This window comes from Paeniglutamicibacter sp. ORCA_105 (assembly GCF_045798545.1).
Classification (GTDB): domain Bacteria; phylum Actinomycetota; class Actinomycetes; order Actinomycetales; family Micrococcaceae; genus Paeniglutamicibacter; species Paeniglutamicibacter sulfureus.
Window position 1 is genome coordinate 1 of sequence record NZ_JBIXLM010000025.1, and the last position, 56,236, is coordinate 56,236.

Sequence of the window (56,236 nt, forward strand, 5' to 3'; positions counted from 1 at the left end):
CGCTGTGGCTGTTGGATCCCTTGTGGCTGGGCATAGAACACCTCGGCAATCTATTGTCTTCCGTGGATATTTTCCTGCTCGCCAAAAGTCAAACACGACCCCTCGGACGGAGCAACGATTTTGACATCCGTTGGAACCCACACGCTGCACAGATTCGTTCAGTTGGTTTTGTCCGTTCAACAGTTACTCCGCCGCATGGGACCGAAGCCCAGACACGGGGTCCGATGGCCGGACTCCTTGCCCGTGTCGGTCATCCAGGGCGATGGGCCATCGCGCCCACCGTCTCGTCGAGCGGGGCCTAAGGACCGGCGGGATCTTGATTTGCCCGCGATGCGCATGCAGGGGGGCAGGCTGAGACTTCCATGCTCAGGTCCCCGTGAGATTGCCGGCGTCACGACAGGGAAAAAATACGAAACGTGACCACCATAACGACTACTCACGGCATGCGGGAGATCACTTTAGGCCCTAAGATTAGTGTTTACGGTTAAGCAAAGAGCCGTTGGCATGCCTTTCGGGATCTAACCCCTAGCGAATGCCCCCAGACGTACCGGAATCCCGGTCTTTTCCATGGGGCATGGACGCGTTCGATCCCAGGCACAACGGAAACGGCAAATTGAACGTGGCCTGTAACACGACCGCACATCCCGACGCAGCTGAATCGTCCATCAGCGACTATCTCCAAGGCTTGATTCTGGAGAGCAATGACATTGAAGAGTTCCTCAATGGCCTCGCTAGCCATGCCGCACGTATTCTCTCCAACGACGATGACCAAGTGTTGTGTGGAATCACCCTGCTGCGAGACCGGAAGGCCGCAACCGTTGCCAGCAGCAGTGATCACGCTCGGCAAATGGACGAAATCCAATACAGTTTCGGCGACGGCCCATGTATGACCGCAGCCCGAGACCATGTGACGATCGAGATCCCGGACCTCGATGCCGAACTAAGGTGGCCTGAATACGCAGCGGCCGTGCGCCGGTATGGCATCCGCTCGGTATTGGCCGTGCCCTTCGATCTCGAGGACGACGCAAAAGCGGCGTTGAACCTGTACTCGGTGACCCCTGAAAGGTTCGATGCGGAGGCCGTGGAGGCCGCCAAGAGCTACACGGGGCAAGTCAACAAGGTCTTGCGACTCGGATTGCGCCTCGCACGCCTCGTTGAGACTGCCGCCCATCTACGGTCGGCGCTGGAATCACGAACCATCATTGACCTTGCCGTTGGTATCATCATGGCCCAAAACCGGTGCAGCCAGGAAACCGCGGTGGAAATTCTCAAGTCGGCGTCAAATGGGCGCAATCTCAAGCTGCGTGACATTGCGGACACCCTGGTGCGGTCCATCAGCAGGGAAGCGACTCACACGCATTTCGACTGAGGCATGTCGCTTGCGTGGTATTTGAGTGGGCCTGTTTGGTCGGCAACAAGGCCTGCCGACCAAACAGGCCCAACACTGCACCATATGGATCCTTGGTTCTGGCGGTGTGACGCTGTCGCCGACCGGCCAGATCAAATAACTCTCGGTGGAGTGCGTCCTCCCGTGCTTCTGTGCCTTGTGGGACGGCAGCCTTTCGGCTTTCGGCGGGTGTTTTGGCAACATCACTCGGGCGGGCCAGCCAGTTCCGGCACGTGTGGTTCTCTCTACAGCGCCAGCCCGGCCAACGCCTCAGACGTTGGCCGGGCCAAAAGCACCGTGAGAGATGGCCTAGACCATGGCAGGCTGCGAAGTCCGTTCAGACTGTTCCCGGATCAGATTGCCCGAATTGACCATCAGGCCCATCATGTCAAAAACTACCGTGGCCGCGGCGAGCGAGGTGATGTCGGCATGATCGTAGGCCGGGGCGACCTCGACGACGTCGGCGCCGACGAGGTTGATGCCGCTTAATCCACGCAGCAGGCGCAAAAGCTCGCGGGAGTGCAGACCGCCCATTTCCGGCGTGCCGGTACCCGGGGCGAACGCAGGATCCAGCACGTCAATGTCAACCGACAGGTAGACCGGGGTGTCGCCCAAGCGCTCGCGCACCTTCGCGATAGCCGCAGGGACGCCGATATCGTCGATGTCCGTGGAGCGGATGATCTGGAAACCGAATTCGTGGTCGCGCAGGAAATCCTCCCGGTCGTACACCGGGCCCCGGATGCCCACATGCATCGACTTGTCCTCGATCAATAGGCCCTCCTCGAAGGCCCTGCGGAACATCGTGCCGTGGGTGATCGGCTCATCGAAGTAGGTGTCCCAGGTATCGAGGTGCGCATCGAAGTGCAGCAGAGCGACCGGTCCATGGACCTTGTTCACCGCCCGCAGCATCGGCAGGGCGATGGTGTGGTCCCCGCCGACGGCGATGACGCGCTTGTCCTTGGCCAACAGCGGCAGGGCCTGTACCTCGATCTGCTCCACGGCCTTGCCGATGTCGTACGGCGTGCAGGCCACGTCTCCCGCATCCACGACCTGGACTGCTTCGACCGGGGTGACGTCGAGTTCGACGTGGTAGCCGGGGCGCAGCAGGCGGGAGGCCTCGCGTACCGCGGCCGGCCCGAACCGGGCGCCCGGGCGGAAGGAGGTTCCGCCATCGAAGGGTACGCCGAGCACTGCGATGTCGTAGTCGGGGACCGCATCGATCTGTGGAAGGCGGGCGAAGGTTCCAAGCCCGGCGAACCGGGGGACCTTGGTGGCCTCGACGGGGCCGATGGGCTGGTGCTTGCTCATACGAGGGTTCCTTTAACTGTCGTTTCTACGGTCTTGTCGTTGGGCTTGGTGTGTTTCTTTTTGCCGTCCCCTGAGATGTCGGCGAGGGAACGGTTGGCCGTTTCGGGGGCCAGGATGAAGGTGGCGATCAGCCCCACCAGGGAGATCCCGGCACCAATCAACAGGGCGCCGGAAGCACCGAAGCTGATGATTGCAACCGGCATGAGGTAGGTGCTTGCCGCCGAGCCCACCCGGCTGATCGCGGTGCCGAAGCCGACGGCGGTGGCCCGGATCTCGGTGGGGAAAAGCTCGTTGGGGTATACAACCTCAAGGAAGCTGGAAGCACCCGAGGCCAGGGCAAAGATTGCCAGGGCCGTGAACAGGGTCTTTGGGCCGACACCGGGGATGAACGCTGGGGCCGCCAATGCCAGGACAATGATGCCGAAGGTCCACAGCAGCAGCTTGCGCCGTCCGATGCGCTCGACCAGCCACAGGCCCGGGATGCCGCCGACGACAAAGAGCAGGGAAATCAGCAGCGACCCGCCGTAGAGGTTGGCATCCCCGTCCAGGCCGAATGAGGCGAGCAGCTCCGGGGCGAAGGTGTAGACCGCGAAGAGGGGGATGACTTGGGCGGTCCAGAAAATTGAGACAAAGAGGGTGCGGCGCCAGAACTTCTTGTTGAAGATGTCGGCGAACGTGGCTGCGCGCTTGCCGGTGTCTTCGTCCTCGCCGAGCGAATTGACGTCGTAGTCGTTGCCGTAGACCTTCTTGATGACGGTGCGTGCCTCGTCGACTCGGCCGCGAGAGAGCAGCCAGCGCGGGGACTCCGGGGTGCCCAACCGGAACAGCAGGGTGATGATGGCGAAGATGGCCGGGCTGGCGAGCATCCAGCGCCAGGCGTCCGGCCCCACGCCGCGCATGGCGAACCCGACGGCGAATGCGGCGGCCGCGCCGACGGCCCAGACCACGAACGTGGCACCCAGGAGCCGGCCGCGATGCTTGCGTGGGAGGAACTCAGCCAGGAGCGAGGTTGCTATCGGGTAGTCGGCTCCGATGGCGACGCCCAGGAGGAAGCGCCATAGCACCAGCTGCCAGATATCTGTGGAGAAGGCACTGAGGATGGAGAAGACCGCCAGGGCAATAAGGTCCAGGATGTACATGGTGTGGCGGCCGACCTTGTCGGTTACCCAGCCAAAGACGCCCCCGCCAAAGAAGATGCCGACCAGGCTGGCGGCGCCGACCATGCCGATTTCCTTGGGGCCCAGGTCAAGCGCCGGGGTCATGGTGATCAGGGCGATTCCAATGATTGACAGGGCGTAGCCGTCAATGAAGGGACCGCCGGAGGAAAACACGGTCAGCTTTTTATGGAACCGTGTCAGTGGCGCATCGTCAATGAGGCGAACGGAGGTGCTCATTGCGGGCTCTTTTCTCTCTGGTGCCCGAAAATACGGGCTGGCTAGTGGTGTGGTTCCATCATTCGTGATCCGAGTCACGACGACAATCGACATGTGTCAACTATCGCTCGCACCGACTAGACATTTGTATGAGGGGTCGCGTTTGATGGGAGGATCCCGCCGGAACCACGGCGGTGCCTTGGACGTCGAAAAAAGGGAATGCGCAATGGCCATGAGCGTGAAGGAGCTGCTGGACGAACCGCAATTGGGTCTGCAGTTGGTGGCCGGGGCGCAAGGGCTGGGGCATTCGATCACCTGGGCGCACACATCGGACCTGCCCAGCCTCTGGGAATGGGTGTCACCGGGGGTGCTCTTAATGACCAATGGCCTTTCGATCCCGTCGAATCCCGCGGGGCAGGTCCACCTCGCCCAAGCGCTGGCGGACGCAGGGGCTGTGGCGCTGGCGGTGGGAGAGAAGATGCATTCGCCGGACTTCTCCGACGAGTTCCTCAAGGCCTGCGATTCCTTGCCCCTTCCATTGGTCTCCGTTCCCTACCCTCTGCCATTTATGGCGATCTCCCGGTCCATTGCCGAGGCGAGCCTGCTCGAGGAATCACGCCGGATCAAGCAAACCGCTCGCATCTACGATTTGTTGCGCAAGGCCACGACGCCCGGCGAAACCTGGTCCCAGCTACTCGAGGGGATTGGGAGGGAAATCGACGCCCGGCTATATGTGGTGGATGATCGCTGCCTGCATACCTGGCAACCGGGGGATGCCGCCCTGCCCGATGATGTGCTGGAGCATGTGCGGCGAATCAGCACCGAATCCACGGCAGAGACCCGCCACTTTCTGTGGAGTTCCGACGGCGGGGACTCCATGATGCTCATGGATATTCCCACCCATCCGCATGCCTTGCTGGTCGTGTTGCCCGCGGGGAATGCGCAACCGGACGGAGTCGTCCTGTTGCATTCGGCCACCGTGCTCGGATTGGGGCTTTCGCGCTCGGCATTGTCCATGGAAAGCCGCTTCCAGTCGGGAGGGGAATTCTTGTTGCAGTCATTTGAAGGACGCATAGGGGTGGCTGAAGCCGCGCGCCGCCTCGAGGAGTTCGGACTGCAGGCCGGCGACTTACGACTGGTCGCGGTACCGGCCCGATCCGAAACGGGCCTGCCGCAGGTCCACCGCGCTTTGTGGCGCCATGGAGTTAACAGCATTTGTCTAGCGGGTGAGGGGAAGCTGCATTTGCTCGTCTCCGAAGATTGCCCCGAAGATCTGCTGCAGCACGTCTTTGAAGCCAAGCTGCCCATTGGCCTGAGCACTCCGGTCGGAGTCGATGAAATTCAACGTGGCCTACGCGAATCCTTGTGGGCGTTGGGACAGGCTGTGGCCCAGGGTATTCGGCTGGTCGGGTATGCGGACGAGGGAAACTGGTTCGGGATGCGCGGGCACCGTGACGGCGCGGCACTGGTGCAGAGACTGCTCGGACCGGTGATTGAGCACGACCGGGTGAACCAAACCGAATTCATGGACACTCTCCGCAGCTATCTGGAAAACCAGCGCTCGGCACAAAAGGTTGCAGCGTTGCTTTTTGTCCATCGGCAAACCATCATCTATCGCATCCGCAGGATTCGCGAACTCACCGGGCTGGATCTGGCTGAATCCTCCGCGGTAGCCCAATTGTGGCTGGCCTTTCAGGCATATGAGGCGATAGGCCCTGCCGAGCGACCGTGACGGGACGGGCCCGACTTGCCGTTGTCCAGCTGGATTCGACCTGCCGCCAGGCGGGGCGTGTGAAGCGAGCCTCTCGAACCGAACGGTGCGCGTTGCGCTGGCCCTAAGAATCTTGTGCACCGATGCCGCCTGGTCCCGCGCCACGAAGTACCAGGTGCCCTCCGCCGCGCGGTGCTTTGGCGAGAGGGTTGACGAAGCGCTGAACCCAGCACGGACTCCTGCTGTGACTCCGGCATCCCAAGAGCAAAGGCGGTGATGCACCTGCAACCCGCGGTGCCTTTGGCAAATCCGACACTGTGATGTGTGGTGATCTACGGAACAACTCCGATGGTTGTAGCTTCAAGTAAATCGTGTCATACTTGAAGCAAGAACATCCCACGATCACGCCTCAGGAGCTGCCAAGATGAACAACATCACCCAAGATCAACTGTCCGCCGATCTGGCCATGGGCACCGTCATGCTCAAGGTCGGGGACATGAAGAAGATGAGCGCGTACTACCAGAAGGCCCTGGGCCTCGAAGTTCTTTCGGAGGGACCGGCGGGGACAGGCCTGGGCCGTCGTGGTCTCGAGCTCGTTCACCTTTCAGATGGCACGGGCTTGAACCTTCCCAGCCGCGGTGAAGCGGGCCTCTTCCACACGGCGCTGCTCTTTGACACGCAGTCGGACCTGGCTGCCACTGTGCTCTCTGCCGCCCAGTTCGACGGCTCTCTGTTCACCGGCAGCTCCGACCACCTGGTCTCCGAGGCCTTCTACTTCAACGATCCCGAGGGCAACGGCATCGAGCTCTACTGGGACCGCCCGCGTGACACCTGGACCTGGAACGGCGACACCGTCGCCATGGATACCATCTACCTGGATCCCAATGACTACCTCAACAAATACCTTAACGAGGCGGCCGTGAGCGGATTGACCGCCGCGAATGCCGGCATCGGCCATGTGCACCTGCAGGTGGGCGACGTCGCCACTGCGGAGAAGTTCTATGTCGACACCCTGGGCTTTGCCAAGACCACGAGCTTCCACGGACAGGCACTCTTCGTCTCCGCTGGCGGCTACCACCACCACATGGCCATGAACGTGTGGAATTCCCGCGGCGCCGGTCCCCGCAAGGACACCCTGGGCCTGGGTGAAGTCGTCATCACCGTCCCGAACCAGGACGAGGTCGGCGCCCTTGCCGAGCGCCTCAAGGTTGCCGGGATCTCCAGCCACCACACCGGCGCCGAGCTGCGCTTCGAAGACCCGTGGCGGAACCAGCTGCGCGTCGCGGTTGGCTAATGCCATTCGCAAACCGCGACGGCGGGCCGGGGGCTTCACGATTTCGCGTGAATCCCCGTCCCGCTTTCTGCAGTGGCGATCTTCCGTGACTGGCGGTCATGGTTTTGCCAGTAAATGCCGATGAAACCACCGGGTTCCATGACTAGGGTTGAACGATGCATTTACGCTTGAGCGAACTACGCCCTCACTTGGTTGCGAACCGGATCTTTTTCATGGGTCCCGGCGCCAAGTCGATAGAAGCCACCGGAGCCAGCTACGGGGATGACACCCAGATTAAGTTCGGCGACGACCTGCGCCTTGAGCCCTATGCCACCTATTGGGCAGGCAGCGGCCGGCACCTGGTGAGCCTGGGCTCCTTTTCATACACCCATTCCCGCCTGCCGCTTTCGGCCAAGGTGGGGCGCTACACCTCCATTGCCAAGGGCGTGAAGGTCATGGGCGCACGGCATCCGCACGAATGGGCCTCCACCAGCCCGGTCTTTTACAACCGCCGGCTCATGATGGAGACCTTTGAGCGGGATAGGGGAGAGCAGCCCACCTACCGGAAGTTCGATTACACCCCGAATCCGGTCACCATCGGCAACGACGTATGGATCGGCGAGGACGTCACCCTGGGCCACGGCGTGACGATTGGCGACGGGGCGGTGGTGGCCTCCAACTCGATCGTCACCCGCGACGTTCCTCCATATACCGTGGTCGGCGGGGTACCCGCCAAGACCATCAGGCCGCGCTTCGATGAGGAAACCACCAACGATCTACTGCGCAGCAGTTGGTGGAACTACTCGCCCACCGCATTGAACCAATTGGACATCCGGAATCCGGCGGAGTTCGCCCGCGGTGCCATCGGCCTCATCGAGGCGGGGGCCATCGAACCCTACCGGCCGGAAGTGGTCACGGGCCGCGAGCTGGCCGCGGCCGTTGCTGGAGCCGGCAGCTACACGGCCTGAGGCAACCAGGAGCGCGTAGCCCCTACTTCAAGCCGCCAGGTTGGTGGTGAGCTGCGCTTCGAGCAGCCCGGCAGCAATCGGCGTCGTCCGCACCGTGCTGTTGGATGCCTCCCAGAACAAGTGCCCGACGCCGGGCGGGTTTCCCGTGCCGGTGCGCACCGCGGTGGTGCCGCTGTTGTGCGCCTTGACCTTGCCGCCCACCGACAGGGTGTCCACCGCTCCGTCCGGATCCAGCGTGGCCACGGCGTCGGCGGTGGTGACGATGCCCCGGGCACGTTCGTGGTCTAGATATTGCCCCAGGGTTTCACGTCCAGGGCGATCGACGACAGCCGCATCAACACGCCCTTGACCTGAAACGCGCCTGTGCCGCCCGAGGTTGGACAGGTTGCCGGCGATGGCGGGTTTCGGCAGCCTGCCCCGCGGCCGGGGCAGGGGTCAGCCGAACACCGGTGAATGCGCGGGAACCAACACCCTGACCGCGGCCGGGGCGATCCCGATCGTTGCAGGCAGGGCTCCGACCCTTTCCCCGTCGGCATAGATGTTCAGCGGCCGGTTGGCGCTGATGGTGATCTCCCGGCCGAGGGTGAAGGAAATATTCCCTTGGCTCAGGTGGGTGCCGCGGTAGGAACGGAGGAAGGTCAGCGCCACGCCCAGGATCGAGGCCTTCCCCAGGGACACCACGTCCAGCAGGCCGTCGTCGGCCCTGGCTCGTGGGCAGATGTGCAGTCCGCCGCCGTACTGGCCGACGTTTCCCACCGCGATGAACCAACCCGGAACGCAGCTCTCCACGCCGTCCACCTTCAGCGTGAAGGTGACGTTGCGCCATTCCAGGAACGCCTTGAGCCCGCCGTAGAGGTACACGAAGGGGCCGAGGTTGAGCCGGGCGCTGTTCCCGTACTCATTGGCCAGTCCGTCAAAGCCGACATTCGCGACCCCGAAGTAGGCGCGCCCGTTCACCAGGCCCAGGTCCAGCTCGCGGACCACCAGCCGCGCCAGGTTCCGCACGGCCTTGACCGGGTCCAGGTCCAACCCGATGCGGCGGATGGTGTCATTGCCCCGGCCCCCGGCCAGGGGAAGCAAGATGGCACCGGAGGCCCTGGCTCCGGCCGCGGCGGCGCCCAGGAACCCGTCCCCGCCCAACGCCGCCACCAGCGAGCCGGCGGGCGCTTCGCGCGCGCGGCGGGTGGCCTCCTGAAGGTTTTCGGTGACGTGCACGACCGGGGCGAACCCCGCTGCATGCAGGGCGCCGGCGGTTTCCTCCCAGAGTTTCAGGCCGCGGCCGCGTCCCGAGGTTGGATTGACCAGCAGCAGGGCCGGGCCTCCCGATGGCGCCTTCACGTGCCGGTTCCTTCCGGGTGCGGGGTGTCGGAGGCCATCGCCAGGATCTCCCCGGCGCGGGGGCGGGCCCTGGCCGCGTCCCCGGGCACCAGGGACAGCCGGGTCCTGCGCTCCAGCAGGTCTTCGATGGTGGTTGCCCCTTCGGCGCGAATGGCGAACAGCAGTTCCGCGCCGGTGATCGCGCATCCGTCAAAAAGCGGTTCGGCCAGCAGCGGGTGTTCGCCGCCGAGCCGGTGCACCGCAACCGCCTCCGTGCCGTGCTTGGCCACCAGGCGGGCCGGGGCGTCGAGGGTGGCCAGGGCCGTGCGGCTTGCGGCACCGACCAGCGGAAGCTTCTTGGTGCGGCTCGGGGTGGTGACGCCGAGCCGCACCGCTGCTGCGTCCACCGCGTCCTGCGCCATGCGGCGGTAGGTGGTCAGTTTCCCTCCCACCACGGTGATGGGTTCCCCCGGACCGTCCTTCACCAGGTGCCGGCGCGAGACGTCCGCGGTGCCCTCGGGCCCGCCGGCGTGCCGGGACCCGACCAGCGGCCGCAGCCCGGCGAAGGACCCGATGACGTCGCCGCGGCCCAGAGGCCGGTCGAGCACGCGGTTGACGACCTCGAGCAGGAAGTCGACGTCGTGCTCGGGAACGGCGGGGCGGTAGCCGTCGGCGTCGCGGTCTTCCTCGTCGGTGAGGCCGATGTACACCACGCCCCCGGGCTGGGGCAGCACGAACACGTACCGGCCGAAGTGGCCCGGGATCCCCACCGTGTGGGCGGCCTGCGGGTTGCCCAGGCGTTCGGCCCGCACCACCAGGTGGCTGCCGCGGCTCGGGGTCACCGCCAGGCCTGCATCGAAGCCGGCGGCCCAGACCCCGGCGGCATTGATGACGGTCCGCGCGCGCACCTCCACCGCTTCACCGGTGCGCGTGTCAACTGCCTCCACGGCGTCTGCCGTGATCCCGGTGGCACGGACATCGCGCAGCACCTGCGCGCCGAGACCGGCGGCGGTGCGCACCACGGAGATGACCAGGCGGGCATCGTCAATGAGCTGCCCGTCCCAGTAGAGAAGCCCGCCGCGCAGTCCCGCGGTGTCCAGCGACGGCACCAGGTCCGCGACGGCCCGTCCGGAAAGCCACCGGGGCCGCGGCAGCACGCCGCTTCCCAGGCCCGAGGCCCGGCGCAGCAGGTCATAGAGCGACACGCCGGCCCCGGCGGCGGCGGTTTCCCGGCACCGGGCGCCGGTGGTGTGGGGAATGATGAACCCCAGCGGGCGGATGAGGTGCGGGGCGATCGTCTCCATCAGCAGGCGCCGCTCCACCGCCGATTCCCAGGCGACCGGGAAATCGCCCATGGCCAGGTAGCGCAGGCCGCCGTGGACGAGCTTGGAGCTGTAGCCGCTGGTCCCGGAGCCGAAGTCCCGGGCCTCCAGCAGCGCCACCGACAGACCGCGGCTTGCCGCATCCAGGGCCACCCCGGCCCCGGTGATCCCGCCGCCGATGACCGCCACGTCCACGGTGTGCGTGCGCACGTGTTCGAGGGAACGCCGCCGGGTGGCGTCGTTGATCCAGGTGGGATCCCCTCGGCTCATCGGGTGGCCTCCGGTTGCGGGGCCAGATGCCGCAGAAGCATCCGTTCGAGCTCTCCCAGCGAATCCTCGAAGGCTCCGGTCTTGCGCAGCAGCCGCGCCGAGAGCGCCACGCCCTGCAGGACCAGCAGCAGCGTGGTGGCGGTGGCGGCGGTGGCCTCGATGCTGTGGTCCGCCTGGCCCGCGGCGATCAGCGCATCGAGCTGGTCAAGGATCAGCTGCTGGCTCGCGCCGAACCTGTCGGTGACGTAGGGGATGAGGAACTCGGGGTCCCGCTCGGCAATCGAGTCCAAAAGCTCCGAGGTGGCAAAGACGCGCACGCTTTGAATGGCGAAGTGCACCAGTTGCTCGCGCCCGGTGCCGGCGGGGGATGCGGAGCGGACGCCGGCCGCTGCGGTGCGGAACTCGCGGGTCAGCGTGGCGAGCACCGCGTTCTCCACCGAGCCCATCCGGCGATAGAACGTCATGCGGGAAATCCCCGCCCGTTCGGCAATGTCGTTGGCGGTGGTGCGGCGCACCCCGTGCAGGACCACTGATTCCCGCGTGGCCAGCAGGAGCTTTTCGTCGCCGGGTCCGGTGGTACGTTGTGACTTCATGTGTCACACTGTATCGCATGGTGACGCAGAACACAGAGAAGATTCCCCACTCCGTTTGGTACGGCTGGGGAGACCCTGAACGGGCGAAGCCTCTGGCGGCGGCCGGGCTCGAATACCTACGCACCACCCTGGGACTGGACAGCGTCGACGCCGTGCATCCGCCCGTAGGCTTCGACGAGGTCAGGGTCGGACCGGTGGCCCTGGGGGACGAGGTGTTGGGGGAATTGCGCGGGATCTGCGGTGCCTCCCATGTCTCCACCGAACGGGCCGAACGCATCCTCCACTCCGGGGGCAAGAGCACTCCTGACCTGCTGCGCATCCGCTCCGGGGACGCAATGCAGGCACCTGATGCGGTTCTCTTCCCCGGCAGCTCCGACCAGGTGCGCGAGGTCCTGGAATTGTGCGTGCGCCGGCGCCTGGCCGTGGTCGCCTTTGGTGGGGGAACCTCGGTGGTCGGGGGAGTCGAGCCGCAGCGCGGCCCGTTCTCCGGGGTGCTCGCCCTTGACCTGCAGCGCATGGACAGGCTGCTAAACCTCGACACGCTTTCGCGCACCGCCACCTTCGAAGCGGGCATCCGCGGTCCCGCCATCGAGGCGGCGCTGGAGCCGCTGGGCTACACGCTCGGTCACTTCCCGCAAAGCCACCAGCAAGCCACCCTCGGCGGCTATGTGGCAACGCGTTCCGCCGGGCAGGCCTCCACCGGATACGGTCGCTCCGACGACCTGGTCAAGTCCGTCCACCTAGAAACGCCAGCCGGTCCGATGGACGTCGGCTCGCCCGCCCCGGGCAGCGCCGCCGGGCCCAGGCTGCTGGACGTTGTCGTGGGATCGGAGGGCACGCTGGGGGTCATCACCTCCGCCACGGTGCGAATCCACCCGTTGCCCGCATCCAGGAGCCACGGTGCCTGGTCCTTCGAATCCTTCGCCGCCGGGGCCGAGGCACTGCGCCGTCTGAGCCACGAGGGCGTCCGCGGGGACATGCCCCACGTTTGCAGGCTCAGCGACACCGACCAGACCGCGGCGACCTTCAGGCTCGGCGGCCCCAAGACCGCTGCCATGGCCGGATACCTCGGGCTGCGCGGACAGGAAACTCCCGCGCTGGCCCTGTTCGTCTGGGAAGGATCACAGCGCGAAACCGCCGCCCGCAAGCGACGCAGCGCACGGATCCTGCGCGCCGCCGGGGGCATCCACCTCGGCCCGCTCCCGGCGCGGGCCTGGGAGCGCGGGCGCTTCTCCGGGCCGTACCTGCGCGACGAGCTGTTGACCCGCGGGGTGTATGTCGAGACCCTGGAAACCGCCGCCAGCTGGACCAAGCTCGATTCCACGTACACCGCGGTCCGCGGCGCCATCCTCAACGCCCTGGAGACCCGCGGCGGCACGGGGTACGTGCAGGCCCACATTTCCCACGTTTACCCGGACGGCGCCTCCCTCTACTTCACCTTTCTCGGCGGGCTCGAGCCGGACGGGCTGGCACAAAACGCCCGCATCAAAAAGGCCGCCTCCGAGGCCATCGTCGCGGCCGGCGCCACCATCACCCATCACCACGCCGTGGGCACCGACCACGCTCCCTACCTGGAGGCGGAAATCGGGGCGCTGGGGATCGAGGTCCTCCGGGGCATCAAGGCGACCCTGGATCCGACCGGCATCATGAATCCCGGAAAACTCATCCCCGCACCCGCACCCGCACCCGGAAACGCAACGCCCGCCAACGCAACGCCAACAAAGGAGCAGCCATGAACCCCGCCATCGGAACGCTGGCCGGATCGACCGTCTTGATCACCGGGGCCGCCATGGGCATGGGCAGGATGTATGCCCGCCTCGCGGTCAACGACCGCGCCAGCCACGTGATTCTCTGGGACATCAATGCCGGGCAGCTCGAGGAGGCGGCCGCGGAACTGCGCGGGGCGGGCAGTGAGATCCACACGCAGGTGGTGGACGTGGGCCGGCTCGAATCCATCGAGGAAGCCGCGGAGGAAGTGCGCAACGGCGTCGGGGCCCCGGACATCCTCATCAACAACGCAGGCATCGTGCGCGGCAAGTACTTCTGGGAACACGACCAGCGCGCCGACATCGCCGCGACCATGAACATCAACACCCTCGCGCTGATGCACATCACCCGTGAATTCCTGCCCGAAATGATCGCCCGCGGTCGCACTTCGCGGATCGTGAACGTCGCCTCCGCCGCCGGGCTGCTGGCCAACCCCAGGATGAGCGTCTACTCCTCCTCCAAGTGGGCGGTCATCGGCTGGTCCGACTCGCTACGCCTGGAACTGGTGCAGGCCGGGCACCAGCACATCAAGGTGACCACCTTCTGCCCCTCCTATATCAAGACCGGCATGTTCGCCGGCGCCCGCGGGCCGCTGCTGACCCCGTTGCTTGAGCCCGAGCCGGTCACCGAGCGCGTGTGGCGGGCCATGAAGGACGGGCAGCCGATGCTCATGATGCCGTGGACCGTGAAACTGAGCGCCGCGCTGCGCGGGGTGCTGCCGATTGCCGCCTGGGACGTGGTGGCCGGGCGCGTGTTCGGCGTGTACAAGTCGATGGAGCACTTCACCGGGCGCAAATAGGGACACGGTGCTTCCGGCGTACGGATGCCGTCCCAAGGAGTGGAGCGGTGCTGGAAGGCACAACCCTAGCCATCGGGCACGGGGCGGCGGTAGCGTCGAACGTGAACGGAGTCCGTCCCTGCGGCCGCCTGCGCCTCGAGCGGCTTCCGTGCGGGCGCGAGTCGCCGCGTCCGGTCTTTCGAGAAGGGACATGCCGTGAAGGCTGCACGTTTTTACGCACAAAAAGACATCCGCATCGAGGAAATCCCCGAACCCGAATTGCGCCCCGGGGCAGTGGCCATCGACGTGGCTTGGTGCGGCATCTGCGGCACCGACCTGCACGAGTACCTCGAAGGGCCGATCTTCGTCCCGGCGCCCGGGCACCCGCACCCCCTCTCAGGGGAAGAGGCGCCGGTGACCCTGGGGCACGAGTTCTCCGGCACCATCACGGCCGTCGGTGAGGGCGTCATGGACCTGGCCGTGGGGCAGAACGTCGTGGTCGAGCCGTATTTCACCTGTGGCCAGTGCGCCTCCTGCCAGGCGGGCAACTACCACCTGTGCATCAAAATGGGCTTTATCGGCCTGGCAGGAGGGGGCGGGGGACTGGGCGAGAAGATCGTGGTCGACGCGCGTTGGGTGCACCGGATCGGGGACATCCCGCTGGACGAGGCGGCGCTAATCGAACCCCTCTCGGTGGGGCACCACGCGGTGATGCGCAGCGGCGTGTTGCCGGGGCAGTACGCGCTGGTCGGCGGAGCCGGCCCTATCGGCCTTCTCACCGCGGCGGTGCTCAAGGGCATGGGCGTCACCACCATCGTCAGCGAGCTCTCGGAGGCCCGCAAGAACAAGGCCCGCGAAAGCGGGGTGGCCGACCACGTGCTTGATCCCAGCGCCGAGGACGTCAGGGAACGGGTCATGGAAATCACCCACGGCATCGGGGCGGACGTCGCCTTTGAGTGCGCGGGAGTCAACGCGGTGCTCGACACCCTGCTCGATGCGCTCAAGCCAACCGGAGTCCTGGTGAACGTCTCCATCTGGGGACGGCCCGCCACCGTGGACATGCAGAAGATCGTGCTCAAGGAGATCGACCTGCGCGGCACCATCGCCTATGTGCGCGACCACGCCGAGGTCATCGAGCTGGTGGGCAGCGGAAAGATCGACCTCAAGCCGTTCATCACCGGGCGCATCGCCCTGGAGGACCTGATCGACAAGGGCTTCGACACCTTGATCAACCACAACGAGACGGCGGTGAAGATCATCGTCTCACCCAGCGGCAAGGGGCTCTAACTCGGCTGCGGGTTGTTGCCGTTCCCCGTCTCCGGCAACAGCTCGGAGACGGGGGCAAGCGGCACGACTCCCTCGGCAAACGCTGCCAGCTCCGGATCGAGCGCCACGAGCGCATCTGCCTGCAACAACGTGAGGGCCAGGTATTCCGCGTACCGGATGCTGTCCCCATTTTGTTCGCGGACGATCTTCCATGCGGTGCCCCGTGAAACGCGGTCCCCGAGGAGCCGGATCTTCAGCGCGGTGATGAGCTCGTGGAGCTCCAGGGCCTCGGGTTCGGTGATTTCGCCGTCGCGCACGTCCTGCAACAGGAGGTCCAGGGCGGCGGAACGAATCGAGTTCGGGGCCACCAGCTGATGGCCCGGGTTCGGCCGGTAGCCGTTGTTGGCAAGATGCAATAGCGCCGCCGGGTCGATCACGAAACGTTTCATGCGCCCATGGTAGACCGGAGCGGGCCCGGCTGGCGGCGCCACGAAGTGGGGTTGCGAATCCCGCCGCCTACGGCCGTGGCCGTTCCGGTGTCTCGAGGTCCGGAGCTTCCGGTGCCGGGGGCGCGTCATGTTCGCGCGGCGGCTCGGCCAAGGCCATTACGGCGGTGATGACTGCCGTTCCGATGGCCATGAGAGGGCGCGGGTTTTCCATGCCTCGCCGCAAGAGCGCTTGGTGGATCCTCCCATCGATGACGAAGCCGAGTTTCGTTCCGGCGGCGCTGAGGGTGCCCAGGCCCAGCGCGACCGCGGCACGGAACGTCTTTCCGGGCTTGGTCGCGTGGCCCGGGGCCGTACCGAACCAGCCAAGAAGCCCCGCGGTGGCGGCGGCGCCCGCATATAGGGAACCCCTGGCCGATGGCCGGAGCTTGGCGGGGTCGACCAGCGTCAGAAGGCCGCTGACCGCGCCGGTCACCAGTGCATTGCCCAGCGGGGAACGAAGGAATGAAGTGTTGGTTTCCGTGGGTTCAGCCATGAGACCAGCCTAGCGAAACCGTAACAGTGCACTGGTTTGAACTCGCCCGGCTTCCCAAACCCAAATGCACCCGTGTGGGGCGCCCGGACGGCGGTTGTCACAAACTGCCCGTATTGGCCCCGTATTGGCCCCGTGGTCTGCCCGGGGCTATGGTGAAATTTGCTTACTCGCATCTTCAAGTTACACATGGGGAGTCATATTGTCCGGGGGAACCAATTTGGCCGCGTTGGCTACAGGCCGCATGCCAAGGATCGTGGCGGGAGCCGCAACGGTTTGTTTTATCGCGACTGCCTGCACGCAGACACCGGCGCCACAGGCGGAGGCGGATCGCAACGGCGCCACTGTCGTCAGGGTGATTGACGGCGACACCATCGTGGCCGACCTGTCCGGCGCCGAAACCACCATCCGCCTGCTCAACGTCGATACACCCGAGACCAAGGACCCGAACGAGCCCGTCCAATGTCTCGGCTTGGAAGCGACCGAATACACCAAGTCGCTTTTGGCTCCCGGGGACCGGATAGAACTGGCGTATGACGTCCAGCGCCTCGACCCGTATGGCCGTACGCTGGCCGGTGTCTACAAGGACGGAAGCCTCGTCAATGCCGACATCGCTGCCGCCGGTCTCGGGGTCGCGGTGCTGTTCCAACCCAACGAGCGGTTCTACCCCGAGGTCCTTGCCGCAGAGCAACAGGCCCAGGGAGCCAGCGAGGGTCTTTACAGTACATCGATTGGCTGCACGGTTCCGGCCAGGGCAACCGCCGCAATTGCCGGGCTTGAGGCTGTGAAGGACACCGTGCCGGGCAACGCCGAGGCTGTTGGTTCGGCGCTGGCAGTGGTGGGAGCCGCGATCGTGGCCGGCAAGGCAAAGAGTGCCGCGCTCAGGGGGCTCGACAGCGCCGTCGACGTCGCGGACGCGGCGGTTTGGTCCGCGCGCAAGGCCACCTATGCGCCCAAGCTTTCGGCGGCAATGGACCGGGCCAAGGCGATTGAGAAGAAGCTGGCCAACAAGCAATCCGCGTTGGCGCGGGCAAAGAAGGAAGCGGACGCCAAGGAAAAAGCCATCGCCAAGGCAGCCGCAGAAGCAAAGGCCAAGGCGAAGGCCGAGGCAACGCGTAAGGCCAACGCCGCGGCCGCCCGGCAGGCAGCTGCAAAGCGGGAGGCGGAAGCGAGCAGGAAGGCAGCCGAACGCCGCCGCCAGTCGGTACCGAAGCAGACCTACCGGGCACCGGTCCAAAGGTCGAAGCCCAAGGTCAGCAGCAATCCGTATCCCGGCTACACCGGACCGCGTTGCTACGCGCCCGGTGGCAAGACCTGGAAGCCGTGCTGACCAGCCGCCAAGCCACGTGACTGCCCGCAGTCCACGCCGCCACCTACCGCAGGGTATGTCGTGCAGTGGACCGCGGTCAGACCTGTTTCAATGGGAAAGCCTTGCGGGATCCGGGTCCTGCGCTTGGGAAAAGGCCGCCGGGCATCAAGGCCGTAAACATTTGGCCGATGTTGTACGGTTTTTCGCCCTTGCGACTCCCAATAGTCGCTGCCGAGGCGTAGGTTGGGTCGTGGAAAACCCCGTTGCGTCCACGAAGGAAAACCCCATGAGCACATTTGCCGATCGGCCCCGCACCGCCCTAATGGTGATCGATGTCCAGAACGACGTGGTGGCGAATGCCTACCGGCGCGAGGAAACGCTGGGAAACATCAAGGCGTTGGTGTCCCTGGCACGCGAATCCGGGGCGCCGGTGGTGTGGGTGCAGCACTCCGACGAGGAAATGGAGAAGGGCAGCGACGCCTGGCAGATCGTGCCCGAACTTTCGCCGGCCGCCGGGGAACCGGTGATCCACAAGATCTATGGCGACTCCTTCGAGGCCACCGACCTTGAGGACGTGCTTTCCGCCGCCGGCGTCGGCCGGCTGGTGGTCTCCGGCGCCGAATCCGACGCATGCATACGCTCGACCGTCCACGGCGCCTTCACCCGCGGCTACGACGTGACCCTGGTGTCCGACGCGCACACCACCAGTGACATGACCCAGTGGGGCGCCCCGCCGCCGGAGGTCGCCATCTCCCACATCAACCTCTACTGGCAATTCCAGGGGGCGCCGGAGCGCACCGCGGCAGTCACCAGCACGCAGGAAGTGGATTTCCGCTCCTGACTCTCCCCGGCCGCTGGACCCGAACCGACCGGGCCCCGGGTGACGGGCAGGCCGGGATTCCGCCGGGTTGTTTCTACCGGGCGGGCTGTGCCGCCCACACCGTGCGGCTGCCGCGCATCGACAGATCCGTGCGCGCGAGCACCGAGCGCGGGTCCTTGTCATCCAGTAGCACTTCCAGGGCTTGGAGGTCCGCCGCCGACAGGTCGTCCTTGAGGGAATCGCGCATCCGGAACAGCCACCGATGCGCGGCGCGCGCCACCAGCTGCTGGTCCTGTTCGATCGCGTATCCGAAGGTCCGCTGGTCGACGACCTCCATCCCGGCCTCCCTAATCGGGCCGGCCCAGTCCGGGTGGGCGTTCCACTTGGCGCTGCCCGCCGCCGCGTGGCAGCGTTCCTCCAGGCCCGGGGCGCCGAAGCCCAGGTCCCGGGGCAGGTAGCGGGGGAACGCGTCCATCTCCACGACCACCAGCAGCCCGTCGGCCGACAGCGTGCCGGCGATCCGCTCGTACACGCTGGCCGGCTCGCTCATGTGGTGCATGGAGGATGCGGCCCACACCAGGTCGATGTCCGTCAGTTCCGGCCACGCCGCGTCCAGGTCCACCTGCAGGGTTGAGACCCGCTCCTCCAGCCCAAGCGATTTCACCTGGGTCGACAGGCGCCCGAGCATGAACTCCGACTGGTCCAGGGCAACGACCCCGGCCTCGGGGAACGTGCGCGCCAGCCCGAGCGTACCGGTGCCCGTGCCTGCGCCCAGGTCCAGGATGGTGCTCGGGGCTGGCTGGTATCCGGCGGTCCAGACGAAGATCTCCTGCAGGTGGTCCTTGATCAACCGGGCGTCCAGGTCGAGCATTTCCGCCATGCCCTGTTCGTCCGAATGCTGGTGCTCGTGGTGGTTGCCGTGGTTCCCGCCGTGATGGTGGTGGCCGTGTTCCGGGGAATGCTGTGTCGTCATGGTTCCAGCCTAACCATCGGATGCGCCATTGGCATACACTCTTGCGTATGACGCAAGAAGAACTTTCCATGGACACCGTGATCCGCCAACGCCTCAAGGGCCTTCGGCTGGCCAAGGGCTGGTCGCTGGATTCCCTGGCAGCCCGGTGCTTCCTGAGCCCCTCCACGCTCAGCCGCATCGAGACCGGCCACCGCAGGATCGCGCTTGACCAACTCGTTCCCCTGGCCAAGGCGCTGGGCACCACTCTTGACCAATTGGTCGAGCCGACCAGCGACGAGGACGTGGTGATCCGACCCGAGCCCGAGCACCAGCCCGGACTCACCACCTGGCTGCTCTCGCGCGAGCACTCGGCCAATGGGACCACCGTGGCGAAAATGCGCATCACCCGCGAGCGGGCCATGAAGGACATCGGTCTGAGCGTGCATCCAGGCCGCGAATGGTTCACCGTGCTAACCGGCACGGTCTCCCTGGTGCTGGGGGAGCGCACCATTCTGGTCTCCGAGGGGCAGGCCGCCGAATTCTCGACCATGGTCCCGCACCGCATCGGGGCACACGAGGGCCCGGTGGAGATCCTGACGATCTTCGACCACGGCGGGGAACGGGCCCACATGCACCACGACCACGCGGCGGATTAACGCATGCCGGGGACGGCGGCCGCGGTACCTCACGGCCTCGCGGGATACTCCCCACGGGCAGCTCAGCCGCTGCTACACCATCAGTTCCATCTCGCAAGACGCGGCTGGAGATTACGGTCAAGGCCCTGCTCGGGGGACCCGCCTCTACCTGGCTGCACGACGCGCTGGCCCCCGGCACAGTGACCCTCGCCCACGGTCCGCTGGGCGGCTTCGCCCCGCTGGTGTCCATTACCCGGGCGCTGCTGGATGCCGGCGCCCGGGTAAAGTCGGCGCACCATCGACTGCGCGGCGGACGAGTTCATCCTCGACGCCGTGCTGGCCGCGGGGGCTCCCGTGCCTTCCTCGTGCACGCCGGGGATGCGCGGCGCCTGCAAGTTCTCCCTGCTCGGGGGCACGGGGGAGATGAACCACGCGGGAGGGATCAGGCCCAGGGAGATCGCCGCGGGCAAGGTCCTGATCTGCTGCTCCACGCCGACCGGCGACCTGGTGATCGACGCCTAGCCGGCTCCGCAGGTTCCCGTGTTATTTGGCTTCGTCGCCGGTGATGCCGAAGAGCTCGGGGCTATCGGCCATGGTGCGACCGAGCTTCCACTGGTTCCTGAAGAGTCCCACGGGATTCCCATTCGACCGGTAGACGACCTCGACGGCGGCGGCCTTGGCGGTCTGTACCGGATCCGGGCCGTAGAGGTCCCTGGCCATTTCGTAGGGCAGTGCCTCTTCGATGACGGCCGGAGCGTTGAACTCGCGCTTCAACCGATCCAGGGCCACATCGAACTGCAGGACCCCGACTGCCGCGAAGATCGGCGACTGGCTCGTCCCGGAGCTGCGGTAGAGAACCTGGATGGTGCCTTCTTCTTCGAGGTGGGAGATTCCACGGGCGAAAGCCTTGGCTCGACCGGCATCCAGGCTGCGCACCATGCGGAAGTGTTCGGCGTTGAAGTGCGGCAGTCGCGGAAAGGAAACAGCCTCGCCGGCATGCACCGTATCGCCGATCCGCAAACCGCTGACATTGCTGAAGCCCACGACGTCACCGGGCCACGATTCATCCGCTGAATCGCGGTCCCTGCCGCTCATGTGGTGGGTGTACTTGGAGGAAACGGGCTTTGCCGTTGAATCGTTCCGTAGTGCCATGCCCCGCCGGAAGGTCCCGGAGCACACCCGGACAAAGGCAAGCTTGTCGTGGTGGTTGGGGTTCATGCCCGACTGCATCTTGAAGACGAACCCGGAGAAATCCGAATCCAATGCACGTAAGTTGCCGGACGAATCCGCCCGCGCACCCGGCGCGGGCGCGCGCTCCACCAGGAAATCCAAGAGCGGGGCGACCCCGAAGTTGGACGCCGCGGCAGCGAAGAGGACCGGCGTGGTCCGACCGGCCAAGAAATCGTCCCCGTCGAAGCCGCCATTGAGGGCGACGGCCATGTCGCAGTCTTCGCGGGCGGCCTCCCAGGCGTCCCCGGCGTCCAGGGCGGCCTCTTCGGGGCTCAGTTCGTCGGCCTGCGCGAGTTTTGCGCCGGCACCAACGCGACCCAGGCGCGTGTAGGTTCCACTTTCAGGGTTGTATAGGCCGCGGAAGTCGCCCGCGATGCCCACGGGCCAGTTCAAGGGCACCGGCAGCCGGCCGGTGGCATCCTGGACCTCATCCAGCAGTTGCAGCGTCTCCTGTCCGGGACGGTCCCATTTGTTGAAAACGGTGACCACGGGCAGACCAAGTTCCTTGCAGACGGCAAAGAGCTTCAGGGTCTGCGTTTCCATTCCCCGTGCGGAATCGACAAGCATGATGGCGCAGTCCACGGCCGTCAGCACCCGGTAGGTGTCCTCGGAGAAGTCGGCGTGCCCCGGGGTGTCGAGGAGGTTGAAAATGACATTGCCGTGCTCGAACCGCAGCGCGGTGGAACTGATGGAGATGCCGCGTTCGCGTTCCATGACACCCCAGTCGGACATGCTTGCCGCGCGTCCCTGCTTGCCGTGCGTCACACCCGCCTCCGTGATGACCCGCGCATGCAGGGCCAAGGCCTCGGTCAATGTCGACTTGCCGGCGTCGGGGTGCGCAATGATGGCAAAGGTCCGGCGTCTGCGGGCCTCGTGAAACACGTCATTGCCGTCGGTGTTGGGTGGGGAGTCGAAATCAGTGAAAGTGCTGGGAACCATCCCTAGAATCTACACTCGCGCGAGGGCTGCGCTAAGCCGAGCGGCTTCGCCGTGGACTGTCCGGGTCCGAACCTGTCCCGTGAACAGGCCTCCCGGCACCCTTCCGACCAGTGGCTCGCGCGGTGCCAGGGGTTCCGGGCTACTGCTTCATCTCGTAGTTGAAGGTGGCCCCGGTCTCTCCCACAATGCACCTGCCGGCGTGTCCGGGGTACGGCAGTTCGCATGACCCGTGGCCCCTGATCTCGACGGAGCCGGCGCTCGGACGGGCGTCCGCCAACTTCTTCACGAACGACTCGGCCTCCGCGCAACTCATGCCCGAGTCCGCCAGGTTGTAGGTATAGAGCGCGCCCACGCATGGGCGGTCGGCATCCGCGTCGGCCCGCGGCGTGCCGGAGGCCGCCTTCTCGGTCCGTTCCAGGGAGATCATCATCGCCTTGATCTGTCCGTACTCAGTGGTCTTGGCATGGGCCCGCAGCCGTTCCATGCCCTTCACGGAGGCCGGGACCCCATCGAGCTGCTCGTTTTTAGAGATGTTCCGACGGAAGTTGCCGTAATTGCCGTCGTAGGTAAACAAGGAATCCAGGTGGGAAAGATTGGTGGGCCCAGCGAGGTCGATACAGTTCAGGTTGATGGAGGCGGTATCCCCGGTCGTGCCCAGGGCGTCGAAGGAGTAGAAGCTGGAGGGCTCGATGTTGGGTGTTGCCCGGTCAAGCTGCGTGTACCTTTGGCCCTTGTTTACAAAGGTCAGACTGGTTTGACCCAGGCCGCTGGTCATGATCGCCGCCATGTCCTCGCCTCGGCCGTTCTGGATCCGCAGGCTGGTGGCCGAACCCGTGTCTTCCTGCCACGGCTCCAGCTTCTGTTCCGTCAAGGTCCAGTCGGCCGGGGCGGTCAACTCGAAGTGGCCCTTCGCGATGCTGTGCGTCTTCAGCTGTGGCGCCTCGTCCGCGCAAGCAGGGTTGATTGCTGCGGTACCGGATGTGCTGCCCCCCGCCAGAGCCAGCGCCGAGAGGGCTGCCATCGCAACGAAAGCCAATGTCGTGGGCTGCGGAATCCGGACGGACATGCTGTTCCAGTCTTCTTGACGTGAATGGCCAAACAATTATTGAGCCACCAAATTGAATAATATCGAGCATGCGGTGTGCGGAGGTGTGGGAAAGCTCTCCGGGATTACCTCCGAAAAAATATCCGACCATCCGACGTGCCGGCGGTGGGTGCTCGACGAGCGACACTGACGTCCGCCATCGGGGACTTGGTTCACCCGGCCATGATGAAAAGCTCCCTCGATCACGTGGTCAAGCGAACGGCCTAGTCAATGAGGCCACGCTTTATGGAATCGTGCAGGAGGTCTTCCGCGAGGCGAACCGAAGGATCGTTCGTTAGCGCTTGTATCCTACGTAGGAAGTGTCGACACGACTGCTCACTGCGTCCCTGGAAGACTGCCCAGCAGTGTATGCCGGAGTGCGGGATGGGACACGTCCGAAACGATTTGGGACCGAGGGGGCAGAGACAGGCCTTGCTTGCCAAATCGTGAAATATGCTCGCAATGCAAAGCTGAAAAGGAGAATCCAGGTGGCGGAAACTCCACTGGTCAAACACGCGATGGTTGAATCAATCAAGATTTACAGGCGAACCGCAGGAGCTGCCATATTGGGTGGGGCCATCTTGCTCACATCTGCCTGCAGTGCACTTCCAGGCGAAAGCTCTACTCCAACACCAGAGGTCACAGCTTCGCCGCCGGCAAGCCCGGCGGCCTCCCCTGCTGCAAGCAAGCCGTCCTCGATCCCAGCAACTCTTCAACGTGGAGGCGTGGAATTCACGGGGAGGATTCTCTCAAATTCAAAGGGGTCATATCCGGAAGTCACCCTTAACGAGAGCAGTCCACTGATGAAGTGGAGCGAGTCCAAGAACAATGCTGAAAAAGGAATCACGGCGGGGTGGACGAAGCAGGACGTAGAAGAGGCTCAACAGTTCGCTTCCAGGTTCATGCTAACCAAGATCATTGACGGTCCAGCAAATGGTGACCCTTCTTACGCTAACCGGTGGGTCAAGGAGAACAAGGATCTGCTGCACCCTCAATTTCGCGATGATATGGTCGCCTCCGCCACAGCTAATGGCGACGATTCTCTTCTCGTGAAAGAGTCGTGGCATTCAGAAGAAGGGGGCAATTATGGATACGTTTACGACGACAGCACACCAAGAATAAAAGCCCTTGATATCAGCATCGATAGCAGTTCGAATGTCAGCGATAGAGGAATGTACTTCAACTACAGCGGAAGCTATGTGATGAACACTGCCTCTGACAACGGTGCCTCGGAACAATATACGGATGTGCAGAATATCGGCATCTCTGTCATCAAAGAAGGTGGCGAATTTTATATCGCGGGCGTTTTCCACGCGACGAATACAGATGCAATTCCTAGTAGATAGGTCTTCAAATTTGTTTCCTCATTGTAGAGATTGGGCCATGAAAAACTGGACGGCCAAAAGGCCGCGCTGAAGCTGATGGATGAGCAGCGCGAGATATTGACGCGTTGGGCGCGGCGAGCGAAGTTCTCGCAGGAGCTTGCCATGTGTTCTAGGCTCGTGCCTGCTGAGCGGCCCGGAGATGCTGATCAACGTGGCGGCCGCGGCACGGCGCGGGGTCGAGACACACACTGTGGCCAGGCAGTGTCGTCGCTTTTTGGAGCGCCGGCTCGATGGGCGGGTTGAGGAGCCGCGCCCCGGGCGCCCGGCCCCCCATTGCCGTGGAGCGGATCGAGGGCGTGGTCCTGGCAATGCTGGAGAGCGCGACGAAGAATGCCAAGCACAACGCTGAGATCCGGCCCCTTCGTCGTCGCGAACGCCCAGCGGGCAGGGATCCGCATCGTCAAGGCATCCGGGTCCGATCGAAGATCGTTGCCAGGGGTCACCGACGTGCGATGCCCACAGGACACGCACATCCACCGGCCACCCCAGGTAATCCCTGTACTCCGTGTCGGTGCCGAACCCCGCCGGCAGCTCGTCCACCGAGCCCGGATAGCCACGCCCGACTGCCACAGTCCTGCCCTGCCTGCCTGTTGCAAGACAAGTCCACTCCGGTTAATATGGGGCACCCCAAGGCAAAGGAGAGCCCCGTGGGCAAGGTGGTCATGTACGGCTCGGTGTCGGTGGACGGCTTCGTCGCGGACGGGAACGACCAGCCCGGACCGCTGTTCGACTGGTTGTCCGGCGGCGATGTCCCGCTGGACGAGGGCGGCGTGTTGAAGGTGTCGCAGGCGTCCTACGACTACACCCGTGCGTACTGGGACCAGATTGGGGCGACAATCGTCGGCCGCCACGTCTTTGACATGACCGATGGCTGGGACGGGAAGCCTCCGGGCGGGGTAGCCCACGTGGTTGTCGTGACGCACCGCCCTAGACCTGCGGGCTGGGACCCCGAGGCCCCGTTTCACTTTGTCGACGGCGTCGAGGCGGCCGTGGCCAAGGCCCAGGAGCTCGCGGGTGAGCGCATCGTCGAGGTCTCCGTTGGCGATGTCGGAGGGCAGGTGCTTACCGCGGGCCTGGTCGACGAGGTGCGCATGGATCTCGTACCCGTCGTGTTCGGGTCAGGCAAGCGCTTCTTCGGGTCGGTCCACGCACAGCACCTGCTGGGGGATCCCGACGTGGTGATCCAGGGCAACCGGGTGCTGCACCTGCGCTACGTGGTGCGTCGTTGAGCGATCCGATACGCGCAGCAGCCCACCGCGAACGCCGGCACCAGATCGGGCCCCCGGCCGCGTTTTGACACCGCCGCACCGGGACAGAGGCGACGGCCAACACCCGGCCAGTGGTTGCACCCCCGCGGTGAAGAGCCCGATGGTGGGGAAAAGCCCCATGCCGTTAATCGGCGGGTTTCGCTACCTGCAGCGGCGTCGACGCCAGGGCCCCGTGGCGCCGCCAGAGGAAGAATCCGAGCACGACGATGGCACCTGAGAGGAGCAGGCCCGTTGCCGGCACCTGCACAAAGAGCGGGACGAACGAGACCAGTGCCCCCGCAAGGAGAAGCCCCGCGGCGAGCAGCGGATAGACGCCGGCACGGAGTGTCGCGATGGCGAAGAGAACCCAGCCGACGGCGGCGATCAGGAAGGAGAGTGCGAATCCCGTGAATCCCAGCTCTCCGGTTGCCAATTCAGGGGCCTGGGCCGCCAAGTCGGGGACCACGAAGAACTCGAACCAGATCGCCCCCACCGTCAGCGCGGTCCCGACGAAGGCGAGCAGGAATCCGGCAAAGCCAAGACGTCCCGCGGCCCGGGACTGACTGGCGTACAGCCCGGTCAACCCGAGCAGCAGCAACACGGTGCCGAGCAGGTAGAAGCCAAACACGATTCTTTGTGAAGCGCTGCCGGCCGCGTCGGCGCCCTCCAGGTCGACCACCAGGCTCATCACATCCCCGATGGCGGAAAGAATCCCCGCCGCGATCGCGGCCAAGCCGGCCAACCGGAGCAGCTTGTCAGATGACATGGAACGGTTACCTCTCGACGACATTGTCGGATTCCGAACCGTACGCTGGAAGCCCCCGGCTGCCACCGTCCGTTGCGCCGACCATACAGTTCCAGCCCATTGGCTGGCAAGATCTCGCGACGAACCATTAAAAGCCGCCGCAGGGGATTGATACGTTGGACCACTTGAGAACCTCTGCGAGCCGCCACGGGATCCGATGGGGGCAACGGGGCAGGGTTCACGGAATCGGCCGGGAGGCATGCCGCCGGGCAGGGTTCGAGGGCCCGCTGGTGTCGGTGGCGCGCAAAACGCCTAGGGGTCGTACATGGGACCGGGTGTTTCGTCGGTTTCCAGCGGCTTGAGTTCCTCATCCCCAAGGTAGAGGTTGGTGCCGGTGCGGTCCTTGAGGGTGATCGTGGCGACCAGCGAAACCGCGACCAGCAGGAACAGGTAGGTCGACACCGCGACCGTGGTGTTGAACGAGCCGACAAGGGCGGTGGCGATGGTGGGGGCAAAGGCGCCGCCGAGCACCGCGCCCAGGGCGTAGCTGATGGAGGAGCCGCTGAGCCGGATGCGGGCCGGGAACAGCTCGGCGTAGAGCGCCGGCAGCGGTCCGTAGGACAGGCCCATCACCGCGCCGAAGACGATCAGTGCCAGGGCGACCATGGCGATCTCTCCGGTGTCGATGAGCAGGAAGAGCGGGTATAGCCAGACGAGCATGGCGACCCAGCCGATGATGTACATCTTGCGCCGGCCGATGCGATCCGAGGCCACCCCGGAGACCCAGGTGGAGACCAGCCACGCGACCGAGCCGATGGTGATGATGTTCAGGATGGTGCCGGCGTCCAGTCCCAGGCGCTTGGTGGCGTAGCCGAGAATGAAGCCGCCGGTGAGCATATAGCCGGCGGCGTTGTTGCCCATGAAGACCAGCGTCGCCTGGACGACCTTGCCCGGGTGGTGGCGGAAGAGGGTGGCCAGTGGCGCGGTCTCGGTCTGCTTCGTGGCCTCCATCTGGTGGAAGACCGGGGACTCCTCGACCCGGGTGCGGATGTAGTGCCCGATCAGGATCAGCACGAAGCTCAACAGGAAGGGCACCCGCCAGCCCCAGGCCAGGAACTGCTCCTCGGTCAGAGCCGCGGCGAAGATGGCCGTGACCCCGGCGGCCAGCAGCATACCGGCCGGAACGCCCAGCTGCGGGAAGGCCCCGAACTTGCCGCGGCTCTCTGCCGGGGCATGCTCGACGGCCATCAGCGCCGCACCGCCCCACTCGCCGCCGGCGGAGAATCCCTGGACGATGCGCAGGAACACCAGCAGAATCGGCGCCCACACCCCGATGGTGGCGTAGGTGGGCAGCACGCCGATCAGGGTGGTGCCGGCACCCATCAGGATCAGGGTGATGATCAGCACGACCCGGCGCCCGTAGCGGTCCCCGATCCTGCCCATGACCACCGCGCCGAAGGGGCGGAAGAGGAAGCTGATTCCCACGGTGGCGAACGAGACGATCGAGGCCACCGTGCCCTCCAGCTGCGAGAAGAACAGCGGGGCCAGGACCAGGGCGGCGGCGTTGGCGTAGATGAAGTAGTCGTACCACTCGACCGTGGTGCCGATCATGGTGGCCCCTGCCACCCGGCGCTGTTCGGGGGTCATCCGTTGGGAGGCCGTCGGTGTGGTGCCCATGAGCATTCCTTTGTCCGGGGATGAGGGTCCCGGGCCTGGTGGGCCAAGGTGCCACTCGCCTGATGCTCACATTGTAGGACTTCCCCCACCCGGGGGCGAGGGTTGTGGATGACCGGGAATAGCGCCCGTGAAATGGGGTTCCCCGCACCTGCCATCGGCCCCCGGCGACCTCAGGCCGAGGCCCTCCGGTTGCGCCGGCGCCGGCGCAGGACCAGGTACATCCCCAGGGCCACGCAGAGCAGGTAGATCCCGGCGACGGCCGTCCACCCCAGCGCGAAGCCGCCGGGGGACCCGACCAGGGTTCCCATGACCAACGGGCCGACGGTGAATCCGCCGAACTGCCCGGCGGTGACCATCCCGGTGGCCATGCCCATCGAGGAGGACGGGACGCTGCGCACCACCGCGGCCATCAGAACCACCGAGACCCCGAGTGCCGAGGCCCCGTGCAGGGCCACCGCGAGCCAAAGCAGCAACGCCGAGCCGGTGGCCCCGGCGGCCAGGAACACCCCGGCACCGGCGAGCGCCAGTAGGGCAAGCAGCAGCAAGAGCGGCGGGGCGGCGGTGCCCCGGGACATCATCCGTCCCCAGCCCACGCGTGCAGCCACGCCGATGGCGCCGGCTGCTGCTGCCGCAACCCCGCCGAGAACCAGGGAGAAGTCGAGTTCGCGCACCGCATAAAGGGAGAGGTAGACGTTGGTGGCCTGCACGCCCATGCCGTTGATGAAGCCGAATGCGGCCAGCGCCCAAATGAGGAACCTGATGCTGGTCGGCGGCGGTGCAGGGGCCCCGGCGGGTGTCGGCCCCACGGGCACCGGGACCTTGGGCAGCAGCGGCACGGCATGGAGCACGCGCAGCGCGACGACGCCCAGCAGCACCGCTGCCACTGCGCCCACGCCGCTGGCCCCGTGCCAGCCGATCCACGCAGCCAGGGCGGGGAAGCCGAGGCTGGCCACGAGCTGGCTGACCTGCACTCCGGATTGCTTGATGCCGATCCAGCCGATGCGCCGGTCCTCGGGAACGCGTTCGGCCAGGATCCGGTTGGTGACCCCGTTGGGGAACGACTGGGCCAGGCCGGCAACTCCGGAGGCCACCAGCAGCAGCACATAGCCACCGGGGATGGCGGCGAGCAACAGGGCGAGCGTCGCCAGGGCAAAGACCAGCGCCAGCAGGCGCGAATCGGGCTGCCGGTCGGTGAAGCGACCGAAGGCTGCATTGCCGATGGCCCCGGCCCCGAAGCAGACAGTGGCGAGCAGGCCGAATTGCGCCTCGCTGATTGCCAGTTCGCTGATGACCAGTTCGCTGACGGCGCTCAGCCCATAGGTCAGCAGCGGGCCGATGCCGACAGCCACCAGCAGGATGGCCAGCAGGGAAAATCCGGGGTGCCCGGCAGGTGCCTTCATGCAGGCTCTCCGCTCACGTCAGGTTGGATTCCGGGGGGATCCCGGGCAGGGCTCCAGTGTTTCACATCGCTGACCCGGGACCGGAACCAGGTGACGGCCCCCTTGAATGCCTGGGGGCACAGTGCCACACCCGTTGTCATATGGCGCCGCCGACAGGGTCATCATCACCTGACCCAGCATAAAAAGGCGGTGGACACGGTCCAGGAAATCATGAACGTGCTGCTGCTGCTGCTGCTGCTGCGCGGGAACATCGGGTGCCGGGGGGGCGGCCATTTCCTATCCCAGTGCCCGCGGCTGCGCTGCCACCTATTTCCCGGAGGCCAACGTGCTCATTCCCCTGTCCGCGACGGCCTTGGGGTCCAACACCCCGGTGTCCTAGGCCACCATCGTCCGCCTTGAACCGGTGCCGGCGCCCGGCTTCGGGTAGCGCCGGCGCCCCGACCTAGGAATCCGCCGGGGCGCCGGAATCGGGCACCGGCTCCCCGGGTCCCTGGTCCAGGCGGAACGGGGGATAGGCGTCGGTCAGCAGTGAGGTGTAGGCCACTGTGCGTTGGATCCAGCGGTTCAGCCCCAGCAGCAGGTCGAAGAGCCCCTGCCGGTACGAACCGGTCAGCAGCAGGACCATCCCGGCGATGAGGACCAACACCCCGAGCGCCGAGATGCCGGTATCCTCCGTGTCCCAGGAACCGCCGGAGAGCGCCGCGATGACCAAAAGGTGCGGCAGGGCGAGCAACCAGGACTTCACCAGCACCCGCCACCGCGACAACCGGGCCGGATAACTGACATCGAAGCTGGCCGGATAGGGGCCGCGCGCCAGGGTGAACGGCGGGTAGCTGTCGGTGCCCAGCACCCCGTAGGCGTAGAACGACACCCGCCATTGCCAGCGCAGCACCCCGACGGAGAACTGGAACCACGAGGCCGGATACCGCCCGGTCACCAGGATCACCAGTCCCGCGGCGATGGTGACCACCAGGAAGGCAACCCACAGCAGGGCCAGCACCACCACGTGCGGGATGGCCAGGATCCACTTCACCAGCCACTTCCAGCGCGAAAGCCCCGGGTCCAGGTGCCCGGAGAGGTGCACCGGCGTCGCCGGGACCGGCCCAGGCAGGCCGCTCGCCCGCGGGGCGCCGACCGCGATGCCGCGGCCCAGCCCCGCGGCGCCGACGAGGATGGCCGCGATGCCCAGGGCGATCCCGGCGGCAATCAGCAGTGCGGACTGGTCAAGGTCGCGGAACTCCTTGACGGCAAGGGCTCCGAGGGATGGGGGAATCAGCAGCGCCCCGATCAGCAGCAGGGCCAGATGGATTCCCGGCATGTGTCCGACGGGCGGTGTCTGAAGTGGGGGTGCTGGTGGGTTGGTCATGGCGTTCGGCTTTCGTGAAGTGAAGTGGGGGGAGAGTTAGGGCCTGGAATTCGCGGCGGTGCAGGCTAGATGATGATGGCGATCTTGCCGCGGGCCTTGCCCGCCACCAGGTGCTCCATGGCCTCGGGCACCTGCGCCAGCGGGAAGGACTTGTCGAGGTGGGGGCGCACGGCACCGGATTCGATGAATCCGGCCAGCTCCTCCAGGTCGGTGGCGCGCTGGGTGGAGGCGAGCATGGCCAGGCGCTGGCCGATGAAGGGCGAAAGCGCGATGGCCCGGAACTGCCTGCCCATGCCCAGCCACCTGCCGGCGCCCTCTCCGCCGACAATGATGGCAGTGCCCTTGGGTGCCAGTGCCTTGCGCAACCTGCCCAGGGTCGGGTTTCCGGCGATGTCCACGATCAGGTCGTAGTGCCCGGTTCTCTCGGCAAAGTCCTCGCGGCTGCGGTCGATGGCGTGGTCGGCGCCCAACGTGCGCAGCAGGTCCTGCTTGGTCGGCCCGGCGACGCCGGTGACCTCGGCGCCCAGCGCCTTGGCCAGTTGCACCGCATAACTTCCGACCCCGCCCGAGGCTCCGATGACCAGGACCCGCTGGCCGGCGGCAATGCGTCCCAGGCGAAGTGCCTGGAGTGCGGTGGCTGCCGACACCGGGATAACCGCTGCCTGGGCGAAGTCGAGGCTTGCGGGCTTGGCGGCCAGCCTGTCCTCCCTGGCCACCGCGTACTCGGCGAAGGTGCCCTGCCCGAATCCGTGGACCGCGTCGCCCACCGAAAAGCCGGTGACAGCGGATCCCGTCCCCACGACCGTTCCGGCCAGGTCGAGACCGGGAACGGGATTCCGGGGACCGCGGAACCCGAAGGCCAGGCGCATGAGAAGCGGCGTGCCGGTCATGACGTGCCAGGTGCCCCGGTCCAGACCGGCGGCGTGCACCCGCACGAGCACCTCGTTTTCCTTTGGCACCGGAACCGGGAGCCGGGCTTCGTGAAGCACCTCGGCATTTCCGTAGCGCTCCTGGGCCATGGCGCGCATCGATGCCTGGGGCCGATGGGTGGCTTCTGGATCGAGTCCTCGTACTGGCTCTCGTTCGGCGCCGTTCATGGCGTTTCCTTTCCGGATGCAAGGTCTCGCGAATCGTTACCTTACTTAGTACGAGAGCCTAACTTACATAGTACGAAAATACGATAGGATCGGGCCATGAAGTCAGAGGAAAAAAAGAAGGCGGCTCCGGCGCGCTTTCCGCTGAGCCGGGAGCGGGTGCTCGAGTGCGCCGTTTCCATCGCCGACCGGGACGGCATCGGGGCGCTGACCATGCGGTCGCTGGCGGCGGCGCTGGAGGTGAAACCCATGTCGCTCTACTACTACGTCGCCAACAAGGGGGAGATCCTGGACGCCATCATCGACATGGTGTTCGCGGAAATCAATGTCCCGTCCAGCACCGGGAGTTGGAGCGATGAAATGCGCTTGCGTGCCGCTTCGGTGCGCACCGCACTGTCCCGGCATCCCTGGGCCATTGGGCTGTTGGAGTCACGCACGGCCCCCGGCCCGGCCACCCTGCGCCACCACGATGCGACCCTGGGTGTGCTTCGCGGCGCCGGTTTCTCGGTGCAGTCCGCGGCACATGCCTACGCACTGCTGGACAGCTACACCTATGGCTTTGCCATGCAGGAGGCCGCGTTGCCCTTCACCGGGCCCGACACCGCCGCCAGCGTCACCGATCCCATCGTGCAGATGTTTGCCACCGGGGAGTACCCGCACCTGATGGAAATCGCCACCGAACACGTGCTGCAGCCAGGATATGACTTCGGCGACGAATTTGGGATCGGGCTGGAATTGATCCTGGAGTCCTTGCAGCGCTGGATCCCGGATTCCCGGGCGGGGTCCTAGCCCCCCTTAGTCGCGGGTCGAACCCGTCAGCCGGGCCACCAGGTCTTTCACACGCGCGTGGATGTCGTCGCGCACCAATTCCATGCGTTCGCGTCCCTCGATGCCGCGCAGGCTCGGCTCGTCGGTTTCCCAGGTTTCCACCAGGACCCCGTCAACCACGGGAACCTTGGCTTCGGCACCCAGGACCACGACCAGGCCCGCCTTGCGCATGTTTTCCTCGGTCAGGGCCTTGGGTCGCTCGGCGGCGATGTCAATGCCTAGGTCAAGCAGCACTTCCGCGGCGAGCCCGTTGACGGCGCTTCCCGGCTTGGTGCCGGCGGAGGTCACGACAACCGCGCTTCCCGCCTCGAGCTTCATGAGACCGGCGGCCATCTGCGACTTGCCGCCGTTCTTGACGCAGACAAACAGGACTGCCGGTTTCCTCGTGGCGCCTGCGTTCGAATCCATGGTCAGTCCTTCGGGGCAAGTGTCGCGGCCAGGGAGTCCAATGCCCCGGGAACCAGTGAATAGTACGCCCATACCCCGCGCTTCTCGCGGTTCAGCAACCCTGCCTCCACCATGATCTTCAGGTGGTGGGAGACGGTGGGCTGGCCCAGTCCCAGTGGTTCGGACAGGTCGCACACGCAGGTCTCCGCCTCCGGGGACGAGGAAACGATCGAAAGGATGCGCAACCGGTTGGGGTCGGCGAGGGCCTTGAACCGTGACGCGAGGGCTTCGGCCTCGGTGGCGGCCAAGGTGTCCTGTCCATGGGCGGGAACGCAACACGGAGCTTCCGCACCGCCGGCGGGGACCACGGCGATTTCCTCGCGGGTTTGCAGGGCAACCGGTGTGGGCATGTGCCTGCCTCGCTTTCTCTCCAGCTCCCGCATGGGAGATTGACAATTGTCGATATATGAAAGGATACTCGATACATCGACGTTCGTCGATGCCTAGTTTAATGGAGAGAAATTGCCGTGACACCTACCGCCGCACCCGCCGACACGGGGCACATCACCGCCAAGCTGTCCACCCTGGATCGCTACCTCGCCCTGTGGATCCTCGCGGCCATGGCCCTCGGGCTCGGGCTCGGGCGGCTCATCCCGTCGTTGGGACGGGCGTTGGATTCCATCCAGGTTGCCGGGGTCTCCCTGCCGATCGCCCTGGGCCTGCTGGTGATGATGTATCCGGTGCTGGCCAAGGTCCGGTACGACGAGACCCACCGGGTCATCGGCGACAAGAAGCTCATGGTCACCTCGCTGGTCATCAACTGGCTTCTCGCCCCGGCCTTCATGTTCGCGCTGGCCTGGATCTTCCTGGCAGACCTCCCCGAATACCGCACCGGGCTGATCATCGTCGGGCTGGCCCGCTGCATCGCCATGGTGCTGATCTGGAACGACCTGGCGTGCGGTGACCGCGAGGCCGCCGCCGTGCTGGTCGCCATCAACTCGGTCTTCCAGGTCTTCGCCTTCGGCGCCCTGGGCTGGTTCTACCTGCAGCTGCTCCCGTCCTGGCTGGGCCTGCCCACCACCAGCGCCGAGTTCTCCGTCTGGTCCATCACGCTCTCGGTCCTGGTCTTCCTCGGCATCCCGCTGGTGGCAGGCTTCCTGACCCGCACCCTGGGGGAGAAGGCCAAGGGCCGCACCTGGTACGAGGGAACGTTCCTGCCCAAGATCGGTCCCTGGGCGCTCTACGGGCTGCTGTTCACCATCGTGATCCTCTTCGCCCTGCAGGGCGACACCATCATCGCCAAGCCGCTGGACGTCGCCCGCATCGCACTGCCGCTGGTCTTCTACTTCACGATCGTCTTCGGCGCCTCGATGCTCATCGGACGCTTGTTGGACATGGGCTACGAACGCACCACCACCCTGGCCTTCACCGCCGCGGGCAACAACTTCGAACTGGCCATCGCCGTGGCCATTGCCACCTTCGGCGTCACCAGCGGCCAGGCCCTGGCAGGAGTCGTCGGACCGCTCATCGAGGTGCCGCTGCTGGTGGCCCTGGTCTACGTCGCCCTCTGGTCCCGCAAGTTCTTCCCAAACTTCAACCCCGCAAAGGCACAAGCATGAACACCACCGCCACCAAGCCCTCAGTCCTGTTCGTCTGCGTCCACAATGCCGGACGCTCGCAGATGGCCGCGGCCTTCCTGTCCAACCTCTCCGCCGGGCAGATCGAGGTGCGCTCGGCCGGCTCGCAGCCGGCCGACTCGGTGAACCCTGCCGCGGTGGCCGCCATGAACGAGGTGGGCATCGACATGTCGGCCGAGGTTCCCAAGATCCTGACGACCGAGGCCGTGAAGGAATCGGACGTGGTCATCACCATGGGCTGCGGGGACACCTGCCCCATCTTCCCCGGCAAGCGCTACGAGGACTGGGAGCTGGAGGACCCGGCCGGCCAGGGCGTCGAGGCGGTCCGTCCGATCCGCGACGACATCCGCGCACGCATCGAGGCACTCATTTCCGAGCTGCTTCCCGCGACCTCCTAGCAACAACACGCCCCCCTGAAGGAGAAGGCCATGAACGAGAGCTACCCGGTGATTGTCATCGGTGCCGGACCCATCGGGCTGGCCGCCGCGGCGCACCTGCTCGAGCGCAAGCAAGGGGTGCGGGTGCTCGAGGCCGGGCGCGGCCCCGGCGCGGCGATCCGGAACTGGGGACACATCAGGCTCTTCTCCACCTGGCGCTGGAACATCGATGCCGCGTCCCGCCGGCTGCTTCAGTCCCCGGCCGGGGATTACGCCGGGGACTGGCAGGCACCGCGCGAAACCCGGCTCCCCTATGGTGCGGAACTGGTCGAGGAATACCTCCGGCCGCTGGCCGCCCATCCCGCCCTGGCGCCAAAGATCAGCTACGGGCACCGCGTCACCGCCGTCACCCGCATCCAGGCCGACGGCCGCGGCATCGACAAGACCAGCACCCACGGTCGGGACGATGCCCTTTTCCTGGTGCGCACCGCCACCGCACGGGGAATCGAAGACATCCTGGCCCGGGCCGTCATCGACGCCTCGGGAACCTGGGGAACCCCGAATCCGGTGGGGCGCTCCGGCATCGAGGCCATCGGCGAGGCCGAGGCCCGGGCGACAGGCTTCGTCACCTCCCCGCTGCCCGACCCGCTGGGAACGGGCCGTGAACACTTTGCCGGCAAGAGGATCCTGGTGCTGGGCGCAGGACACTCCGCTGCCAACACCCTGATCAGCCTGGGGCGCTTGCGCCAGCGGCACCCCGACACCCGCATCCTGTGGGGACTGCGCGGGGTAGCCAACCCGATCCGCCTCTACGGCGGCGGGTCCGCGGACGAGCTGCCTGCCCGCGGGCAACTGGGCGCCTCCCTGCGCCGCTTTGTCGAAAACGGCGACATCACCATCCTCGAGAACGTTTCCGTCGCCTCGCTTGAACGCGCCGAAGCGCTTCAAGTCGGACTCACCGACGGGCGCCGGCTGGAAGTGGACCTGGTGGTTCCGTCCACCGGTTTCCGGCCCGACCTTTCCATGCTCTCCGAGCTTCGCCTGGACCTTGACGGGATCGTGGAAGCCCCGCGCGAGCTCGGCCCGCTCATTGATCCCCAGTTCCACAGCTGCGGCACCGTTTCCGCCCACGGTGAGCGCATCTTGGCCCACCCCGAGAAGAACTTCTACATCGCCGGCATGAAGAGCTACGGCCGCGCCCCGACTTTCCTCATGGCCACCGGCTACGAGCAGGTCCGCTCGATCGCCGCGGCCCTGGCCGGGGACCGGGACGCCGCCGACGATGTTGAACTCCAGTTGCCGGAAACCGGCGTCTGCTCCACCGACCTTGGCGGTTCATGCGACGATCCTACGCCCGAGGCCGAATCCTGCTGCGGCCCGCAACCGGTGTCCATCGGATTCGCCACCGGGACCCTGCACGGCCATGCCGAGCTGGCAGGCCCCGCGGCCACCCAGTAGTGGCCAATGCCGGATCAGTGGATGCCCCTACGGTGTCCTGCATGACGCGATCCCAGGTGCAAATGACGTTGCCAGGGGGGCCATCGCGCTTAACGCAACTCACGGCCGGCCAATTCGGGTGGCGGGCACCGTCCACGTTATGGTCGACTAGGTTTTGTTCAAGTAGTCGTTATCCAGGAGGACACCTTGCCGCACCAGGCGAAGAACCCGATGCCCGCTGTGCCCGTACTTCACACCCTGCCGAAGCGGCGGATCGCGGCCGTGCTTGGCCTGGGCATGGTGCTCACCGGCTGCGGTGCCGACTACCCCCTGGGCGAGGCGCAACGCCAGGCGGCAGAGAACAACACCTCCAACCTCTCCGGTACCGTCACCGGCGGCGGATCCAGTGCCCAGAACTCCGCCATGAACGCCTGGATTGGCGGATTCGCCACGATGCACCCCAAGGTGCAGGTGCAATACGCTTCCGTGGGTTCCGGCGCGGGACGCGCGGGACTGCTGGCCGGCGCCACCAATTTCGCCGGCTCCGACGCCTACCTCAAGGAATCGGAAGTCGCCCGCTCCCAGGAGACCTGCGGACCGGAGGGGGCCATCAACATCCCCACCTACATCTCGCCGATTTCCGTGGCCTTCAACCTGCCTGGGGTCAAGGAACTGAACTTCGATGCGGCAACCATTGCCAAGATCTTCGGTGGCAAGATCACCTCGTGGCAGGACCCCGCCATCAAGGCGCTGAATCCGGGTGTCGCCATCCCCGATGTCCCATTGACCGCTGTCGCCCGCTCGGACGACTCGGGCACCACCGAGAACTTCACCGACTACCTGCATGCCGCCGCGCCCGAAAACTGGGAGCACGACCCTTCGGGCTCCTGGCCCGGTGGGCTGGGGAGCGAGCAGGCCCAGGGAAACTCCGGGGTCGTCACCACGGTGGCCCGCACCGAGGGAGCGGTGACCTACGCCGATGATTCGCTCGTTGACAAAACGCTCGGCAAGGGAAAGCTGCAGGTGGGCGATTCCTTCGTAGCGGTCAGCGGCGAGTCGGCGGCCATCGCCGTCACCGCCTCGCACCGGGTCCCCGGTCGCGGTGCCAACGACATTGCCCTGGAACTTGACCGCAGCACCACCAAGGCAGGCGCCTACCCGTTGGTTCTGGTCTCCTATTTCATCGTGTGCAGCGGCTACACCGATCCGAACACGGTGGAACTGGTGAAGGCCTTCGGTCACTATGTTGTCAGCGACGAGGGACAGAAGGTCGCGGCCGACTCGGCCAAGAGCGCCCCGATGCCCAAGGAACTTGCCGAAGATGCCGCAAAGGCGATCGATTCGATCACGCAGCGTCCCTAGCGTCCCGCATCGGCAGGAAAAACGGGAGCGGTCCACCCCCCGGGGGGATGGACCGCTCCCGTCGCGTATGCGGCGGTGAACGAACTAGGCGCTGGTGGCGTCCTGCACCTCGCCGACCAGTTCCTCGATGATGTCCTCCAGGAAGAGCACCCCGGTGGTCGTGCCCTCGGCGTCAAACACGCGGGCCACGTGGGACCCGGTGCGGCGCATGGCAGCCAGCGCGTCCTCCAGCTCGCTCGCGCCATAGGTCGAGGCCAGGGCCCGGATCCGCTTGGCCGGGACCGCGGCGGCGAAGGCCTCCGGCGTGGTGAGGTCCATGACATCCTTCAGGTGAAGGTAGCCCGTGGGTTCGCCCTCCGGGTTCACCAGGATGTAGCGGGAATAGCCGTGCTCGGCCACGGTGGACTGGATGTCGGCCGGGGAGGAACCCTGCGGCAGGAACACCATTTCGCCGACCGGCACCTCGACGTCGGAAACCTTCTTGGCGGTGAATTCGAAGGCCTTGCCCAGCGTGCCGCTGGCATCGCTGAGCACCCCGTCGCGGGTCGACTGTGCGACGATGCCCGCCACCTCGTCCAGGGTGAAGGCGCTGGTGGCTTCGTCCTTGGGTTCGACGCGGAAGAGCCGCAGCACGGCGTTTGCGATCCCGTTCAGTGTCCAGATCACCGGCTTGAAGATCCGGGCCACCACCACCAACGGCGGCGCCAGCAGCAGGGCCGCGCGCGTGGGCACCGAGAAGGAGATGTTCTTCGGAACCATTTCACCGATGACCACGTGCAGGAAGGTGACCAGCAGCAGCGCCGCGATGAAGGCGATGATGCCGATCGCCTCCGCCGAGAGCGTGGTCAGGCCCAGTGGGATTTCCAGCAGGTGGTGGATTGCCGGCTCGGAAACGTTCAGGATGACCAGCGAACACACGGTGATGCCCAGCTGGCTGGTGGCCAGCATCAGCGTCGCGTGCTCCATGGCCCACAGCGTGGTCTTGGCCGCCTTGGAACCGGCCTCGGCCTTGGGCTCGATCTGCGAGCGCCGGGCGGAGATGACGGCGAATTCGGCGCCCACGAAGAACGCATTGATGACCAGCAGCACGACGAGCCAGATGATTCCGGGTAGGTACTCGCTCATCGGGTCTGCTCCTGGGTCGAATCGTCGGCATTGCGGTCCTGGGATGGCAGGTCGGGGGTGAACTTCAGGCGCTGGACATGCGTGCCCACGACGCGCTCGACCCGCAGCGTTCCGCCGTCCAGGGACACCTCGTCCCCGGGCTCCGGGATCCTGTCCAGCTCATCTGCGACGAACCCTGCCACGGTGTCGTATTCCTCGCCGTCGGGCACCGAGATCCCGGTGCGGTCCAACAACTCGTCGGGGCGCAGCGATGCATCGAAGGTGATTGAGCGTCCGGTCATCAGCACCCCGACGCGGGCGCGGTCGTGCTCGTCCTCGAGCTCGCCGACCAGTTCCTCCACGAGGTCCTCGAGGGTGACGATGCCGGCGGTACCGCCGTGCTCGTCCGAGACAATGGCAACCTGCAGGCCGTGGGTGCGCAGGCGCCCCAGCAGCGAGTCGACGCCCATGGACTCGGGCACCATCAGCGGCGCGACCATCAGCTCGGTGGCGGCCACGGTTCCGCGGGCCTGAAGCGGGATCGCGAATGCCTGCTTGAGGTGGACAACGCCCAGGATCTCGTCGCGGTCCCGCCCGATCACGGGGAAGCGGGAGAACCCGGTGACCGTCGCGGTCTTGACGATGTCCTGCGCGCTGGCATCGGCATCGACAGCCATCATGCGCACGCGCGGGGTCATCACGTCGGCGGCCGTGTGGTCGGAGAAGCGCAGCGTGCGGTGCAGCAGCGTCGCGTGGTCGGGCTCGAGCATGCCCTCCAGTGCGGAGCGGCGGACCAGGGAGCTGAGTTCCTCGGCGCTGCGTGCACCGGAGAGCTCTTCCTTGGGCTCGATGCCGAAGGAGCGGATGATGGCGTTGGCAGTGTTGTTGAACATCAGGATCACCGGTTTGAACACCGCGGTGAAGACTGCCTGGAAGGGCACCACCACCTTGGCGGTGGCCAGCGGCAGGGCGAGGGCGAAATTCTTGGGCACCAGTTCGCCGATCACCATGGAGAACACGGTGGCGATGAAGACGCCCACCACCGCGCCGATTCCAGGGACAAATGACTCCGGAATGCCGGCTCCCAACAGCGGTCCGCGCAGCAGCGAGCTGATCGCCGGCTCGAAGGTGTAGCCGGTCAGCAGGGTGGTGAGGGTGATTCCCAACTGTGCGCTGGAGAGGTGGGTCGAAGTGATCTTCAGGGCATTGATGGTGGTGCCCAGGCGCTTTTCGCCGCGCTCGGCGCGGGCTTCGAGTTCGTGGCGGTCAAGGTTGACCAACGCGAATTCGGAGGCAACGAACAATCCGGTGCCAACGGTGAGGACAAGACCGATGCCGATCATGATCCACTCATACATTGGGGCGCCCCTCTCCGGTGGGTGTCGGATTCAATCCGGCGCAGCGGCGGAGGGGCAAGGGCATGTGGGAAGGGGGGTCATCCATAGTACCTATAGACTCTAGCGGATCCAGTGGCGCCGGGCATCACGTCCGGCGCCGCTGGCCGAACCCCGTTGGCCTGCCCGAGGTGTGAACCTCCGCGCAATTGCGCCGGTGGGGGACCCGTTTCCCGGGCCCGGTCCGTGGAGAAGGTTCCAAGGAAATTCACAGCTACAACAGCGAGGCGAAGCGCTCCGCTGCAGCGGTCGCCCCGGCGACGATGATCTCATCGTCCTCGTGCAGCACGGTCTGGGTGGTGGTGTAGTCCCAGTCGCGGTCCTGCCGCTTCACGGCCACGACCGTGACATGGTGCCTGGCCCTGATTCCGGTGTCTCCCAGCGCCTTGCCCACCGCTTCCTTCGGCGGGCGGGTCTTGACCATTGCGAACCCGTCCTCGAACTCGACGTAGTCGAGCATGGCGCCGCGGACCAGGTGGGCCACACGCCGCCCCATGTCCTGCTCGGGGCGGATCACGTGCTCGACGCCGAGCTGCTCCAGGATCTGGCCGTGGGCGGCGCTGACCGCCTTGGCCCAGATGGTGGGCTTCTTGAAGCGCAGCAGTGCCGAGGTGGTCAGGATGCTTGCCTCCAGATCGCTGCCGATGCCGACCACAGCGCGGTCGAAATCGTGCACCGAGAGCTGGCGCAGCACCTCCTCCTTTGTGGAATCGGCGCGCACCACGTGGGTGAGCCGCCCGTTGAACGACTGGACGATGTCCTCGTCGTTGTCGATGCCCAGCACCTCGGTGCCGGCCGCGGCCAGCTCCAGGGCCAGGGCCCCGCCGAAGCGACCGAGCCCGATGACGACCACCGAGTTGGCCTCGGCGATGCGTTCCATCGACTTTGGGGTGAACAGATGGTGCTTAGCCAATGAGTGGCCTCTCTTTCGGGAATTCGTACATCACGGGTCGGGCGCGCAACGCGAGCGCGGAGGCCAGCGTCACCGGCCCCAGCCGCCCGATGAACATGAGGAACACCAACAGCAGCTGGCCCGCAGGGGGCAGGGAGGCGGTGATTCCGGTGGACAGGCCCACGGTGGCGAACGCGGAGATCGTTTCAAAGAGCAGCCGGTCCAGGCCGAAGTCGGTCATCAGCATCAGCGCCATGGTGGAACCGGTGACCAGCGCCACGGCCAACAGCACGATGGTGATCGCCTGGCGGTGGACCGAACGCGAGAGCCGCTTGCCGAAGATGTTCACCGCGGTGCCGCCCTGGACCTCGGTGAGCAGGATGAAGAACAGCACGGCGAACGTGGTGATCTTGAGTCCGCCCGCGGTGCCGGCCGGCCCGCCGCCAATGAACATCAGGACGTCGACACCCAGCCAGGTCGCCGGATCCATCTGGCCGAAGTCCACGGAGTTGAACCCGGCGGTGCGGGTCATGACCGACTGGAAGAACCCCGCCAGCAGCTTGTCCGCCGTGGACAGCACGCCTAGGGTCTTGGGGTTTGACCATTCCAGGGCGCAGATGAACGCGGTGCCCATGGCCAGCAGTCCAGCCGTTCCAACGACGACCAGCTTGGTGTTCATGGTCCAGTGCAGTGGCCTGCGGTAGTGGCGCCCGAGCTCGAAGAGCACCGGGAAGCCCAGGCCGCCGACGATGATGGCCGCGGCGATCGGGAGGCAGATCCACGGGTCGCCCACGAAACCCATCAGGCTGTCGCTGAAGAGTGCGAACCCGGCATTGTTGAACGCGGAGACGGAGTGGAAAACGCCCAGCCACAGGGAGTGTCCCCAGGTGTTGCCCAGCCCCGCGGAGAAGCGGAGGGTCAGCGCCAGGGCCACGACAAGTTCGGTTGCCACGGTGATGCACAGGACGCCCAGCAGCACCGAGCGCACGTCGCCGAAGCCCGTGCTCTTGGTTTCCGCCGCGGCCTGGATGCGGGACTTGAGCCCCAATCGCCTGGCCATCAGCACACCGAGTAGCGAGGCGAAGGACATGATGCCAAAGCCGCCGAGCTGGATCAGCACGAGGATCGCCACCTGCCCGAAGGGGGTCCAGTAGATGGCCGTGTCAACGACCGCCAGCCCGGTAACGCACACGGCTGAGGTGGCGGTGAACAGGGCCTCGAGGAATCCGGCGCCGCCGGGGCCGACCTTGGCCATCGGGAGCATCAGGACGGCAGTTCCCAGGGCAATGGCCGTTCCGAAGCCAAGGGCGATGCCCTGGGCCGGATGCCGGGGGAGCAGTGCCCGGGCAAGGGCCCGGGACTTGCTAACGGTGAGGGGCATGAAACCCAGAATATGCGCTGCGGGCGCGAATCCTCGGATCCGAGCGCAGGGGCGCCCGAATCCTCGAGGTGCGGCCACGCCGCTGCGGGGGAATCCCGTGGCCGATACGCCCGCGCACGGAGAAACGCCATTGCCATTCACTGCGGGGTATTAGGGTCATAGACTCGAGCCCATGAGCATAGACGTCGAGAGCCTGTACCGTGACCTGCACGCCAACCCCGAACTTTCTTTCCAGGAACACCGCACGGCCGGGATTGTTTCCGGGCACCTGCGTGAACTTGGCCTGGAAGTCCAGGAAGGCATTGGAGGCACCGGGGTGGTCGGGGTCCTGGCAAACGGGCCCGGGCCGACGGTCATGCTGCGCGCGGACATGGACGGCTTGCCGGTTCTGGAGGCGACCGGCCTGGAATATGCCAGCACCGCCACGGGCATCGGCCCCGACGGACGCCTGGTACCCGTCATGCATGCCTGCGGCCACGACGTGCACGTCACCTGCTTGCTGGGAGCCGTGGAAAGACTTGCGGGCGAGCGCGGCTCGTGGTCCGGGACGCTGCTGGCGCTCTTCCAACCGGCCGAGGAAGCCGGCGGCGGGGCCCAAGCGATGGTTGACGCCGGGCTCTTCGACAAGCTGCCCGCACCGGACGTGGTGCTCGGACAACACGTGGCGCCGTTCCCCGCCGGATGGATCGGACTGCGCCCCGGCGTTGCCATGGCCTCGGCCGATTCGCTGAACATCACCCTGCATGGGTCTGGCGGGCACGGTTCGCGGCCCGAAACCACCGTGGACCCGGTGCTTTTGGCGGCCGCCACCACCATGCGCCTGCAGGGCATCGTCTCGCGGGAACTTGCCGCCAGCGATCAGGCGGTGCTGACCGTCGGGCAGATCCATGCCGGCACCAAGAACAACATCATTGCCGCGCAGGCCACCCTGGGCCTGAGCGTGCGGACCTTTGACGAGAGTGTGCGCGCCAAGATGCTTAATTCCATCGAACGGGTCGTGCGCGGGGAGGCCATGGCCTCGGGGTCGCCCAGGGAACCGGTGATCACGCCGGAGGAACATTTCCCACTGACCGTCAATGACCTCGATGCGTCGACGCGGGTAACCGCGGCGCTCGTCGAGCGATTCGGTGCGGGGAAGGTCATTGACCCGGGTCCGGTGGCAGGCAGCGAGGATGTCGGTGTTCTCGCCACGGCAGCGGGGGTGCCGCTGGTGTACTGGCTGCTGGGCGGGGAGGACCCGGGCCTGATCAAGAACTTCGAGAGCACCGGCAGGATGCCCGAGGGCATTCCGTCGAACCATTCACCGCATTTTGCCCCGCGGATCCAGCCGACCCTGAACGTGGGCATCGAGGCCCTGGTGACGGCCGCACGGGTATGGCTTGGCTAGTGGGCACCTGCCCCGGCCCGGGGGGAACCCATGGTGCCGTGAGCGGAATCCGGCAGGTCCGGACAAGTTCGCAGCAATACAGCGTATGGTGTGGCGGTAGGGGTACTTTCCCCTAACTTTTGGGAATGCCGAGCATTCCCGGCTAGGACGGCACAGAATGTCGAAGTCACCGCGTAAGGCTGAGGCCAAGAAACCTTCAAAGTCCATCAAGGAGAAGCGCGCCGAAAAGCGCACGAAGTCGGCGGGCGAAATGATCCTTGACCCCGTACGCAAGGTATCGAAATAACCGCCATGCGGCGTGGCTGATCCCTATGGCCACCTCGAGAACACAAGAAAATGCCTGTTCGTCGGAAGAGCAATCTTCGACGAACAGGCATTTTCGTGCACGGGAACGAACCGGGCGCTGCTAGCGGATGCCGGCGCCGCGGTAGACCCGCACCCAGGTGTCGGCAGTGACGCCCAGCGCCCGGCGCTGGCCTGCCACGTCCACGGTCAGCGTCACCCGCCATTCCGGGCTCGGCTGGAAGGCCTTGAGCAGGGGGCCGTGCAGGGTTTGGTTGCCGTCGCTGACCTCGATGACGCGCCGCAGGTGTTCCGGTCCGAGATCCTCGGCCCGGACCATGGTCTCGCGACGGGGGCCTGCCGGACCGCGCGGGGCCTTCACGATCCTGCGTGCCTCCCGCATGGCCTCCGAACGCCGGGCGATTCGCTCGGTCCGTTGGGCGGTGGTGCCGCTGAGTGAGAGGGGTGCCGGGGAGAAACTGGGAATGGCAGTGATTCGGGTGACCGCCTGGGGTGATTTCCTGGCTACCTTGGACCAAAATTCCTCCGGCCCCTTGCCCATCAGGATGACAGCACGGAGATTCGGAACCAGGCGCAACAGCTTACCCATAGGCTCGACCCCGGCGTTCTGCTCGGCACCGGTGAGCCGCCCGGAAGCACCCTCGGCCCGGTACCAGGGGAAGGCGTGCCAGAGGACGACTTCCTTGGCATCGATTCCGGACTCGTCCAGCAAGGTAGCCAGTGCCTCGGCGGCGGCATTGTCATCCTCGGTAGAGAGGATGTCCTCGCCGTCCTCGGTGCGGTTGGCGACTTCGGGAGCCGGCATCAGGCACAGGACGGTGGCATCGGTGCCGCCGTGCAGGGGCGCAACGAAGGGGATGGTTCCGGCACCCTCCGGGGCAGTGGCGCGCAGGTCCTGAACCAGGGAATTGAGGGGTGCAACGTGTTCAGCCCACAACTCCGATTCCTGCGAGTTCCTGAATTCGGGGTCAATCATCTTGCGGGGCATGAAGGGTTCTCTCATGAATCTTTCGAGGGGGTCGAACCACAAGCATGGCACGGCCTGAAGCCGAACCCGTAGCCCGGAGGGGCCGACGTATCACGCGTCACTGGGTCGCTCCCGGCCAACCGCCGGGTACACGGAGAGTCGGGATGCTGGCATGCGGCACCGCCAGAGGGCGTCAAGAATCCTGCTTGCCCTCACGCAATCGGCTGGCGATTCCAGCCCAGACGCGTTTCTGCTCTTCCCGGTCGACGGTCCGCTTGGCACCCAACGGGTGAAGCGAACGCACGATGTGCAGGTCCGGATAGCCCGACGTGATTTCCGGGAGAACCGCGTCCGCGGCGTCCTGCGCCTTTCGTCCCAGGAGCAGCAGCATCTTCAGGTCCGTCATCAAGTCCATGACCTCCAAGAGCGCCCTTCCCCCTTCGAGCGACTGCTCCGGCGTCAGGTCCCGCTTGGGATCAAGGCGTGGCCAGGGATAGCCGTTCCAGTGGCAGAGATCTGCCGGATCGATGTCGAACTCCGTCATCAGGTGACGTTGGCGGTCCGCTGCGCGGTCCGGGTTCCTGATGCACATGAACCTGGTTTCGTCCCGTGGTTCGCCCGCGTCATTGAGCACCATCAGGGCACGGGCGTGAATCCCGCCGTGCCACGGGGCTGCCAACGGCAGTCGCACTCCGTCCTTGTCATCACCAAGTCGACCGATCAGTTCGTTGAGGGGAGCCACGTGTTCAGCCCGCAGGCTCTCACTTTGCTGGCTCCAGAAGGGGTCACCGTGCTGGGCGCGCTTCCATTTGTCGGCCGGTGCCATCGAGATCCCTGTTCCTCCTTGATCCCGGGACTTCGAACAGGCCCCGAGTGGACACCGAATATACCAAGGACAAGTGATCGTTCGGGCTCTGGACGGCGAAACTCTGTCGGCTCCCACGGAGGGGACTCGCCGATCCTGGATCTGGATGCGCGGTTTCGTGGTTGCCCTCGTGGACGGATGGCTGACCGGGGGGCGTTGCGATCGGCAACCGGAACCGATGCAAACGTCTATGGTTGCTGTGTCATCGGACACGGCCCTAGGGAAATGACGTGACATGTCCCGTCAGTCCAAAACTTTCTGGCATAATGGACAGGTACTCGATTTGATGTGGCCCCTCTCTCCGCGTTGAATCCTGTCCTTTTGAAGATCTGCGGTATGGCCCGCCCCACGGGTGCAGAAACAGGGATTCGCACATGTTGAGAAAACAGGAGTGACCACTACCGTGGCCGTTAAAATTCGTCTGAAGCGTTTCGGCAAGATTCGCGCCCCTTACTACCGTATCGTCGTCATGGATGCGCGCTCCAAGCGCGATGGCCGTGCGATTGAAGAAATCGGCAAGTACCACCCGACCGAAGAGCCTTCGTTCATCGAGGTCAAGTCCGACCGCGCCCAGTACTGGCTCTCCGTCGGCGCCCAGCCGACCGAGCAGGTTGCCGCGATCTTGAAGATCACCGGTGACTGGCAGAAGTTCAAGGGCATCGAAGGCCAGGAAGGCACCTTGCGCGTCAAGGAAGCCAAGCCGGCATTCGTTGTTCCGGAGAAGGGTTCGGTCATCCTGCCCGAGGCCATCACCAAGAAGGCCGAGAAGCCGGCTGCCGAGGCCGAGGTCGAGGCAGAAGCAACCGAGGCCGAGTAGCCAGTGCTCGTTGATGCGCTGGATCACCTGGTACGTGGCATCGTAGACACCCCGGAAGACGTACAGGTTGCGTTGAAGGGGAATCGTCGCGGTGACATTCTCGAGGTGCGTGTGCACCCCGAGGATCTCGGTCGGGTCATTGGCCGTCAGGGTCGCACCGCCAAGGCGCTGCGCACCGTGGTAGCCGCTCTGGCGGAGGAACCGATTCGTGTTGACGTAGTCGACACGGACCGTCGCCGGTAGCCAGCCTCACCACACAGCCTTGTCTGGCTTTGGTCCCACGATCCATGACGGATCGTGGGACCAAAGTGGTTTAAGCCCCGACGAGCGACGCAGCCGTCAGCGGCGAGGAGCCTGCAACAACCAAGTCGCACGTAAGATTGAACCTAGAAAAGTGTGTTCATGGGATGTAGGTCCCCTGAGCGCACGCCCCTGCCGGCCAAGGCCGGCAACCCACCGATTTGTATTCAAGGAGAAAACGCATGCGCCTCCAGGTCGCCCGCATTGGCAAGCCGCACGGTATCCGCGGAGAGGTGACGGTGCAGGTCCTCACCGACGCACCCGAAGATCGTTTTGCCCCGGGTGCCGTCTTCGAGGTCGAGCACCCCACCGTCAAGAAGCTCACCGTCGAGGGTGCCCGCTGGAACAAGGAAATCCTGTTGCTGGCCTTCGAAGAGCTGCTGGACCGCAACACCGCGGAAACGATGCGCGGGGCCAAGCTTTTCATCGACACCGACGAGGTCGAGGACGATTCCGAGGGCTGGTACGAGCACGAGCTCGTGGACCTCGAAGCCCGCGTGGGGGAGAAGGTCGTCGGCAAGGTCATCGCGCTGCGCACCGGCAACGTCCAGGATTTGCTGGTTGTTGAATCCACCGAAGGCGACGAGATCTACGTCCCGTTCGTGGAGAGCATCGTGCCCGAGGTCAACATCGCCGGCGGCTACATCCTGATGACCCCGCCTGCAGGCCTGTTCGACATCAACCGTGAAGACGTCGCGGACACCAACGCACCGGCAGAGGAAGCCTAGGCCCGATGCGCATTGACGTTGTCTCGATTTTCCCGGAGTACCTCGCGGCCCTGGACCTGTCGCTGATCGGCAAGGCCAGGCGGGAAAAGGTGCTGGATTTGAACGTGCACGACCTGCGCGACCATACCCACGATCGCCACCGCACCGTGGATGACACCCCCTACGGCGGCGGTGCAGGCATGGTCATGAAGCCGGAACCCTGGGGCGCGGTGCTGGATCGGATTGCCACCGAGTCCCCGCTTTCCGCAACGTCCGGGAACAAGCCCATCTTGATCGTCCCCTCGCCCGCCGGCGCGGTCTTCAACCAGGCCATGGCCTACGAGCTGGCCGAAGCCGAGCACCTGGCCTTTGCCTGCGGCCGATACGAGGGCATCGACGAGCGGGTCCTGGAGCACGCCGCCGAGGCATTTGACGTCCGCCCGGTTTCGATCGGGGACTACGTGCTCAACGGGGGAGAGGTAGCGGTGCTGGCCATGGTCGAGGCCATTGGCCGGCTGATTCCCGGCGTCATTGGAAACCCGGAGTCGCTGGTCGAGGAGTCGCACTCCGACGGATTGCTGGAGTACCCCGTGTACACCAAGCCCGGAACCTGGGAGGGCCGGGAGGTCCCCGAGGTGTTGCTCTCCGGCAACCACGGCAAGATCGCCCGCTTCCGCCGCAACAAGCAACTTGAGCGCACCGCGTCCCGCCGCCCCGACTTGATCGTGCAGCTGGATCCCTCCACGCTGAACCGGCACGACCGCGACACCCTATGGCACAGCGGCTTTGCCATATCCGAGGGCAAGATCATTCCGAAGGACGAGCTCGCCTAAGGCCCACGCGATTGTAGGCCGCCTAGCGCGGTGGTTCGGCACTTTCCAGGAGGCCGACCACCGCGCTTTGCTGTCCCCGGCGGGCATGCTCGAGCGCCGTGGTCCCATCGGAATCCGCAATGGAGACATCCCCGCCGGCGTCGATGACCAGCCGCACGACTTCCTGGTGTTCCGGACCACCTGTGCCCAAAATGACGGTCTCCAGAAGGCAGGTCCACCCAAGATCATTCACGTGGTCGACGGCGACCTTGGCGTCCAGGAGCAGTCTTACGGTTTCGACGTGGGCGTGTTCGCAGGCGGGAATGAGTGCGGTGCCGCCGTAACGATTGGTGCTTCCCACATCCGCGCCGTTTTCCAGTGTGAGTTCCAGGATGTCGTTGAGCCCCTCCGCCCCGGCATACAGGAATGCCGAATCCGAGATCTGATCCTTTGCATTCACGTCGGCCCCCCGACGGATCAGTTCCCGGGCCGCGTCCACTGCGTTGGCGCGGGTTGCGGATACCAGCACCGGCCGGCCATCGGTGCCGCGGTAGTTGGCCGAAACCCCGGCATCGAGCAGTCTTCGTACCTGCTCGGCGTCATTGGCCACCGCCGCCGCGACCAGGGATTCCCCCGGCGACGTCACGTCGACGGTCCCGCTATCCGACGTGCTTGCCCGTGGCGTCGAGGTTTCCCGGACGCCCGTCGTGGGGATGCTGCAGGCACCCAAACCAAGGAGGGCGGCAACCAGCGCCCCTGTGATCAAGGTGGAGGTTGAATGTCGGTTGGACATGGACCCATCCTAGTCCGGGGCGACGCCGAGGTGAGTGGCCACGATCGTTGCGGCGTTCAACCCGCCACAATGAACGCGTCTTCCCCGCGTTGAACGCATGGAAACCCGGGGAAGACGCGTCCGTTGGGGCAGGTGCCCGTTGGGGCTACATGCGGGAAGGGATGCTACGCCTTGCTCGGTACCTCGAGCTCGGGCAGGTAGACCTTGCCTCCGGCGGCCAGGAATTCCTGGCTCTTTTCGCGCATCCCGCTGACCATTTCTGCGATGGCGGCCTGCGAATCGGCCGAGCCGAATTCGTCCCGGATGTCCTGGCTGATGCGCATCGAGCAGAACTTCGGCCCGCACATGGAACAGAAGTGCGCGGTCTTTGCCGGTTCTGCAGGCAGCGTCTCGTCGTGGAACGACTCGGCCGTGACCGGGTCCAGCGACAGGGCGAACTGGTCGCGCCAGCGGAACTCGAAGCGCGCCTTGCTCAGCGCGTCGTCGCGTACGGATGCACCCGGGTGCCCCTTGGCCAGGTCCGCGGCGTGGGCTGCGATCTTGTAGGTGATCACGCCGGTCTTCACGTCGTCCTTGTTGGGCAGCCCCAGGTGTTCCTTGGGCGTGACGTAGCAGAGCATCGCGGTGCCGTAGCGGGCTATCTCCGTGGCGCCGATGGCGCTGGTGATGTGGTCATAGCCGGGCGCAATGTCGGTGACCAGCGGGCCAAGCGTGTAGAACGGAGCGCCGTCGCACAACTCCTGCTGGCGCTCCACGTTCTCCCGTACGAGGTGGAAGGGGATGTGCCCGGGGCCCTCGACCATGACCTGCACGTCGTACTTCCAAGCGCGCTTGGTCAGCTCGGCCAGGGTGTCCAGCTCGGCGAACTGCGCTGCGTCGTTGGCGTCGGCGATGGACCCCGGGCGCAGACCGTCACCCAGGGAGAACGCCACGTCGTACTTCGCGAAGATCTCGCACAGCTCGTCGAAGTGGGTGTAGAGGAAATTCTCCTGGTGGTGCGCCAGGCACCAGCCGGCCATGATGGCCCCGCCGCGCGAGACGATGCCGGTCACGCGGTTGGCCGACAGCGGCACGTAGCGCAACAGCACGCCGGCGTGGACGGTCATGTAGTCGACGCCCTGTTCGCACTGCTCGATCACGGTGTCGCGGTAGATTTCCCAGGTCAGTGCGTTGGCTTCGCCGTTGACCTTTTCCAGTGCCTGGTAGATCGGCACGGTGCCGATGGGAACCGGGGCGTTGCGGATCAGCCATTCGCGGGTGGTGTGGATGTCATCGCCGGTGGACAGGTCCATCACGGTGTCGGCGCCCCACAAGGTGGCCCACTGGAGCTTGTCCACCTCCTCGGCAATTGAGCTGGTGACCGCAGAGTTGCCGATGTTGGCATTGATCTTCACCAGGAACGCCTTGCCGATGATCATTGGCTCGGACTCGGGGTGGTTGATGTTTGACGGGATGATGGCCCTGCCCGCAGCGACCTCGCTGCGCACCAGTTCCACGTCGCAGTTCTCGCGCAGCGCCACAAAGCGCATTTCGGGGGTGATGATTCCCCGGCGGGCGTAGTGCATTTGGGTCACGCGTTTTCCGGGTTCCGCGCGCCGCGGCTGGTGCCGTGCTCCCTTCCATTCGGCCGATGCCGCTCCGCGGCGCAATGCGGACTTGCCGTCGTCCAGCAGGTTCCGCTCCCGACCGCCATAGGCCTCGGTGTCCGAACGATCCGCGATCCACTCGCCGCGGAAGGGCGGCAAGCCCACGACCGGGTCACTGCCGGGGCCGGCGGTGCGATACACCTGCAGCGGGGCGTTGGCCTTGCCGCCGGGGGATGGCTCCAAGGCGATTTCGGTGACCGGGACCCGGATCCCCGATTCGGCGTCCTCGAGATAAGCCAGGGAATGGGACTTCAGGGACTGGGTCTCTGCTGCTTCCGAGGCGTTTTGGACAGGGCTGTGCATTGAAATGGTGTTGTTCAAGGAGTACTCACTTCCTTCGCCGGCATTACCCGGACAGGTTCAACGGTCTCTTGCTGCTTCAGCTCGATCTCAGCCCCTGCAAGGGCTCCCGTGTGGTCGTAAGTGAAACTATCACAACATTCATCTGGCATCGAGTGTGACCTTGCGCACTGGCGTGGTGGCCCTGCTCACGTCCCCGTACCGGCCTGCTGTGCGGTCAGCGACAATATTCGCTGTGGAATCTGCACGAGCGGCCCGATTCGATGGGCACGATTCGGCAATTTTGCCGGCGTTCAAGGCGAAGGCCCGAAGCCAATCGAACTTTGACGGACCTGGCCGCAGGGAAGGAACTTCGCAGCTTGCCCCGGAGTGTGGCAAAATGGATTCTTGGGTCTACTGGGTTCTGCTCCTGCCGCAGGGGGAACGAATCAACAGTCCGACCTACCGCTGATCCGCAAACGGATCACGGTACCAAGCTCCGGACCGCCACATCTTTCCCTCGACGCCTTCGCGCGTCATGAGGAACAATAACGGTCCGTGTCTAAGGTAGATGACCTGCGGCGTCTGCCTAGGAGATGCATTCATGCGTATTCTCGACTCTGTCGACGCAGCCTCGCTGCGCAGCGATGTCCCGGACTTCCGCGCCGGTGACACCGTCAAGGTTCACGTCAACATCATCGAAGGCAAGAACTCCCGTGTTCAGGTATTCCAGGGCTTCGTCCTTGGTCGCCAGGGCGACGGCGTTCGCGAAACCTTCACCGTTCGCAAGGTCTCCTTCGGCGTCGGCGTAGAGCGTACCTTCCCGGTACACTCCCCGGTTCTGGAAAAGGTCGAACTGGTAACCCGTGGCGACGTTCGCCGCGCGAAGCTGTTCTACATGCGCGATCGCCACGGCAAGGCTGCGAAGATCCGCGAAAAGCGCGACTTCCGGACTGCCAAGTAGCCAGAAAAGCGAGAACCTCTATCCAAGCCGTCCTTCGGACGGCGGGGATGGGGATCCATCGTGGATCAAACTACTGAATCGGAACGTTTTTCCGCTTCGACAAAGCGCCGGTCCCCTTCGAGGGGCTGGCGCTTTGCCGTAGGCGCGCTTGCTGCGGCGGCGGTGATCACCCTTGGAGTTCGCGCCACGGTCGTTGACTTCTTCTACATCGGATCCACTTCCATGGAATCCACGTTGAACCCGGGTGAGGGCTTGCTGGTGAACCGGCTTTCCTACAAGGACGTCGAGATCCAACGCGGGGATGTGGTCATCTTCGACGGCCGCGGCTCGTTCCTGCCCTACCAGCGCCCCACTGCCCTGGATACACTGGCCTGGGCACTGCGCCTGGCCGGAAGTGATTCGGTGTATGTAAAGCGCGTCATCGGAGTCGGGGGCGACACCGTCAGCTGCTGCGGCCCGGACGGGCACCTGAGCATCAACGGTGTCCCGGTGGAGGAGCCCTACGTCTTTGGCGGGGACAAACCGAGTGACGTGGAATTCGATGTGCACGTACCCGAGGGTCGTCTATGGGTCATGGGGGACCACCGCTCGGTATCCGAGGATTCGCGTGCGCTGATGGGCGCGCCAGGTGGCGGCATGATCGACACGGATCGTGTCATTGGCAAGGTAGCCGAAGTGGTGTGGCCATTGGAAGACAAGCGACCCATCGATGGCTCATCCGTATTGCGTGGGCTACCCCTCGCCGAATAACCGAACACCGCTCCCCGCAACATGTAGTGACGGCCGGCAGCCGTCGACCGGCCGTCGGCATCCTGGCAAACCCTCGTTCCGCCCCACCCTACCCGGCTGACCAAAATCCGGGGCTTCTCGATGCGCGGCACCCAATCACGGAGACGATCCGTCGACTTAGTGGGCAGACTCCCCGTGCGATCCCGGACGTACGGGGAGTCTGCGTGCCGGAGGAAACCACAGGCAAAGAACACCCGGAAGCGACCGTTGCCGTCGCATCGATGAGCTAGACGGATATCGGCAAACATACCTGCCGAACAGGAACCAGAGGGCACTTCGCGACTCCATGTCCGAGTGGTCTCCGAATGTAGCCAACCATCCACTGCGCGAGGCCTTGCCGTGCTGGGCAAGGGAATGAATGCTTCGTTGGGTGATCGTCGGCTACTTGACTACCTGCATGTCACTGCATCTTTCCCCTGCCCAGGGCACCCGCATTGTCGGGCAAGGAGCGTTGGAATGATCATGGCCGATCGGCCAACGATCTGACTGGTGCGCGGTAGTCGGTGCCGCCTCGAGCTGGCTGGAAACTTCGATTCCCGCCGCCTGGTGAGCGTCAATGCTTCAAGATTTCGGGAACATGGAACGGAACCCTCCAGCAGGTAATTCGCGTGTACGCGCTCGATCCCCTCAGTCTGTGCCCGGTGTCGAACTTCAAGTATTCCCATAAGGTTTCCATAATCTTCACATAGCGTGCGCCGATTTGAACGGGACACCTTGCCGGCCGTCAGCACAGAAAAATGCATGGACGCTGGGAAATATCTAAAAGTTACGCGGGGAATCCCCCGAATATTGTCCCGGGCGTGTCGCGCCCAGTGACGCCCGTCTCCGTCCCGCCTTGACGCGGAATCATGCGGAAGTGCATCCAGTTGGTTGACGCATCAATTATTCGAAACGCTGGAGTTTTGGGGCGGCGCTGTTTGTTGGGGGATATATACAGAGGTTAGGGTTTCATTTTGGTAACACTCATTGCTCGCGGTGTGCCCAAACGGATGTCCCATGACAGCCACGGTGCACACAAAAGCGAGGTACCACACCTTGAATTGGGAGACCTCACATATGCACGAATCCTCACGTGCGCTATTGAAGCGCGGCAGCATTGCTGCCGCGACCACGGCGCTGGTGCTAGGTAGCAGCTTCGCTACCGTACCGGCGATCGCCACGACTTCCGTCGCCCCGGAGCCTGCGTCAACGGAGACTTCGGCCGTCACGAGCGCTGAAGCATCACAGGACCAGAGCCCGGCGGCGCTGCCAAGCGGCCTGGAAGAGGCCGTCGAACGCGACCTCGGCATCACCATTGAAGAGTTCTACAAGAACGGCGAGCTGAGCTCGGTTGTCGAGTCGCTCTCGAAGGAATTGGGACAGTCGGAACTTGCCGCCGACTTTGCCATCGAAGAGAACAAAATCAATGTCACGGTAGCTGCGTCATCTCTTAGGGCCGTCACCACGAAACTTGACGAGCTGACCAAGGGCACGGACGTTGAATTGCGCATAGTGACAGCGCCCGAAGCCGAAGCCACGGTCGCGCCTAAAAAGGTCGAGACCAAGAAGGCACCGGAGACGAAGGACCCCAAGGCTGCTCCGTCCAAGCTCCCGGTCATTGAGAGCCCGAAGACTGAGGCCACGGCCAAGCCGGAGGTCGTGGCCAAGGCGATGCCCAAGAGCGCCGAGTCACTTCTCGCGGCATACGTCCAAAGCGTTGACCCGAAGGCTGTTTCCCAGCTTCAAGCGGTCATGAAGACCGGGTCAAACAGCTTTGTCATCCGTACCGGCGGAACCGCCGAGGTGGAAGGCAAGAACCCATCCGAGACCCCCAAGGCCACGGCCCTGCGGTTCAGCGAGAAGATGACGCCGGAGGAATTCGCCCAGCAATACACCAAGGTCACCATCGAGAAGGCAGAAGGGCCGGCAAAGTCTGCGGCAGCCGGCGATGTGCTCGGCGGCATGGGCTACGGTGCCCGAACAACCGGCACGGCTATCGCGCTGTGCTCGATTGGCTTCAGCGGCTTCAACGCCGACGGTGGCGACGCAGCAATTTCGGCAGGGCACTGTGAGCACGACGGTGACATCACCAAGGTCAACATCATGGAGCACACCGCTCCGAACGAGTTCGAGGGGATCGGCGCGCCCTTGGGTACCTTCGGATTCTCACAGTTCGGCGGACCGGGCAATTCGCCGGTGACAGGCATCGACACTGCAACGAAGGTCGAGGACCTGGGCAATGTCGGGACCGACATCTCCGTCATCGATGCGATCAACCCGGACTTGGACCTCAAGTCCATGGTCACCGACTGGAAGGGTGCCGACGAGCGCGACTCCGGCACCAAGGTGACAGGAGTCGCCAGTGCCGTCATCGGCGCCGGAATCTGCAAGTCCGGACGCACCACCGGCTGGACCTGTGGCACCGTGGACGAGGTCGGCATCTTCCTGGTCGGCGGATACAACGGTGAGGGCGACGTACGCGGCGTTCGCGGCTTCGGCATGGCCAACGCGGGCCTGGCGAAAGCCAACGAGGGCGACTCCGGCGGATCGGCCATTTCCGGCGGCACAGCTGTCGGCGTCACGAGCGCGGTCTCCTCGAACGACGAAGGTCGTGCGTACTTCACCGACATCAAGG

The 56,236-nt window shown here is 65.3% G+C and carries 52 protein-coding genes and 1 riboswitch (1 of these 53 cut by a window edge); of the genes, 26 read left to right on the forward strand and 26 right to left on the reverse strand.

What is annotated here, in order from left to right:
- The first annotated feature begins 574 nt into the window (after nt 1-574).
- On the forward strand, nt 575-1,369 hold the full coding sequence (locus ACIPUB_RS12905) for a GAF and ANTAR domain-containing protein (RefSeq protein WP_407607739.1): 795 nt from the start codon (nt 575-577) through the stop codon (nt 1,367-1,369).
- 327 nt (nt 1,370-1,696) lie between these two features.
- Here ACIPUB_RS12905 and speB read toward each other — a convergent pair whose 3' ends face one another.
- Both speB and ACIPUB_RS12915 read right to left on the reverse strand, forming a co-directional pair.
- Complete coding sequence (gene speB / locus ACIPUB_RS12910; RefSeq protein ID WP_407607740.1) at nt 1,697-2,695, reverse strand: agmatinase; 999 nt, start codon at nt 2,693-2,695, stop codon at nt 1,697-1,699.
- On the reverse strand, nt 2,692-4,089 hold the full coding sequence (locus ACIPUB_RS12915) for an MFS transporter (protein WP_407607741.1): 1,398 nt from the start codon (nt 4,087-4,089) through the stop codon (nt 2,692-2,694). The genes speB and ACIPUB_RS12915 overlap by 4 nt, the downstream gene beginning before the upstream one ends.
- Before the next feature lie 211 nt (nt 4,090-4,300).
- On the opposite strand from ACIPUB_RS12915, the gene ACIPUB_RS12920 reads away from it, so the two are divergent.
- The 3 genes from ACIPUB_RS12920 (at nt 4,301) to ACIPUB_RS12930 (ending at nt 8,020) form a co-directional block, all read left to right on the forward strand.
- Nucleotides 4,301-5,800 (forward strand): PucR family transcriptional regulator, encoded by a 1,500-nt coding sequence (locus tag ACIPUB_RS12920; protein WP_407607796.1) that lies wholly within the window; start codon nt 4,301-4,303, stop codon nt 5,798-5,800.
- 403 nt (nt 5,801-6,203) lie between these two features.
- Nucleotides 6,204-7,073 carry a VOC family protein gene (locus tag ACIPUB_RS12925; RefSeq protein WP_407607742.1) on the forward strand — a complete coding sequence of 290 codons (870 nt, stop codon included), beginning with the start codon at nt 6,204-6,206 and terminating at the stop codon, nt 7,071-7,073.
- A 167-nt stretch (nt 7,074-7,240) separates the two neighbouring features.
- On the forward strand, nt 7,241-8,020 hold the full coding sequence (locus ACIPUB_RS12930; protein ID WP_407607743.1) for a CatB-related O-acetyltransferase: 780 nt from the start codon (nt 7,241-7,243) through the stop codon (nt 8,018-8,020).
- A gap of 27 nt (nt 8,021-8,047) precedes the next feature.
- Here ACIPUB_RS12930 and ACIPUB_RS12935 read toward each other — a convergent pair whose 3' ends face one another.
- From ACIPUB_RS12935 to ACIPUB_RS12950, 4 genes are all read right to left on the reverse strand, one after another.
- Nucleotides 8,048-8,263 carry a hypothetical protein gene (locus tag ACIPUB_RS12935; protein WP_407607744.1) on the reverse strand — a complete coding sequence of 72 codons (216 nt, stop codon included), beginning with the start codon at nt 8,261-8,263 and terminating at the stop codon, nt 8,048-8,050.
- Between the two features lie 192 nt (nt 8,264-8,455).
- Nucleotides 8,456-9,358 carry a diacylglycerol/lipid kinase family protein gene (locus ACIPUB_RS12940; RefSeq protein WP_407607745.1) on the reverse strand — a complete coding sequence of 301 codons (903 nt, stop codon included), beginning with the start codon at nt 9,356-9,358 and terminating at the stop codon, nt 8,456-8,458.
- Entirely contained in the window at nt 9,355-10,929 is a 1,575-nt protein-coding gene (locus tag ACIPUB_RS12945) for an FAD-dependent oxidoreductase (protein WP_407607746.1), read from the reverse strand. The genes ACIPUB_RS12940 and ACIPUB_RS12945 overlap by 4 nt, the downstream gene beginning before the upstream one ends.
- Nucleotides 10,926-11,522 (reverse strand): TetR/AcrR family transcriptional regulator, encoded by a 597-nt coding sequence (locus tag ACIPUB_RS12950; protein ID WP_407607747.1) that lies wholly within the window; start codon nt 11,520-11,522, stop codon nt 10,926-10,928. The genes ACIPUB_RS12945 and ACIPUB_RS12950 overlap by 4 nt, the downstream gene beginning before the upstream one ends.
- A gap of 17 nt (nt 11,523-11,539) precedes the next feature.
- Between ACIPUB_RS12950 and ACIPUB_RS12955 the strand changes: the two genes are divergently transcribed.
- From ACIPUB_RS12955 to ACIPUB_RS12965, 3 genes are all read left to right on the forward strand, one after another.
- On the forward strand, nt 11,540-13,258 hold the full coding sequence (locus ACIPUB_RS12955) for an FAD-binding oxidoreductase (protein WP_407607748.1): 1,719 nt from the start codon (nt 11,540-11,542) through the stop codon (nt 13,256-13,258).
- On the forward strand, nt 13,255-14,088 hold the full coding sequence (locus ACIPUB_RS12960) for an SDR family oxidoreductase (protein ID WP_407607749.1): 834 nt from the start codon (nt 13,255-13,257) through the stop codon (nt 14,086-14,088). The genes ACIPUB_RS12955 and ACIPUB_RS12960 overlap by 4 nt, the downstream gene beginning before the upstream one ends.
- Before the next feature lie 195 nt (nt 14,089-14,283).
- Nucleotides 14,284-15,354: a 2,3-butanediol dehydrogenase gene (locus tag ACIPUB_RS12965; protein ID WP_407607750.1), complete on the forward strand. Its 1,071-nt coding sequence runs from the start codon at nt 14,284-14,286 to the stop codon at nt 15,352-15,354.
- Here the strand turns inward: ACIPUB_RS12965 and ACIPUB_RS12970 are convergent.
- Both ACIPUB_RS12970 and ACIPUB_RS12975 read right to left on the reverse strand, forming a co-directional pair.
- Nucleotides 15,351-15,782, reverse strand: coding sequence for a hypothetical protein (locus ACIPUB_RS12970; protein ID WP_407607751.1), 432 nt, complete (start codon nt 15,780-15,782; stop codon nt 15,351-15,353). The genes ACIPUB_RS12965 and ACIPUB_RS12970 overlap by 4 nt on opposite strands.
- A gap of 67 nt (nt 15,783-15,849) precedes the next feature.
- Nucleotides 15,850-16,314 carry a hypothetical protein gene (locus ACIPUB_RS12975; protein ID WP_407607752.1) on the reverse strand — a complete coding sequence of 155 codons (465 nt, stop codon included), beginning with the start codon at nt 16,312-16,314 and terminating at the stop codon, nt 15,850-15,852.
- Between the two features lie 241 nt (nt 16,315-16,555).
- Here ACIPUB_RS12975 and ACIPUB_RS12980 point away from each other — a divergent pair, with 241 nt between their 5' ends.
- A complete protein-coding gene (locus ACIPUB_RS12980; RefSeq protein WP_407607753.1) occupies nt 16,556-17,641 on the forward strand; it encodes a thermonuclease family protein in 1,086 nt (361 codons plus the stop codon).
- A 265-nt stretch (nt 17,642-17,906) separates the two neighbouring features.
- Nucleotides 17,907-18,461 carry a cysteine hydrolase family protein gene (locus ACIPUB_RS12985; RefSeq protein ID WP_407607754.1) on the forward strand — a complete coding sequence of 185 codons (555 nt, stop codon included), beginning with the start codon at nt 17,907-17,909 and terminating at the stop codon, nt 18,459-18,461.
- Nucleotides 18,462-18,534: 73 nt separating this feature from the next.
- Here ACIPUB_RS12985 and ACIPUB_RS12990 read toward each other — a convergent pair whose 3' ends face one another.
- A complete protein-coding gene (locus tag ACIPUB_RS12990) occupies nt 18,535-19,413 on the reverse strand; it encodes a methyltransferase domain-containing protein (RefSeq protein ID WP_407607755.1) in 879 nt (292 codons plus the stop codon).
- 47 nt (nt 19,414-19,460) lie between these two features.
- On the opposite strand from ACIPUB_RS12990, the gene ACIPUB_RS12995 reads away from it, so the two are divergent.
- Nucleotides 19,461-20,048: a helix-turn-helix domain-containing protein gene (locus ACIPUB_RS12995; RefSeq protein WP_407607756.1), complete on the forward strand. Its 588-nt coding sequence runs from the start codon at nt 19,461-19,463 to the stop codon at nt 20,046-20,048.
- A gap of 276 nt (nt 20,049-20,324) precedes the next feature.
- Nucleotides 20,325-20,549: a 2Fe-2S iron-sulfur cluster-binding protein gene (locus tag ACIPUB_RS13000; RefSeq protein WP_407607797.1), complete on the forward strand. Its 225-nt coding sequence runs from the start codon at nt 20,325-20,327 to the stop codon at nt 20,547-20,549.
- Nucleotides 20,550-20,570: 21 nt separating this feature from the next.
- Here the strand turns inward: ACIPUB_RS13000 and ACIPUB_RS13005 are convergent, their stop codons facing one another.
- Both ACIPUB_RS13005 and ACIPUB_RS13010 read right to left on the reverse strand, forming a co-directional pair.
- Entirely contained in the window at nt 20,571-22,196 is a 1,626-nt protein-coding gene (locus tag ACIPUB_RS13005; protein WP_407607757.1) for a peptide chain release factor 3, read from the reverse strand.
- Between the two features lie 139 nt (nt 22,197-22,335).
- The gene (locus ACIPUB_RS13010) at nt 22,336-23,262 is read right to left on the reverse strand and encodes a hypothetical protein (protein WP_407607758.1); all 927 of its coding nucleotides are present in this window, start codon (nt 23,260-23,262) and stop codon (nt 22,336-22,338) included.
- Nucleotides 23,263-23,768: 506 nt separating this feature from the next.
- On the opposite strand from ACIPUB_RS13010, the gene ACIPUB_RS13015 reads away from it, so the two are divergent.
- The gene (locus ACIPUB_RS13015; RefSeq protein ID WP_407607759.1) at nt 23,769-24,626 is read left to right on the forward strand and encodes a hypothetical protein; all 858 of its coding nucleotides are present in this window, start codon (nt 23,769-23,771) and stop codon (nt 24,624-24,626) included.
- A 686-nt stretch (nt 24,627-25,312) separates the two neighbouring features.
- A complete protein-coding gene (locus tag ACIPUB_RS13020) occupies nt 25,313-25,894 on the forward strand; it encodes a dihydrofolate reductase family protein (protein ID WP_407607760.1) in 582 nt (193 codons plus the stop codon).
- A 163-nt stretch (nt 25,895-26,057) separates the two neighbouring features.
- On the opposite strand, the gene ACIPUB_RS13025 is transcribed toward ACIPUB_RS13020, so the two are convergent.
- The 5 genes from ACIPUB_RS13025 to ACIPUB_RS13045 form a co-directional block, all read right to left on the reverse strand.
- Complete coding sequence (locus tag ACIPUB_RS13025) at nt 26,058-26,678, reverse strand: hypothetical protein (protein WP_407607761.1); 621 nt, start codon at nt 26,676-26,678, stop codon at nt 26,058-26,060.
- A 291-nt stretch (nt 26,679-26,969) separates the two neighbouring features.
- Complete coding sequence (locus ACIPUB_RS13030) at nt 26,970-28,334, reverse strand: MFS transporter (protein WP_407607762.1); 1,365 nt, start codon at nt 28,332-28,334, stop codon at nt 26,970-26,972.
- A 170-nt stretch (nt 28,335-28,504) separates the two neighbouring features.
- Nucleotides 28,505-29,734, reverse strand: coding sequence for an MFS transporter (locus ACIPUB_RS13035; protein WP_407607763.1), 1,230 nt, complete (start codon nt 29,732-29,734; stop codon nt 28,505-28,507).
- A gap of 442 nt (nt 29,735-30,176) precedes the next feature.
- Nucleotides 30,177-31,052, reverse strand: coding sequence for a DUF4389 domain-containing protein (locus ACIPUB_RS13040; protein ID WP_407607764.1), 876 nt, complete (start codon nt 31,050-31,052; stop codon nt 30,177-30,179).
- A gap of 113 nt (nt 31,053-31,165) precedes the next feature.
- The gene (locus tag ACIPUB_RS13045) at nt 31,166-32,197 is read right to left on the reverse strand and encodes an NAD(P)-dependent alcohol dehydrogenase (protein ID WP_407607765.1); all 1,032 of its coding nucleotides are present in this window, start codon (nt 32,195-32,197) and stop codon (nt 31,166-31,168) included.
- A gap of 96 nt (nt 32,198-32,293) precedes the next feature.
- Here ACIPUB_RS13045 and ACIPUB_RS13050 point away from each other — a divergent pair, with 96 nt between their 5' ends.
- Nucleotides 32,294-32,983 (forward strand): TetR/AcrR family transcriptional regulator, encoded by a 690-nt coding sequence (locus ACIPUB_RS13050; protein WP_407607766.1) that lies wholly within the window; start codon nt 32,294-32,296, stop codon nt 32,981-32,983.
- 6 nt (nt 32,984-32,989) lie between these two features.
- Here ACIPUB_RS13050 and ACIPUB_RS13055 read toward each other — a convergent pair whose 3' ends face one another.
- Together ACIPUB_RS13055 and ACIPUB_RS13060 are read right to left on the reverse strand one after the other, a co-directional pair.
- Entirely contained in the window at nt 32,990-33,430 is a 441-nt protein-coding gene (locus ACIPUB_RS13055; protein ID WP_407607767.1) for a low molecular weight phosphatase family protein, read from the reverse strand.
- Between the two features lie 2 nt (nt 33,431-33,432).
- Complete coding sequence (locus tag ACIPUB_RS13060) at nt 33,433-33,819, reverse strand: ArsR/SmtB family transcription factor (RefSeq protein ID WP_407607768.1); 387 nt, start codon at nt 33,817-33,819, stop codon at nt 33,433-33,435.
- Nucleotides 33,820-33,936: 117 nt separating this feature from the next.
- Here ACIPUB_RS13060 and arsB point away from each other — a divergent pair, with 117 nt between their 5' ends.
- The 4 genes from arsB (at nt 33,937) to pstS (ending at nt 38,222) form a co-directional block, all read left to right on the forward strand.
- A complete protein-coding gene (arsB, locus tag ACIPUB_RS13065) occupies nt 33,937-35,028 on the forward strand; it encodes an ACR3 family arsenite efflux transporter (protein ID WP_407607769.1) in 1,092 nt (363 codons plus the stop codon).
- Nucleotides 35,025-35,444, forward strand: a complete 420-nt coding sequence (locus ACIPUB_RS13070; RefSeq protein ID WP_407607770.1) for an arsenate reductase ArsC — start codon at nt 35,025-35,027, stop codon at nt 35,442-35,444. The genes arsB and ACIPUB_RS13070 overlap by 4 nt, the downstream gene beginning before the upstream one ends.
- A 30-nt stretch (nt 35,445-35,474) precedes the next feature.
- Nucleotides 35,475-36,881, forward strand: coding sequence for an FAD-dependent oxidoreductase (locus tag ACIPUB_RS13075; protein WP_407607771.1), 1,407 nt, complete (start codon nt 35,475-35,477; stop codon nt 36,879-36,881).
- Nucleotides 36,882-37,067: 186 nt separating this feature from the next.
- Nucleotides 37,068-38,222: a phosphate ABC transporter substrate-binding protein PstS gene (gene pstS / locus ACIPUB_RS13080; RefSeq protein WP_407607772.1), complete on the forward strand. Its 1,155-nt coding sequence runs from the start codon at nt 37,068-37,070 to the stop codon at nt 38,220-38,222.
- Nucleotides 38,223-38,306: 84 nt separating this feature from the next.
- Here the strand turns inward: pstS and ACIPUB_RS13085 are convergent, their stop codons facing one another.
- The 4 genes from ACIPUB_RS13085 to ACIPUB_RS13100 form a co-directional block, all read right to left on the reverse strand.
- Nucleotides 38,307-39,347 (reverse strand): hemolysin family protein, encoded by a 1,041-nt coding sequence (locus ACIPUB_RS13085; RefSeq protein ID WP_407607773.1) that lies wholly within the window; start codon nt 39,345-39,347, stop codon nt 38,307-38,309.
- A complete protein-coding gene (locus tag ACIPUB_RS13090) occupies nt 39,344-40,684 on the reverse strand; it encodes a hemolysin family protein (RefSeq protein ID WP_407607774.1) in 1,341 nt (446 codons plus the stop codon). The genes ACIPUB_RS13085 and ACIPUB_RS13090 overlap by 4 nt, the downstream gene beginning before the upstream one ends.
- Before the next feature lie 250 nt (nt 40,685-40,934).
- Nucleotides 40,935-41,600, reverse strand: coding sequence for a potassium channel family protein (locus ACIPUB_RS13095; protein ID WP_407607798.1), 666 nt, complete (start codon nt 41,598-41,600; stop codon nt 40,935-40,937).
- Nucleotides 41,601-41,625: 25 nt separating this feature from the next.
- Nucleotides 41,626-42,993, reverse strand: coding sequence for a TrkH family potassium uptake protein (locus ACIPUB_RS13100; protein ID WP_407607775.1), 1,368 nt, complete (start codon nt 42,991-42,993; stop codon nt 41,626-41,628).
- A 172-nt stretch (nt 42,994-43,165) separates the two neighbouring features.
- Here ACIPUB_RS13100 and ACIPUB_RS13105 point away from each other — a divergent pair, with 172 nt between their 5' ends.
- Nucleotides 43,166-44,380 (forward strand): amidohydrolase, encoded by a 1,215-nt coding sequence (locus tag ACIPUB_RS13105; protein ID WP_407607776.1) that lies wholly within the window; start codon nt 43,166-43,168, stop codon nt 44,378-44,380.
- Nucleotides 44,381-44,786: 406 nt separating this feature from the next.
- On the opposite strand, the gene ACIPUB_RS13110 is transcribed toward ACIPUB_RS13105, so the two are convergent.
- Nucleotides 44,787-45,686 (reverse strand): hypothetical protein, encoded by a 900-nt coding sequence (locus ACIPUB_RS13110; RefSeq protein WP_407607777.1) that lies wholly within the window; start codon nt 45,684-45,686, stop codon nt 44,787-44,789.
- A gap of 157 nt (nt 45,687-45,843) precedes the next feature.
- A complete protein-coding gene (locus ACIPUB_RS13115) occupies nt 45,844-46,476 on the reverse strand; it encodes a hypothetical protein (RefSeq protein ID WP_407607778.1) in 633 nt (210 codons plus the stop codon).
- Between the two features lie 442 nt (nt 46,477-46,918).
- Between ACIPUB_RS13115 and rpsP the strand changes: the two genes are divergently transcribed.
- The 4 genes from rpsP (at nt 46,919) to trmD (ending at nt 49,172) form a co-directional block, all read left to right on the forward strand.
- On the forward strand, nt 46,919-47,332 hold the full coding sequence (gene rpsP, locus ACIPUB_RS13120) for a 30S ribosomal protein S16 (RefSeq protein ID WP_217388303.1): 414 nt from the start codon (nt 46,919-46,921) through the stop codon (nt 47,330-47,332).
- 3 nt (nt 47,333-47,335) lie between these two features.
- The gene (locus ACIPUB_RS13125) at nt 47,336-47,575 is read left to right on the forward strand and encodes an RNA-binding protein (protein ID WP_264269707.1); all 240 of its coding nucleotides are present in this window, start codon (nt 47,336-47,338) and stop codon (nt 47,573-47,575) included.
- A gap of 239 nt (nt 47,576-47,814) precedes the next feature.
- Nucleotides 47,815-48,360, forward strand: a complete 546-nt coding sequence (rimM, locus tag ACIPUB_RS13130) for a ribosome maturation factor RimM (RefSeq protein WP_407607779.1) — start codon at nt 47,815-47,817, stop codon at nt 48,358-48,360.
- A gap of 5 nt (nt 48,361-48,365) precedes the next feature.
- On the forward strand, nt 48,366-49,172 hold the full coding sequence (gene trmD, locus ACIPUB_RS13135; protein ID WP_407607780.1) for a tRNA (guanosine(37)-N1)-methyltransferase TrmD: 807 nt from the start codon (nt 48,366-48,368) through the stop codon (nt 49,170-49,172).
- 22 nt (nt 49,173-49,194) lie between these two features.
- Here the strand turns inward: trmD and ACIPUB_RS13140 are convergent, their stop codons facing one another.
- Complete coding sequence (locus ACIPUB_RS13140) at nt 49,195-49,944, reverse strand: ankyrin repeat domain-containing protein (RefSeq protein WP_407607781.1); 750 nt, start codon at nt 49,942-49,944, stop codon at nt 49,195-49,197.
- A 164-nt stretch (nt 49,945-50,108) separates the two neighbouring features.
- A complete protein-coding gene (gene thiC, locus ACIPUB_RS13145) occupies nt 50,109-51,893 on the reverse strand; it encodes a phosphomethylpyrimidine synthase ThiC (protein ID WP_407607799.1) in 1,785 nt (594 codons plus the stop codon).
- Between the two features lie 12 nt (nt 51,894-51,905).
- Nucleotides 51,906-52,013: riboswitch (TPP riboswitch) on the reverse strand.
- A gap of 460 nt (nt 52,014-52,473) precedes the next feature.
- Here thiC and rplS point away from each other — a divergent pair.
- The 3 genes from rplS to ACIPUB_RS13160 all read left to right on the forward strand — a co-directional run.
- Nucleotides 52,474-52,833 (forward strand): 50S ribosomal protein L19, encoded by a 360-nt coding sequence (rplS, locus tag ACIPUB_RS13150; RefSeq protein WP_407607782.1) that lies wholly within the window; start codon nt 52,474-52,476, stop codon nt 52,831-52,833.
- 60 nt (nt 52,834-52,893) lie between these two features.
- Nucleotides 52,894-53,583, forward strand: a complete 690-nt coding sequence (gene lepB, locus ACIPUB_RS13155; RefSeq protein WP_407607783.1) for a signal peptidase I — start codon at nt 52,894-52,896, stop codon at nt 53,581-53,583.
- Nucleotides 53,584-54,678: 1,095 nt separating this feature from the next.
- Nucleotides 54,679-56,236, forward strand: partial view of an LPXTG cell wall anchor domain-containing protein gene (locus ACIPUB_RS13160; RefSeq protein WP_407607784.1) — the 5' portion only. 1,415 nt of this gene lie beyond the right edge of the window; 1,558 of the gene's 2,973 nt are visible here — the first part of the coding sequence; the start codon lies at nt 54,679-54,681; its stop codon lies beyond the right edge, outside the window.

Excerpts from the sequence above, each read along its gene's own strand:
- ACIPUB_RS13105 (WP_407607776.1), top strand. The coding sequence starts at position 43,166 with ATGAGCATAGACGTCGAGAGCCTGTACCGTGACCTGCACGCCAACCCC.
- ACIPUB_RS12925 (WP_407607742.1), top strand. The coding sequence starts at position 6,204 with ATGAACAACATCACCCAAGATCAACTGTCCGCCGATCTGGCCATGGGC.
- speB (WP_407607740.1), bottom strand. The coding sequence starts at position 2,695 with ATGAGCAAGCACCAGCCCATCGGCCCCGTCGAGGCCACCAAGGTCCCC.
- ACIPUB_RS13100 (WP_407607775.1), bottom strand. The coding sequence starts at position 42,993 with ATGCCCCTCACCGTTAGCAAGTCCCGGGCCCTTGCCCGGGCACTGCTC.
- ACIPUB_RS12990 (WP_407607755.1), bottom strand. The coding sequence starts at position 19,413 with ATGACGACACAGCATTCCCCGGAACACGGCCACCACCATCACGGCGGG.
- ACIPUB_RS13055 (WP_407607767.1), bottom strand. The coding sequence starts at position 33,430 with ATGGATTCGAACGCAGGCGCCACGAGGAAACCGGCAGTCCTGTTTGTC.
- ACIPUB_RS12950 (WP_407607747.1), bottom strand. The coding sequence starts at position 11,522 with ATGAAGTCACAACGTACCACCGGACCCGGCGACGAAAAGCTCCTGCTG.
- ACIPUB_RS13070 (WP_407607770.1), top strand. The coding sequence starts at position 35,025 with ATGAACACCACCGCCACCAAGCCCTCAGTCCTGTTCGTCTGCGTCCAC.
- ACIPUB_RS13060 (WP_407607768.1), bottom strand. The coding sequence starts at position 33,819 with ATGCCCACACCGGTTGCCCTGCAAACCCGCGAGGAAATCGCCGTGGTC.
- trmD (WP_407607780.1), top strand. The coding sequence starts at position 48,366 with ATGCGCATTGACGTTGTCTCGATTTTCCCGGAGTACCTCGCGGCCCTG.
- ACIPUB_RS12955 (WP_407607748.1), top strand. The coding sequence starts at position 11,540 with ATGGTGACGCAGAACACAGAGAAGATTCCCCACTCCGTTTGGTACGGC.
- rimM (WP_407607779.1), top strand. The coding sequence starts at position 47,815 with ATGCGCCTCCAGGTCGCCCGCATTGGCAAGCCGCACGGTATCCGCGGA.
- ACIPUB_RS12975 (WP_407607752.1), bottom strand. The coding sequence starts at position 16,314 with ATGGCTGAACCCACGGAAACCAACACTTCATTCCTTCGTTCCCCGCTG.
- ACIPUB_RS13035 (WP_407607763.1), bottom strand. The coding sequence starts at position 29,734 with ATGAAGGCACCTGCCGGGCACCCCGGATTTTCCCTGCTGGCCATCCTG.
- ACIPUB_RS12970 (WP_407607751.1), bottom strand. The coding sequence starts at position 15,782 with ATGAAACGTTTCGTGATCGACCCGGCGGCGCTATTGCATCTTGCCAAC.
- ACIPUB_RS12985 (WP_407607754.1), top strand. The coding sequence starts at position 17,907 with ATGAGCACATTTGCCGATCGGCCCCGCACCGCCCTAATGGTGATCGAT.
- rplS (WP_407607782.1), top strand. The coding sequence starts at position 52,474 with ATGCGTATTCTCGACTCTGTCGACGCAGCCTCGCTGCGCAGCGATGTC.
- ACIPUB_RS13110 (WP_407607777.1), bottom strand. The coding sequence starts at position 45,686 with ATGAGAGAACCCTTCATGCCCCGCAAGATGATTGACCCCGAATTCAGG.
- ACIPUB_RS12920 (WP_407607796.1), top strand. The coding sequence starts at position 4,301 with ATGAGCGTGAAGGAGCTGCTGGACGAACCGCAATTGGGTCTGCAGTTG.
- ACIPUB_RS12980 (WP_407607753.1), top strand. The coding sequence starts at position 16,556 with ATGCCAAGGATCGTGGCGGGAGCCGCAACGGTTTGTTTTATCGCGACT.
- ACIPUB_RS12915 (WP_407607741.1), bottom strand. The coding sequence starts at position 4,089 with ATGAGCACCTCCGTTCGCCTCATTGACGATGCGCCACTGACACGGTTC.
- ACIPUB_RS13115 (WP_407607778.1), bottom strand. The coding sequence starts at position 46,476 with ATGGCACCGGCCGACAAATGGAAGCGCGCCCAGCACGGTGACCCCTTC.
- ACIPUB_RS12945 (WP_407607746.1), bottom strand. The coding sequence starts at position 10,929 with ATGAGCCGAGGGGATCCCACCTGGATCAACGACGCCACCCGGCGGCGT.
- ACIPUB_RS13085 (WP_407607773.1), bottom strand. The coding sequence starts at position 39,347 with ATGAGCGAGTACCTACCCGGAATCATCTGGCTCGTCGTGCTGCTGGTC.
- ACIPUB_RS13075 (WP_407607771.1), top strand. The coding sequence starts at position 35,475 with ATGAACGAGAGCTACCCGGTGATTGTCATCGGTGCCGGACCCATCGGG.
- ACIPUB_RS13040 (WP_407607764.1), bottom strand. The coding sequence starts at position 31,052 with ATGCCGGGAATCCATCTGGCCCTGCTGCTGATCGGGGCGCTGCTGATT.
- ACIPUB_RS13025 (WP_407607761.1), bottom strand. The coding sequence starts at position 26,678 with ATGTCATCTGACAAGCTGCTCCGGTTGGCCGGCTTGGCCGCGATCGCG.
- ACIPUB_RS13090 (WP_407607774.1), bottom strand. The coding sequence starts at position 40,684 with ATGTATGAGTGGATCATGATCGGCATCGGTCTTGTCCTCACCGTTGGC.
- ACIPUB_RS12960 (WP_407607749.1), top strand. The coding sequence starts at position 13,255 with ATGAACCCCGCCATCGGAACGCTGGCCGGATCGACCGTCTTGATCACC.
- ACIPUB_RS12995 (WP_407607756.1), top strand. The coding sequence starts at position 19,461 with ATGACGCAAGAAGAACTTTCCATGGACACCGTGATCCGCCAACGCCTC.
- ACIPUB_RS13030 (WP_407607762.1), bottom strand. The coding sequence starts at position 28,334 with ATGGGCACCACACCGACGGCCTCCCAACGGATGACCCCCGAACAGCGC.
- ACIPUB_RS13140 (WP_407607781.1), bottom strand. The coding sequence starts at position 49,944 with ATGTCCAACCGACATTCAACCTCCACCTTGATCACAGGGGCGCTGGTT.
- ACIPUB_RS13005 (WP_407607757.1), bottom strand. The coding sequence starts at position 22,196 with ATGGTTCCCAGCACTTTCACTGATTTCGACTCCCCACCCAACACCGAC.
- ACIPUB_RS13010 (WP_407607758.1), bottom strand. The coding sequence starts at position 23,262 with ATGTCCGTCCGGATTCCGCAGCCCACGACATTGGCTTTCGTTGCGATG.
- ACIPUB_RS13045 (WP_407607765.1), bottom strand. The coding sequence starts at position 32,197 with ATGAACGGCGCCGAACGAGAGCCAGTACGAGGACTCGATCCAGAAGCC.
- ACIPUB_RS13095 (WP_407607798.1), bottom strand. The coding sequence starts at position 41,600 with ATGGAACGCATCGCCGAGGCCAACTCGGTGGTCGTCATCGGGCTCGGT.
- thiC (WP_407607799.1), bottom strand. The coding sequence starts at position 51,893 with ATGCACAGCCCTGTCCAAAACGCCTCGGAAGCAGCAGAGACCCAGTCC.
- ACIPUB_RS13050 (WP_407607766.1), top strand. The coding sequence starts at position 32,294 with ATGAAGTCAGAGGAAAAAAAGAAGGCGGCTCCGGCGCGCTTTCCGCTG.
- ACIPUB_RS12905 (WP_407607739.1), top strand. The coding sequence starts at position 575 with ATGGACGCGTTCGATCCCAGGCACAACGGAAACGGCAAATTGAACGTG.